We start from the raw sequence: 43,603 nt of genomic DNA, 5'->3' as shown, positions 1-43,603 counted from the left end.
GAATGAAATGAGAACCATTATGAAAACTGATGTTCCTGAATTACTGTTTCCTTCACGTAGTGATTTTCGCACATGGCTGACTGAAAATGCGAAAAAGAGCGACGGAGTATGGCTTGTGTTCGGCAAAACGAAAGAGGTTGTTACCCTGACAGCAAATGATGCTCTGGAAGAAGCATTGTGTTTTGGTTGGATAGATGGACAGATGAAAAGCATTGGCAACACAAAATACCTGAAATATTTTTCTCGTCGTAAGGAAAAAAGCATTTGGTCCGATAAAAATAAGAAAACGGCGGAAATGCTGCTGAAAAAAGGATTGATGACTGAATTGGGAGAAAAAGCCGTGGAGACAGCAAAAGCAAAAGGCTTATGGGATGCACCAAAACACGATGCCATAACCGATGAACAAGTAGAAGAGTTTGCGGAAAAGTTGGCTGGCATTTCTCCGGCGTATGAAAATTTTAATAATATGTCGCGGTCGATACGATTCACATACACGAAAAGATACCTTTCATTTAAAAGTGAGGAAGCACGACAGCGTGATTTCGAGAAAATTGTAGACCGACTGAATAAAAACCTGAAACCTATGTAAAATGCTTGGCATACAACGAGGGGCTTTGTGAGATCATGGTTGTAGCCTCGCAAACAGTTTTCTGCGAACTTCAATGTTTGAATCCCGTAGTAAGTGATGTGAAAATGACTACATTCGTAAAAATGAAAAAATGGACAAAATAAGACAGGCAACAAAATCGGATGTGAAAAGTATTACAGAGTTATTTTACGAGACGATCCAAAACATAAACATAAGAGATTATTCCAAAGAAGAAGTTGATGATTGGTCGTCGTGGAGTAACGATGTTGAAAAATGGGAAGAAGGAGTCGTCGAACAGTATTTTGTCCTTTATGAGATGGATGATAAAGTTGTCGGTTTTTCTTCGGTTGCAAAGGATGGTTATTTGGATTTTATGTTTACGCATAAAGATTTTCAAGGTAAAGGAGTTGCAAAAAGGATGCTGGCAGAATTGGAGAAAAAAGCAATACAACAAGGAAATGATTTTATCTACTCCGATGTGAGTATTACAGCAAAAGATTTTTTTCTTTCCCAAGGATATAAAATTGAAAGACAACAATTAAAACGCTCAAAAGAGAAAGAGTTGATTAATTTTAGAATGACGAAACAATTAAAAGGTAAGAATTAAGTAACTGATATCCGGCAAGTGGTTGGGTGACTTTAACTGAAAAAGGTTGACAAATAGTAAAACGGATTACCCTCCCGCTCTTAGCCATGGTTAGCTATCCTGTATCAAATTATCTTCTATCATTGCGATAAAGTCCTCTGTTTGTGGACGTAATTCTGTGACCATTTCTTCATCGTATTGGACAAAGTCATCATAATCACTGCTTATGCGGTCGTTGAATAAACGGCTATAAAATAGTGAATAATGCTTTTCTATTTTCCCGTTGACAACAAAATGCAGAGAGAACATTTGTTTAACACCCTGATGGGTCTGCGCGGTAATATTATGCTTTATTAAAAGTGCTATCACTGCATAGTAACAAGCATAATATAGCCTATTTACAGCTGCATTATAAAATTCAGCCTCTATTAAGCTATCGGCTTCTGCTAATGTTTCTTTTACTCGCTACAGGCGATAGTCGACTAACAAGAGACGTTCTGAATCGGCTAATGGGTGTTGTTTCATTGCAATCTGACTCCTTCATTCATCACGTTTATAAAAAAAGGTGTACGAAATGGACGGTTATACCACTCTTTTCGAGTATATACCAAAGGGCTGATGCTCACTTCGCAATTGCCTTGCAGTTCTAAATCATACAATGATTCTGTGATATGCACTTCTTCCTTATAGGATAAGTTTTCCTTGTTCACCAAAATCAACAAGTCGATATCGCTGTCTGCATTTGCATCCCCCCGTGCCTCCGAGCCATAAAGAATCACTTCAGCTTCGGGTGCAACCCGTTGAAGGACCATTTTTATAGCTTGTACTATTTCGGGACGTTTCATCTTGCTCTCAATTAGTTGGTTGTAAAGATAGTATTTTTTTACACCGTTCAAAGAAACCGATTCTTTTCATGATTTTCTTTACCAGTTGTTTTGAAAGGCATTTGACACATATATTTGGGGGGTATTCCCCGTTAATTATCCATTGGCTCCTCAATCTTTATCCCATTGCTCCTTTAGCTGTAACAATCTGCTTATTTCTTGTCTGAGTGTCTCTTGTTCTATTTTGGATTTGGTTAATTCCATAGCCCTCGTATAGTGTTGAATAGCTGTATCAATATCCACATTAGCATACAAATAGCCTAATAACTCATGGAAGTAATTGCTTTCCGGAAGCTTTAACTTCTCTACTTCTTTTATTGCTTTTTCATAGCCATAGACCTTGGAAAATGCAAATGCCCTGTTCAGGGCTGTAACAGGAGAATACTCGATGAGTAACAGTTTATTATATAATTGCAAGATATGCGACCACTTGTTGTCATCTGTGGGGGTAGTATGCCAATAGGCTATGCCAGCTTCTAAGTGATACTTTGAAATTTTTATATCATCAAATGCATTGATTAGATAGTAATTGGCTCTGTCGATAAGTGATTTATCCCAAAGACTTTTGTCCTGTTTGTCGAAAAGTATGGCTTCACCGTTTATACCTGTCCTCGCTTCCAATCTCGAACTCTGAAAACACATTAGGGCAAGCAAGGCATTCAGTTGTGGGGTATTGGTTAGTTTGTTTTCAGTCAGGACTACCGCTAATCTGACGGCTTCGGAGCAAAGCTCTTTTCTGATTAGCTGACTATTGGTCTTGGAGAAATATCCCTCGTTGAAAAGCAAGTACAACGTTTTTAGGACGGTGTCCAATCTCGTTTTTATATCAGTTTCCGTTAAATCCCTGATTTCAAAGTTATCATTTCGCAAATTAGTCCTTGCTCGTAGCAGTCTCTTTTTAATGTTTTCCCTATTTGTCAAAAAAGCATTGGCAATTTCTTCAACACTGAAACCACATAAGATTTGAAGTGCCAGCGCAATTTGGGATTCTATCGGGTTGGCAGGATTACATACAGCAAAGATCATGGCTAATTGACTGTCCGCAATGATTTGATTGTCAAATTCTAAATCCTTTTCAAAATCGGTATCTACGGGTGTTATGGCATTCCTGACTTTATTTTCAAAAACGGATTTATGCTTGAAATAGTCTTTTACCTTGTTTCCGGCCACGGTATACAGCCATGCTGTAGGGTTATCGGGTATGCCGTAGATAGCCCAATCTTCGGATGCTTTCAAGAAAGTATCGCTGGCGATATCTTCGGCAATTTCAATATGCGACAAGCTAAAATGACGGCAAAGTACAGCCGTCATCTTAGCATATTCCTGTCGGAACAAATGAGGTAATAACTCGTTATATGATTTCGATTTATCCAATGCTAATCACGTTTTAAGACCTCTCTCACTTCTATACTCCCTCCAATCTTAAAAATTGGATTCTCTTTGGCAATTTCTACCGCCTCTTCAATAGTATCGACTTTTACGACGATATAACCGCTAATAAATTCCTTGATTTCAGTATAAGGGCCATCAGTTATCACGTTGTCAGCTTTTACAGTTTTCGCACTTCCCAAAATTGGCAATAATGTATTACCCTTATCAGCCAGTTTATTTTGTGCTGCGATGCCTCCCAACCAGTTCATTCTTTCCTGCATTTGCTCGGGAGATGGTTTGAAATCGGCGATGTCTTTTAGTCTGAAAATTAATGCGAATTCTTTCATTGTCTTATAATTTTAAAATGTACTCTAATGACGATCGAGTTTATGGAATGGGGACAACTTATAATCTTTTTTTCAGATAGTTTTCAGATAGACCATATCTGCAAGTTGTATTCCCTCCTCAAATATTGAATGGTCATAATTATCTGTAAAAAAGTTCTTGATACGATGCGATTTCTCAAACCCGCAACTTTCGTAAAATGATAAAATTGACGGTACTTCGCCTGTTCCGACAAGCATTGTTTTATAGCTGTTTTTGTAATAATCAGCGATGAATCTTATCAATGACGTAGCATATCCTTTACCTTGGTATTTTTGATAGGTTGCTATGTTCTTCAGTTCACAGGTTTCTCCATCTATTTCCGCGACAACGCAAACCGTTTTCAGATCGTCATCATACAATGCAAACATATCGCCGTTTTCCAAATATCTGTCAATCATATCCTCCTGCTCGTCTGCTAACAGCAACAAGTCAAGATATCGTTTCTTGTTATGGGTAATCTGTTCTATTCTCATTTCGGACAGTTTATCATTCGTCTAATATTCAATTTTCTACTTCATTTTCTTATTGCATTGTCGTTCCTTGCTCCTGACATATTATTTTGTTCGTTTCAAGATGCATTATACGATCCGTTGACAGGTAGGACAATAATAAACCGAACCGCCCAAATAAGCCTCTTTCATTATTGTGTCGCCGCAACGTGGACAAGGGTTTTTCCATGTTTTAGCAGAGAATATGCTGTTGTATCTTCCGTTGTTGCCGTAAAGGTCGGTTTGTGTGTCACGCCCACCCTTATCGGTCATTTCCTGTAATGTGCCCTTTAATGAGTTGAAAAGTCTTTCTTTTTGATTTTCAGATAGATTGAATACCTTTTGTTTGGGATGGATTTGTGCGTTAAACAGAATATCCTGCGTTACGCCGTTGCCTACGCCGGGAATTCGTTGTTCGGTAGCGAGCAGGGCTTTTGCCGATAATGTATTTTTAGCTTCTGCAAAGAGTTTGTCGAATTGATTCGGCGTATATTCTTCGCTTAGTGGCGAAATGCTTTCCCTGCTTATTTTGTAATATTTATTGTCGATATTGTTGTCGGGATAGACATTGATAAAACCGTACATGGCGACCGTGAACACAAGGAAGGAATCATCGTCGAAAGCAAGTAACAACTGATAATTCGCCGGAATTTTATTCCCCGGATTATAATAGCGGGCACTTACTCCGTCTCCGATATTCATCGTGATATTGTCCGAAAGATAGAAATCGACAAACATGCCGTATCCTTTGGATGAGAGGATCGTTTTTCCGACCAGCAACTTGCCGTACTGCATCGGATCGCCATTGTAAAACGTGAACCGGTGTGGCTTTGTCGCGTTAAAGAGCTGCGTTATCGTTTTGCCGCCGAGAGTGTCTCGGACTTGCCTGCTTATGGTTATCACTTCCGGTAATTCTAACATACTATTGCGTTTTATTTGTCGATGGGTATATATATTTCCGTTAATAATTCGTCAAGCGGGGTTTCGCCCGGAGTATTCAGATAAATCTCGAATGTTTGAGGTTGATTCTGATGGTATATACTGCCGGGCAACCATTGCTCATAAATGGTTTTATACAGTTCAGGCAAGCCGGAATAGCCCCCTTTATGCCTGAAAATGGCATACATGCCGCCGGGAATCTCCTGAACGGAGAATTCTTTATCGGATTGCAAGCTCTGGGAACTTAGGATTCCGAGATGAAACCGTTTGCGTTCCATTGACGTAACGAAAGGATTATCCTGACTGATGCTGATATAGCGGCTATCCGTATCCGTTCTCAGGTGTGTCTCTTTAAAATCCGCCAGTTTTTTCCAGATAGCGGCGTAAGCCTTTCTGTCAAGGAATGCATGTCCGACCTCCAGGCAAATGGCCTTTCGAGTGTTTATCCATCTGATGGTCGGTTGAATCGAATCATCGCCTTGCGGCTTTATCGCTTTCGGCTGATATTTCGCCCGGTATTCAGACATGGATATGCCGAAATGCTTCTTGAACGCTTTTGCCAGACTGAATTTGCTCTGATAGTTTGTCTGTCGGCGAATATCTTCAATGGAATATCCGGTAGCGATAAGCAAGTGGGCTATATATTCCAAACGCAGCCGTTGAATGTATGTGCCTACGTTTTCTCCGGTCACGTTGCGGAATACTTTCCGAAAATGATAGAAAGAAAAATTGGCTGTTGCAGCCAGCTGTTCGGGATCGATCTCCCGAAACAGATTCCGCTCGATATAAGTTTTTACCCGGTTAATAACTTCAGAATGGATATGTTGCGTTTCTTCCTTATGATTCCATCGTTTCAGTGTTGGAAGCCGTTTATTTAGCAGTGTTCTTAATTCCTGCGGAGTGTAATTTGTTCCCGAATACCAGTTGTATTTATCGGTATATTTTACCCAGATATCCACCATCTTGGTCATAGGGATGATATCAACGATATATTCCCCGTCTTTCAGACAGTAATAACAATATTCATCGCTGTGTGAGCTGTCGGCGTTAGTACCTAGGTACTCTTCCACATCGAACCGGAGCGGCATTCCGCAACTCTGGCAATATCTATTCTTGTTGCCTGCATCCATAGCTCGTACATTAAAAAATAAAGATACAGAATAAGTCTGAGAAATAGTTGTCCTAAATAGCTATTTTTAATGTGAGATATTGTTATAATTCAGGACGGATGTTCCTCTTCGTGTTGGAGTTAATGTTGATGAAAGTGAATCCCGGATAAAACGGGATGCCTTATTTTGGATTTGATTCAAGAAAGCGGTAGTTATCAATACTATTACGTATATTTGCCGAAGCGTTAGCGGCAAAACAAAAGGAGAAAATGATATGAAAAGAATTTGTATTACTTTAAGTCTAATCCTATTTACGGCAACTATATTCGGACAAGCAAAAAATCTCACAAGAGAACAAATGATTCAAGACATCGACACGTTATTCTCAAATATAGAGAAAGTGCACGTTGATATGTATGAAGCTTATCCTAAGCAGCGTATAGAAAAGGATATTGAAACCTTAAAGGAGAAACTTAAACCTACCGGTAACACTCTTTATTTTTACAAACAAGTAACCCCACTGGTTGTAAACCTTGAAGATGGACATACAAATGTAGCTTTTCCTTTTGATGCACTAGAAAATATCCCCAATCTTACTCTATTTCCATTTTATATTAAAGTAACTTCGCCTGACAAATCTATTTTTGTGGCAGAAAATAGTGTTCAGCCCCAAAATATAATTCCTGTCGGAGCAAAAATTACAAGCATAAATAACCGAAAAGCAAGGGTTTATGTGGAAAAGATGATGAAGTATGTCAGCGCCGAAAAAGATTTCTATAAAACGGAACTGTTGGAATATTTTTTTACCCCTCTACTATACACACTTTATCAGGATTCCGTTTTCGATATTAAATATATCTACAATGGTAAGAAACAGGCTATAAGAGTAAAAGGAATCTCTTTTAAAGAGAAATATGAAAAACTTTTTCAACAAAGCAATTCCGAAGCCGATGTTCCATACACTTTTACGATTTTAGAGAATGCCAATATTGGTATTATTGATTTTAAATCATTTGTCGATGTGGATAAGTTCAAACTCTTTTTAGATTCCACTTTTCAGGTTTTACAAAAGGAGAATATTGGAAATCTGATTATTGATATTCGAGAGAATAGCGGTGGAAATTCAGCGTTAGGTGATGAGTTACTACAATACATTTCCCCTGTCCCATTTGCACAGTTTGGAAAAACTATCGTAAAAACATCCGACATTCAAAAGCAGTTTTTTAAGTCTCGTTACAACAAAGATATTTCGAAACCCAACGGAATTGAAGTTTTTGACGAAAATACAGAATTAACGGAGTTGAGAGATAATAACTTTCGCTATAAAGGCAATGTTTATCTGCTGATAAGTCATAAGACATTTTCAGCAGCAGCAAGTTTTGCTTGGGCTTTTAAGTACTTTAAGATAGGAAGTGTAATCGGAGAAGAAACTGGTGGCTTGGCAGTGTGTTTTAGCAACAATGTTAGCCAGAAGCTACCCAATAGCGGACTGTATTTCAACACTTCTTGCGGTAAATATTACTTGTATGGAGCTACTGAAAACAACAAACACGGCACATTGCCTGACTATAATGTGAAAAGAGAAAAAGCATTAGACTTTACAATCGAATTAATCAACGGACGAAACAAATAAATGTTCTACTGCTAATACGGGCTTTACGCCAGCCCCCAGACCGTTATGTACTATTTGCGAACATTACATTCGTACTTGGGAAAAGTAAAGGAAAATGATATAACAAATATTCAATTATAAATGAAAAAACTATTTTTGATTGTTGCAGGTGTTTGCTTTTTTATGATTTCTCATTCGCAAACGAAAGTCTATGTGATAGGTACTACACATACCGAAAAAGACGAAATTAATGTGGAAAGGTTTGAAAATATTTTGGGTAAAATTGGTCCAGATGTAATTCTCGTAGAACTTGATAGCACGATGTTAAGGAAAGAAAAAGGTTTCAATTTCGAAAATGAACATCTTACGGGTTCAATGGAAAATTTAGCGATGTATAATTACCAACAAAAAAATCGGGTTGTATTGCGTCCATTTGACATAACTAACCGCAATAAGTTTTATAGAGAATCCGGCTATTTTGCCAAAGAGAGAGGGATGTTTAATGACTTGCATGAAATGCGAAAAAAGCATGAATTGTCGGAAGCAAATGAAAGGTATTTCGACCTTGCATGGAGTATCTTAGACTTTTATGCTGAATCTGAACATAGGATGTTTTCAGATATTAATTCTGATGTTTGTCAGAAGTTTACCGAGTTGAAATACACTACTTATGATATTTTTCTGCAAATTTGTAAAGACGAACCGAAATTACAAAAATGGGTTGATTTTGCACAGCTACAAAGAGATTTCTGGATAAAACGGAATCAAACCATGGTAGATAATATCACTCATTTTGCAGAAGAATTTAGAGGAAAGACCATAGCAGTAGTAGTTGGATATGAACATCTTTATTTTCTTGTGAATCAATTAAAAAAGAATGAAAATGTAGTGTTGAGTGATTGGCGCTAATTTTTATTTGTAATTGGGAACTTTTGAGGTTTATGGTAATTTTGTGGTAAGACTTAAAACGAATAAAATGATTTTAAAAATAATACTGTTTGTTTTTTCAACAGGTGCTTTGACAGTAATATTTGTTCTTACTCAGCAAAAAACAGGTTTGAGTTTTGAAAAAATATCATTGCCTCAATTAGCACCAGCCATTGCTGTTTTGGTATTATTTCTAATTTATAAAGATTTACCAGCACGAATAAATTTGTGTTTTGAAAAAGTTATTTTGACCAAATCGTTAATAGCATTTATTTTACCTATGCTTTTATTTGCTATTTCTTTTTTCATAGAAAAGCAACTAAACCTCAATGTAAAAATTACAGAAAATTTGACAAATCTTCTATCTTTGATGATTACGGGAATGTTAATTGGTGCTTTGGGAGAGGAAATTGGTTGGAGGAGTTTCTTACAGCCAATTTTTGAAAAAAAGAATTCTGTTTTAGTCGCGTCAATTTTTGTTGGAATTATTTGGGGGCTTTGGCACATTGGACATTATAAAAATGGATTTTTGTTTATGACAGGATTTCTTCTATTTACAATCTCAGCTTCGATAATAATTGCGGGGTTACTACGAAGAACAGAATACAATTTGATTATTTCTGCAATATTTCACTTTTCTATTAATTTCGGCTTTTTGGTTTTTTTCCATAATTCACTAACCGACAACAAATTTATGTTGATAAATGGACTTGTTTGGTTAATTCCTGCAATTGGAATTGTAATTATAACTGGAAAGGATTTGATAAAAATATGAGAAAACGTCATGTAAAAAGCGGTTTGGCATCAGTTGGGTCGAACGGGAGCGTTCGACACTTTTTCGCAAATTTGAGCTTTGTCCCTCGCTCGGAACTTTCTACTGAGAATCCCGCCCGAACGCAAAGCCCCAGCCTGTTACCTGCAAGCGAACGACAACAGGGTTAATAAGATGAATGCTGTTAATTCTAATATTTTTGTAATGACTTTTTTTGGGAAAAAGAGTAAGTAATGAGAATAGAAAAGATTACCCATAACAAGAAGCAATATCTTGATTTATTGCTGTTGGCAGACGAGCAAGAGGATATGATTGACAGGTATCTGGAAAGTGGCGATATGTTTGCACTCTACGATGATGACTTGAAGACCGTTTGTGTTGTTGTAGCGATAGACGAAGAAACCTGCGAATTGAAAAACTTGGCGACCTATAAAAAATATCAAGGTAAAGGATATGCTAAGGCAATGATAAAGTTTGTCTCAGATTATTACAAAGACAACTACAAAACTATGCTTGTTGGAACAGGTGAAACTCCGTCAATATTGACATTTTATGAAAGTTGCGAATTTGGAAAATCCCATTCTATCAAGAATTTCTTTACCGATAACTATGACCACCCAATATTTGAAGAAGGAATACAACTTATTGACATGGTTTATCTGAAAAAAGAGCTATAAATGCTACTGAAAATATAGACGTTTACATGAAGGTCGCTCCACCATTGGCAACCATTGCTTAAATGTTTGATATTCTATATCCATTGAAAATTTCTGCGTATATACGCATTTTTTTCAGGGGGAGGTTTTGAACGAGTAAACTCGTTCTACGTTCTCTTAATGGAATAATTCAAGCGATCTTGCCTTTTCACTTGGCATTCACTATCTTTGTACTTATAGTTTCGTTACTCACCTCCTATACGATTATTTATAAAGAAGAATCAATCCTCCCAGATACTGTCTCCTGAAAACTATATCCTCCAGAGAGCCCGTAACCTCCCGTTGTTCAAATGTTATGTCAATGAGGACTGGAATGAAGAGGGCAGTATCACGCATTTAACCATCTCCCGCAAGCATATCAATGGGAATATCACCTTTTGTTCCTATCTGGTGGATCTGAAATGCCTGGGGATAAAGGATACGATGTACAAGTTCAATATACCGGATTTTGAATTCGATGAGTTTGTGGGTCAAGTGGATAGCAATCTCCATCTGATGGAAATCGATTACAATCTGGCACATAATATTATTTATGCGGCGTGGGAATTTGGAGAAGAGATCGGATTTGAACCTCATAAGGATTTTCTATCCATCACCCAGTACATGCTTGCGGAGTACAGTGACGATATCCCCCTGATTGAGATCGCATGTGGTGACAAGGACGGAAAGCCGCTTTACATACAAGGACCCTTTGAAGATGACGCGATGGCCAATATGATCATCAATAGGCTGGAGAAGAATGTGGGGGTGGGAAACTTCCATTTTGTCATGGGTGACGATGATCGTATTGGCGACGGTACTTTTGCCTGAAGTATGACGACAAGTTGTGCTGTTCGATTATGTGAAAAGGTATAATTTGTATGTGGTTTGAGTAGCACTCATTTAGAGAGAGAATAATTACGGAGAAACCCAGAAAAAGCTACAAATATGCAAGATTCTCGTTTATTTTTGGTAAATTTGTGATATGAGACGGAATCCTCAACATATTGACATAGAAATTGATAAATTGACGAACTCGATTGAAAATGTTATTACTGGTGACAGTTTCCAGACCGATGTTTCTTTGATTGACTAAGATGATTTAAAATCAATCACAAAGAAAAGCGGATGGCTTTTCGATTGGAAAAGTGAGTATAAACAAGTTGATAGGGATGTTTATAAATTGACGATTACTGGCAATCCCAATGTAATTCAAGGGTTGATTAGCATAACAGAAAGAGAAGATCACGTTTATATGCATTTGATAGAGAGTGCTCCGTTTAATTTAGGTCAGAAAAAAGTATACTTGGGTGTACCTGGAAATCTGGTCGCATTTGTTTGTCGAATTTCATTTCATCGAGGATTTGAAGGTTATGTTTCATTTACTGCTAAAACACAATTGATTGGTCATTATGAGAAGACACTTGGAGCAATTAATATCGGTGGACATTTGATGGTAATCAATACAGAAGCTGCGTTAAAACTGATTGACAAATATTTTAAAAGATAGATATTATGGGATTGATTAGAGAACCTTTAGATGTGGATTTATTTGTTGACCCAAGACCGTTAACAGAGAACGAAAAAAGAATGATTGGTGATTTCATTAAGGCGGACAAAAAGAAAAGAAAAAGTAAAACGACATCGAAGAAAGATACCTATACCCAACATACTGTGTAATATTGGCAGGGATCTCTTATTGCTCCACAATGGATATGTAGAACGCTGAATTATCATACAAGATTGCCGTATTATAGAAGTGTTTTGGAAGCCTTGACTGGAATAGCCCCTTCTTCCAAGAATGAGCCGGACAGAATCAATATGCTTTACGATCCCAAAATATTTCTATCTGTTTTGAGGCGAGATTTCGAGGCCGCGAAAGAAGAGATATTGATAGTATGTCCATATATCCGGAAAAAACAAGTCGATATGACGCTGGATTTGTTGAAGATTCCTTTGTCGAAAAATATACCTGTTACAGTTATTACCCGGCCTGTAGATTCATATCGGGAACAAGAGCGGCAGAGGAAATGTATTGAAACTCCTCAAGAGAAGGTAATCGTCAGGACAGAACCTGATGTCTATCAGAAATACATCATCATTGATGACCAACTCGTTTGGTATGGGAGCATCGGACTTCTCGAGTATATAAATTCGGAAGATACTATCATGCGTCTGGAAACGAAAGAATTGGTTCGTGAACTGACGATACTTATCCAGCCCAATCGTACTAATCTTAATCCAAAGCTTCAGCCTTAAATCCTTTGCTCTGGACAATGGCGATCACCTGATCTGCGGTAATTCCTTCAGATTGTATGGTCAGGATTTTATCAGGATTGTTGATATCCACATTCCATTCACGGATGCCTTCTGCATTATCCAGTCCGGGTTTAACCCTCGAAACACATCCTCCGCAGTTGATAGTTGTCTTGAATTGAAGTTCTTTTGTTTCCATATTGTTCATTATTTTAATAGTTGTTTGTAAATGCTATTGTTTGAATTGATGATCAATGCCAGGGTCATCAGGATATGCGACAGATAATAGGTCGGCATGATCAGCTGGTTGTATTCCCTATATCCCGCGAACTCCGAGAAAGCAATGATCGTATCGGAAAAGACGATGCTGGCGATACCGGCGACGAATAGGCTTTTCGGTAGTGCCGGAAATCGAAGTCCCCCTGCTGCAGCGAGCGAAAGGCACGATATCAACAGGTAACCCAGCACCGCTGTCATCAATATGCTGTTATCGATATTGGGGTAAATCATCACGAAAAAGAGAATAAGATATCCCAACAATAGCACGGAAAGTATCCACCAGTTGATTTTCCCGTTTTTCAACGAGAACCAGAAGAATCCGACATGACCGAAGAAAAAGAAAAGGATGCCGTAGATGAAGCGGGCGGGAATGCCATTTCTGTTATCGAGGAACCAGTCGCCGATGATGGAAAAGAACAATGCGGTGATGAAAATCCAGATATCTTTTCTGATCCTGACATTGTACACCATCAACAGGATAACCATACTTGATGCGGCTACACCAACCTTGAAAACATTGCCGGCTCCATTCAGTGCCAAAATAGCACATATTACTGGAATGGCGATCAATAGGTTTTTGTACTTTTTCATTGTTTCTTATAATTCAATTGGTCTTGTCGGACGAAAACGGAATTGTTACACGCCAAAGTCTACAACTAATTATCAGCCACTATGAATTGATATTTTTCCATTTCAACCGTAAACTATTGGTCACCACGCTTACACTACTCAATGCCATTGCCGCACCGGCGATCATCGGATTCAAGAGGAAGCCGTTGATGGGGTAGAGGATGCCTGCCGCGATAGGGATGCCGATCATATTGTAGATAAACGCCCAAAACAGGTTTTGCTTGATGGTCGCTATGGTCTGTTTGGAGAGCCGTATCGCCTGCGGTATCTTGGTGAGCTCGGACGAGATGATGGTCATTTTGGCGACGTCCATCGCGATATCACTTCCTTTTCCCATGGCGATGCTTACATCCGAAGTGGCAAGCGCCGTACTGTCGTTGATGCCGTCGCCGACCATCGCTACTGTCTTGCCCTGCTGTTGCAATTCCTTGATAAACTCGGCCTTGTCCTGTGGTAATACTTCGGCTTTGTAATGATGAATGCCGGTCTGCTGTGCGATGACCTTTGCCGTAGCTTCATTGTCGCCGGTCAGCATATAGAGCTCGATGCCCATATCCTGCATCTGGCGGATGGCTTCTATCGATGTCTCCTTGATCTTGTCGGAAATGGCAATCACCGAAAGTGCCTGCTGGCTGTTGGCGAACCAGATCACAGTCTTGGCCTGGTTGCCCCATTCATCGGCATATTTTGATAATTCATCTGGGATGGTGATATTGTTTTCCGTCAGTAGTTTTTTGTTGCCTGTGAAATAGGTTTCGTTGTTATAATCGGCCTTGGCTCCTTTTCCGGTGATGCTGTCGAATTTTGTCAATGGAGTGGTGGCAGTACCTTCCAGATGTTTTGCCACCGCTTCCGCTAATGGATGTTCGGATTGTTTCTCGATACTGAACAGGATATCTTTGGTGGAATCGTCGTTATTCAGCCACCGGATATCGGTCACCTGCGGCCTTCCTTCGGTGATGGTACCGGTTTTGTCCAGTACGACGGCATTCACTTTCTTCGCCAACTCAAGACTTTCGGCATCTTTAATCAGGATACCGTTCTCGGCACCTTTTCCTACGCCGACCATGATGGCGGTCGGAGTGGCCAATCCCAAAGCACATGGACAAGCGATTACCAGTACCGTGACGGCTGCGAGTAGTCCATGTACGATACCATGATCACCACCTAAAATTACCCATAGGATAAATGATAAGATGGCAATTCCGATCACTACGGGGACGAAAATCCCTGCGATCTTGTCGACCAGCTTCTGGACGGGGGCTTTGCTTCCCTGTGCGTCCTGCACCATCTTGATGATCTGGGCCAGCATCGTCTCCTTACCGACTTTCACCGCTCTGAACTGGAAGCTTCCCTTCTGGTTGATGGTACCGGCAAATACTTTTTCGTCTTTTTCCTTCAATACGGGGATGGGCTCGCCGCTTAGCATGCTTTCATCCACATAAGAATTTCCGGATGTAACGATACCGTCCACCGCGATTTTTTCTCCCGGTTTGACGATGATAATATCATCCACGTTCACATCCTCGATATTGACCTGTTCTTCGATGCCGAATCGTCGTACCACCGTGACGGTCTTAGGTTGTAATCCCATCAACTTTTTAAGTGCAGTGGATGTATTGCCTTTGGCCTTCTCTTCGAGCAATCGACCTAACAAGATAAAAGCGATAATGACTGCCGCTGCTTCGAAATAGACGTGTGCATGCAATCCCCTCTGATGCCAGAAATCGGGGAACAACATATTGAATACGCTGAACAGGTAGGCGATACCGGTACTCAAAGCGACCAGTGTATCCATATTGGCGGAGCGGTGTTTGGCTTGCTTCCAAGCATTGACATAGAAATCCTTCCCCAGCCAGAATACGACAGGAGTGGCGAATAGCCACATGATCTCGTTAGCATAGGGCATATCCATAAAGAACATGCCGATGACTACTACCGGCAGCGCCAATATGATTGCCCAGATGGTTTTCTTTTTGAGTTTTTGGAATTTCTCGGCGTGGATATTCTCCAGGGTTTCCTGTTGAGTGGTTTCATCTTCGATCAACAGGTCGAAACCGACATCTTGCACCGCTTTTTGTATCGTTGAGATATCGGTGACGCTGGGTTGGTATTCCACCGTCAGGTTTCCTGTCCCGAAATTGACCGATGCATAGACCACCCCCGGTTCATGCTCCACGATAGTCTGGGCGCTGCTGGCACAGGATGCACAAGACATCCCCAATACCGGAAGGGTCTGCTTTATTGTTTTTGTATTGTCTGTTGCCATAGTTTTTTAATTCTCTTTTCGTTACGACATGTCACAGACAAGTTTGGTGTCTGTCCATCTACATAACGAAATACTACAATTTTAGTTGACAATGCAAAGATGGAAATAAAAAGAGATTATCCTGTTGTAGTTTTATGGATTTGATTTGTAAGATTTACGGATGGGGTTTATTTTTCGCAGAATGTGTGGAGATTAGAAGTATTATTCACCGCAATTTTTGCGGTGTATCAATGGTGTTTTCACCGAATGTAGGTTGTATGTCAGATATCTATGAGATTGTACTAATTCCAATATCTCGTTGATAGATAATTTATTAATTCTATATGTCTTCGTTTGTCAATGTTTGAGAGTAGATTTTTGGGTGAAATAACTTTGTATTTTGTTCTATCTTTTAAATTTTCCTCCCATTTTTGACAACAACCAAACAACTCCCTATTTTCTTCCGGACAAACTACAATATTTTGGTCCCTCTATCAAGACGGCTCCAGTGGCCTCCAGTTTATCAGCCAGAATTTGGTCTGCTATTCGTCGTTTATATTCCATTAAAAAACTCATTTCCTGTATGATTGCAAAATAGTATAAAAAATTGTATTACAGTATATTTTTGTATTAAAATGGATAGTTTGGCATATTTTTGATGGTGCGTTTGACTTTTTCGAGAGCAACAAATTATTCAAGATTACAATTTGTGATCTTGAAAGTTCTTCACTTGTAGCCTCAAACATAAAATCATCACCTTCAAAGCGTTTCAACAAATATTTTTTGCGGAGATTATAAGTACTAATGCATAAATTTTTTCCTCAAATAATTTTTTATACCGGAAATTCTATTTATTTTTGCAGACCAAACGGTCGGTTTATTGATAGTGATGAATGAAGCGAGAGAACATATTTTAAAAAAGGCTACGGTTCTATTTCTACAGAAAAACTTCAAAGCTGTAACGATGAAAGATATTGTAGATGCTACAGGTCTTTCTAAAGGGGCTTTTTATCACTATTTTCCGAGTAAGGAGAAACTCTTTCTTGAAATAGTAGAGACCTACACAAAAATGTTGAGTATTGATTTTGAGAGTTTCAGTAAAAATTCATTTTATGAGTTTTATCATGATTATATCGTCAGCAGCTTCAAGAAATTTATGAAGTTGAAAGAATTTCTTGGTGATACGAACGATGAAGATGACATCACTTATTTTACCTTAACTTATGATGCGATGAATCTTTTTCCCGGTTTTAGTGAACGAGTAAAAAAACTTCATGTCGAAGAATTATCAGCTTGGGAAAAAGTTCTACAATTGGCTATAAAACGCGGAGAAATTAAAAGCTCAATGACAGCTATGCAAATCGCCCAAATATTTGTTTACATCAGTGACGGTATCGGGCAAAGGTTGATTATGGAAGGACAAATCAGGGGAATTCAAGACCAGTTACTGGCTCTTTGGGATAGTTTATACGCTGATTTGAAAGCATAAATTTTTTTAAAATAGAAACATACCGAACAGTCGGTTTATTACTTTTGATTTATTGCATACCGAACGGTCGGTTTAAAAGTTAAATACAAATGATATGACAACAAAAAAAGTAATCGTGACGATACTGTTCATTTCTGCAATGATGCAGTTATCGGGGCAGGACACAAGGATATCGCTGTCGATAAAGCAATCCTGCCAACTGGGAATTGAGCAGAATGTAGATGTGCGGAATTCCGCATTGGAACAACAGAAAGCGCATTACCAATTAAAAGAGGTACAAAGCAGATTGTACCCTCAGTTGGAAGCCTCGGCAAATTTAGCTTGTTACAAACTGCTCATTCCCGCAGCAATGCTCGGACAAAAAATGGAAATGGGACCGGATTACAGTTGGTCGGGCGGTTTGAACTTGACGCAGTTGCTATACAGCCAAAGCTATTTTACGTCGCTGAAATTAGCCCGCCGGATGGAAACGCTGGGCGAATTGAACCTGCAACAGAAAAAAGAAGAGATCATTTTTCAGGTATCTCAACTGTATTATCTGTGCCAGACTACAAACGAACAAATTGTGCAGTTGGAGGCGACATTAGAAAAAATGGAACGCCTGCTTGATATTGTGAGACTTCAAAATGAACAGGGCATTATCCGCAAGGTGGATTATTCGAGGATTTCGGTGAACAAAAACAACTTGCAAACGCAGGTGGATAACCTGAATCAACTCTATATCCAACAACTCGGTTTGTTGAAATATCTCATCGGATTACCTGTCGAAACGGAGATAGTCTTATCTGATTCCCTTGCGTTCTTGCCTGCCGTTTTTTTTAATGGAAGTTCCGATTTAACGAACAGGACGGAATTGCAACTATTGGATAAAAAAATAGAAATGGCCGAACTCAACCGTAAAATAAACAAGCAAGCCTACTTGCCGACATTGGCTGGATTCGGGATTTACATGCAGGGACAAAGCAAAGAATTCGAGCCTTTTAACGGAGACAAGTTCTACCGGATTGGAGTGGTAGGGATGAGGATGACCATTCCTATTTTCGACGGTTTTGAAAAACGCTCGAAAACAAGACAATACGATTTGGAATTGAAGCAATTGCAAAATACGCAGGAAAATATGGTTGATTATTTTTCGAAAGAATATGCTGATGCGATAATCCAATATAATAACAGTTATAGTGCTGTGATCCGGCAAGAGGAAAACATTAAACTTGCCGAAGAAACCTATGATGTCACTCTGCAAGGTTACCGTCAGCAGGTGGTTCCGCTGTCCGATTTGCTGATGTCGGAAAGCGGCCTTACCGAAGCCCGACTGTCGTATTATAACGTGCTGATGCAGTTGAAAAATGCAGAACTGGGAGTAAGAAAGGCAAAAGGGGAACTGTCTCTGTTAATTGAAAATTGATAATGAATAGATAACTCATAAATATTTTAATCGTATGAAAACAATCAGAAAAGCGCTGGTGATAGCAGTTATTATACTTGTGGTGGCGGGAACAGTCATTATTTTGTTCGGCAATAAAAAAGCGATGGATGACGAATTGAGAGCATTGCAGCAATACAACTCGGTGGTGCCTGTCGAAATAGTCTCGCCGAAAAAGCAACATACTTCGCAGAACATTGTCGAAAACGGTGTTTTGCAATCAGGAGCGGAGGTGAAAGTTCTTTCCGAAACTTCGGGGAAAGTACTGTCGGTAAGTGGAAACATCGGTGACAGGGTATATGCGGGTCAAACGCTGGTAGCGGTGGAAAAGGAAGTAATCGAAAGTCAGTATCAATTGGCAAAGGCCAATCTTGAAAATGCCGAAAAAGACTTTGAGCGTTACACTAACTTAGCCGATGGCGAAGCCATTACGCAACAGCAACTGGAAGCTGCAAAACTGAAATATCAAAATGCGCAGACGCAGTTCACACTGTCGAAGAAGCAACTTGAAAACACCACTATCCGTTCGCCTGTCAATGGTGTGATTTCTAAACGCCTGATAGAAGAAGGTTCTTTTTTGATGTCTTCCATACCTGTATTCCTGATATCGGAACAGAACCGCATGGTTTTCATCGTAAACGTTGCGGAAAAAGATATTTTAAAGCTGTCTGCGGGACAGAAAGCGGATATTTCAATAGATGCTTTTTCGGGAAAATTGTTTTCGGGAAGCATACGGGGGATAAGCGTGATTCCCGATTTGTCGGGGCGCTACACCGTAGAGACCGTGTTGAATAATCCCGACGGGAAACTGCGGTCGGGAATGAGCGGGCAGGCAGTTTTTGTACATGAAGTAAATGAAAGCGGTTTTGTCATTCCCCGTAAATGTATTACAGGCAGTGTGCGGGATGGGAGAGTATTTATCGTCCATGGTGACAGCGTAATGTCGAGACAGGTAAAAGCCTTGTCCCTGAACCAAACCGAAGCTTTGGTTATGGAAGGAATAACGGAAACCGACAGGATTGTGCTTTCTGGGCAAATTAACTTGCAGGAAGGCAGTAAGGTAAGAATTATCAACCAGTAAGAATTATAACGATGAATATATCAGAAATATCCATAAGACGCCCCACATTGGTGGTCGTCTTATTTACCGTGCTTGTGTTCTTGGGCATTTTAAGCTACAGGTCGTTGAATTATGAACTGATACCCGAATTCAGTTCGCCCATTTTCACGGTGGTAACTGTTTATCCCGGAGCAGGCCCTGCTGAAGTGGAGAACAGCATCTCCAAACATATTGAGGAGGCTGTTTCGGGTTTGCCTAACATAGATGTCATCCGTTCCATTTCGCAGGAAGGCTTATCTATGGTAATTGTAACCCTGAAAATCGATGCGGAGGTAGATCCTGTCCTAAACGATGCGGTACGTAAGATTCAGTCAATTGGCGGGTTGTTACCGCCCCAGGCACGGGAACCTGTCGTTACGGAATATTCGGTAAACGTCCTGCCTGTGATGACATTGAGCGTAAAAGCCGACATACCGCCGACAGCACTGTTCGATGAACTGAATTTTCGTGTCAAGCCCGCTTTTGCCAAAATTGACGGGGTTGCGGAAATTACTTTTCTCGGAACGACGGAACGAGAAATACAAGTGAATATCAATCACGAAAAGCTGGATAATTACAATTTGTCCGTGTTGCAGGTGGTACATGCCGTACAGGCGTCGAACCTCGATTTTCCGGCGGGAAAAATTGCGGACGACCGCAGTCAAACCATGCTGCGCATGTCTGCCAAGTTTACGCAAATATCGGAGTTGGCAGACCTTGTCATCACTCAACGTCCCGACGGTTCTTCGGTAAAACTGAAAGACCTCGCGGAAATCATTGATGCCGAAAAGGACGTCAGTTCGCTTTACCGGGTGAACGGCGAAGCCGCCATAGGTATTCAAATCAAAATGCAGGACGGAGCCAATACCGTTACCGTTTGCGAAGCGATAAAAGAAGAAATTTTCTCGCTCGAAAACCGCTACGCTTCATCGAATATGCAATTCAGTATTCCGCAGGACGGCTCGCAAATCATCATCAACGCTACCGACTCGGTAAGTTTCGACTTGGTATTGGCGGTTATATTAGTAACGCTTATCATGCTGTTTTTCCTGCACAGCGGACGCAACGCAGTGATTGTAATGGTTGCCGTGCCTCTCTCCATTATTTCCACATTTGTAGGAATGAAATTAATGGGATATTCGCTCAACCTGATGACTTTGCTGGCGCTTTCCTTGGTTATCGGGACATTGGTGGATGATGCCATCGTGGTGCTCGAAAACATATACCGCCACCTCGAAATGGGAAAAACACGCTGGCAGGCAACTATCGACGGCATACGTGAAATAGGGATGAGCGTGGTTTCAATCACGCTGGTAATTGTGGTGGTATTTCTTCCTGTTGCCTTGTCCGACAGTGTTATATCGCCTATTATCGCGCCCTTTGCCATGATGGTGGTTATTGCCGTATTATTAAGCCTTCTGGTAGCGTTTACTGTTGTTCCCTTGCTTACCTCTCGCTTTTCGAAGCTCGAATCGCCGGACAGGAAAACACTGTGGGGAAAAATCGTCACAGGCTTTGAATGGGGAGTCGGAAAGTTTGCAGACGCCATTCAACGCATTCTTCAATGGTCATTGTGTCGCAAATGGCTTACGCTAGGGCTTGCCGCCACAATGTTTGTCGCTTCCCTGCTGCTTGTGGCAGGCGGTTTTATAGGAAATGAATTTATGAATGTCGGCGACACAGGAGAATGTATCGTCAAGGTGGAATATCCGAAAAACTATACGATTGAGCAAAACAACCTGATGACGCGGAAAATAGAGGAAGCGATCAGCCGGAAACCCGAAGTAATCGGTATCTATACCTCCGTGGGCGGCGGGTCGGGTTTTCTGACGGCACAAAGCGGAAATTACCAATCCGAAATCAATATCAAGTTAGTGGACAAGGATAAGCGGGATATTTCGTCCAATTTATTTGTAAAAAGGCTCGAGCGTGAATTGAACGAAACATTTACCGATGTAAAAGTAGAGTCGGCAGTCGTAAGTCTTATTGGTGGTGTCGATGACACTCCAATTCAAATTGTTTTTCAATCGGCGAATATTGACAATTTGATGGTGTTTGCCGAAGAAATGCAGAAGCAGATAGCGCGGATACCGGGTACGAGCAATGTCAGATTGAGCATCGGAAGCGGAAATCCCGAAGTGGTAATCAGAACGGACAAGGAAAAAATGGCACGCTTGGGACTGTCGCCCGCAGTGGTAGGTTCAACCCTTTATACTTCGTTCAGCGGGAATACGAACAATAAATTCCAAAGCGGCAATTTCGAATATGACATCAATGTACGCCTTGATGCCTTTAACCGCCGATCTATAAGCGATGTCGAGAACCTGACCTTTATGAACAATATGGGGCAGACGGTAAAACTTAAACAGTTCTCGACCATTACGGAAGAAACGGGTACTTCGAAACTCGAACGCTACGGGCGCATATCGTCCGTGATGCTCGAATCGCAGGTTTTGGGCAGGCCTGTGGGAGATGTCGGTAATGACATAATAAGTCTTCTCGAAAAAACGGGTATGCCTGAAGGAGTTACATACGTTCCCGAAGGAGAACTTAAATATCAGGAAGAAGCCTTCGGAAGCCTCGGCACGACTTTACTGATAGCCATTGTGCTCGCCTACCTGATTATGGTTGCGCTGTATCAAAGTTACCTGCATCCTTTTGTTGTGCTGTTTTCCATCCCGCTTTCCATTATCGGTGCTTTGCTGGCTTTGGCGCTGACAGGGCAGGCGCTCGGTATTTTCAGTATTTTGGGTATTATTATGTTGGTGGGTTTGGTGCTTAAAAACGCCATACTGGTGGTTGACTTTGCCAATCACCTGCGCAGGGAAGGAAAAAACATCCACGACGCATTGACCGAAGCTGTAAAGCTCCGCCTGCGCCCTATTCTGATGACATCCGTTGCCATAGTGGTCGGGATGTTACCCATTGCCCTCTCGCATGGTACGGGTAGCGAATGGAAAAGCGGCATGGGCTGGGTGATTATCGGAGGCATGATTAGTTCAATGTTGCTTTCGCTGGTTGTGGTTCCCGTGGTTTATACCATTGCCGAACAGGCAAAAGCACTAGTTACTGGCGGTAAGTACAAGTAAAATAAATTTATGCAAAGGTGGTCGATGAAAAAGCTGCTAAAGCTATAAAATTGAAATCAGGCAATGATTGTTTAAAAAAAGATGTAACTTTGTAAAAAATTAAAATACAATGTATTATAACTTTCGTTCCTCAATAGCACGTATCTTTAGAATTCGTGCATAATTCATACTGAGAAACTTCTCTCGGTTTTCTTATAGCCCTCAATTCCTTTGAGGGTAAAATTCTCATTATTATTAATTACTCGAATTTGAATACGTATTACGATGTACGTGTTCCGCGAATTCGTATATAAGAAAACAGGTATGGATTTAAAATTATTGAAAACAGATAAAGATCAAAATACAACAAAATATCTTTTTGAATTAAATGACGGAAACAGGATAGAAACGGTATGTATCAAACGTAGAACAGGCATTACAGTATGTGTAAGCACGCAAGTTGGTTGTGCTGTAGGATGTGCTTTTTGTGCTTCGGGTTTACATGGTTTGATACGAAATTTAACTGCATCGGAAATTGTTGCACAAGTCCTATCTGTCAAAGAGCGCATTAACCGTATTGTTTTTATGGGAATTGGCGAACCGCTGCACAATTATTTGTCGCTGATTGAATCAATTCATATTCTTCGAGACAGAAACGGATTGAATTTCCCAACAGATGGAATTACCGTATCAACGGTGGGTGTACTAAATAGACTTAAAAGGTTACGTGAAGAACATTTGAAAATTCAATTAGTCTTGTCGCTACATGCAACAAACCAGTCGGTTAGAAACAGGTTAATTCCAGGAATGAAAAGGAACAATATCGAAGAAACAGTAAAGGCCTTTCTTTCTTACGGCAAACGGCATAACAGAAAAGTAACCGTTGCATACTTGCTCTTCCCGGGGATTAACGACCGTATTTCTGATAAGAAACAGTTAGCAAAATGGTTTAGAGATGAAAATGTACGTATCAATCTCTTGCCATTTAATAAGACTATTGGAACATTTCGTTGTGCGACAGCCGAACAATTACAAACTTTCAAGAAAGATTTGGAGGCATTGGGCTTAGAAGTGACTATTCGCAAAACAGAAGGGCGAAATATTCAAGCCGCATGTGGACAGTTAGTTATTAAACACAAAAACAAATTTAATTCTGAAGCTAATATGAAAGAAAAGTACAATCAAAAAAAGTGTCTTGGTGATTGATGTCACCCATATTTTAGAGATTTTGAGGCAACATAATCTTTCAAATCAGAAACTGGTTGGGTTGCTTCAAATCCTCTATTAAATTGTCTTCACCGAGTTTAATCTCGAAGAGTCCGTATGAAGCGTTTTGCAAGTGTGCTACTGCATCATTTCAATTCCTTTCTTGTCTGTTTTTTTGATTTTACGGTATTCGGCAATTAAAGAATCAATGTAAGCAAAAGCAGTGGTAAATCTGTCCTTAGGGAAGAACTGTTTTCCTTCCTTGCTTATTTCAACACTCCTAATTTTTCCAGCCCATGCATAAACGTCTTGAAATAAATGTTTATGAATATCCAACAGCGTTTCAGCTCCTTTTATTTTAATCGGCTTAAGGTATAATTCTTCCAGCCTTCTGGCTACATTGAGATTTTCGAATACGGTTAAAAATTCTTGATTTTCAATATTGGCCAAATTGCGCAATATTCCTGTTTTGGGATTTGTGTAGGAATGGTCGGGGTCAAGATATTTGTAACGCATACATCTCTTTTAATCGTTGAAGGAAAACGGTAGGGCTTATGATGTTTTGTTTCCATTCCAGATAGAGTTGTATCAATTCAGGCGACGGTTCAAATCCTTCGAACATATTGGAGCCGATTGCATTTGCCGTAGCTTCGAGCGATGCTAAATCAGGAAATTTAATCCCCATCAAGGTCAAATTTTCCCGGTCTATTTTCAGAGGATTATACATGATGATTTATCTATATGATTACCCAAAGATACAACTTTTTTAGAAGATTTGGTATATGGAGGTTCAATTAAATCAGTAAATTAGGTTAATCGGAGGTGTTCGAGAAAAGAGATTTCATATTGCCGTTTTATGGGTTTGATTTGTGAGATTTATGGATGCGGTTTATGATCTGGTTATTGTATTTCAGCAAGATTTGCATAATATATAGTATAATCATTATGTAACTTTGCACGGAAAACTAATGATATGAATGCTAAACAGCAGAGTAAACAGGAATACACTGCTCGGATAAATCGAGTGATGGATTATATAAGGCTTAACCTGGATAAGCCGATAGACCTTGATGTATTAGCGTATATCGCTTCTTTTTCGCCATATCACTTTCATAGAATATTCACAGCCATGGTGGGCGAAACACCGAATAATTTTGTTTCCCGTATCAAACTTGAAAAGGCTGCACAACTATTACATGACAGTCCTAAGGCTTCGGTGAGTGATATTGCGCTTATTTGCGGATTCATCAACATATCCTCATTCAGCAGGGCATTCAAAGGATATTTTAATATGACTACAACCGAGTTTCGCAATCAAGATAAAGCTCTCTATATTAAAAACGGGATCAGATATAGCAAGGATTGCAAAGCGGTTAGCAAGATCGGCAAAAATACGCAACATATAAATGATCAATTTTGCACTGTAGAACTTAAACAATTAATCATTATGGATGCAAAAATTGAAATTAAACAGATGCCTGAACTCAAACTTATTTATTGTCGCCACATGGGTGCGTTCGACAAGATTGGGCAGGCTTACGAGAAACTTTTCAAGTGGGCAGGTCCTCGCGGACTTGTAAACCAGAACACGAGAACGGTAACCGTTTATCATGATGATCCCGCCATCACGACCATTGATAAAGTACGCCAAGATGCCAGTATGATTGTGGATGGGGATGTAAAAGTGGAAGGGGAAATCGGAAAATCGATAATCCCATCAGGTAAATATGCTGTGGGTCGCTTTGAAATTAAAGAAACTGAATTTGAACAAGCATGGAATACGATGTGCGCCTGGTTAACCGAAAGTGGTTATCAACCCTCCAATAGCCCTACTTACGAATACTATCACAATGATTACAGTGAGGATGCCGAACATAAATTCATAGTAGATATTTGTATTCCAATAAAACCGTTGTAATAGCTATTAGCAGTTTTACGTATAGCTTCCACTCAATCTATGATTTAGTTTCGACAAACAAAGACATTCTGACTAAGAGGCTGTCTCTCCATGAAGTTAATCTTCATTTTGAGATAGCCTCTTTCCCAATATTGTATTCAAACAGGTTTTACCCGCCTTTTTTGAATATTATCCCATTTTCTTTGCAATGAAAAATGTATAACCGTAAAATTCCTTATACTTGCTGTATAATTCATCTTCATGACGTTGAGACGCAATGAGTTCTTCGGCAGTTTTATTTCCTGCATATTTATGAAGAAAGACCTCTTCAGCTATTATCTTTGGAGCAAAGTAATGTTCTGTCCAACAAGTTTCGGGCAGAATGAATGTAGCGACAGGGAGATATCCCGCTTTGTGTATCTTGGCTACTTGATTGGGAATTGTATCTATTTCGGGATACGCATTCATCCAAAAATCATCAATTTCCGCAGGGCGTTCATCTGTAAACCACGAACTTTCAGAAACGGCGATATATCCCCCAGTTTTCAGATACTTGCGCCACTCGTTCAGCCCCCGCTCGAAACCGATATTATAAATGGCTCCTTCCGACCAGATCAGGTCCAATTCCTCATCCTGAAAAGGAAGATTGTCCATAGAACCTATAATACCTTTTACCCTGTCTTGCAGACCTAATTGCGTTGCATTGCGATTAAAGATATGGATAAAGTCGGGGAACAAATCGAGTGCAGTAATCTTTCCCTGAATGTGTTTGGCAAGCGTCATTGTCTGTCCTCCTGTTCCGCAGCCCAGATCAGCGATAAGGGACTGTTCGGTCAGATTATCGATGAAGCCAAGCGCTTTCAATGTAACATCGGGACTACCGGGACCTTGCCGCTCCATAGAAGAGAAAAATTCGCAGATTAAATTAAAATCGAAATCGTGAATTGATTTATTTTCGTTACTCATTTCATTCAATGTATTTGGCATACACGTGAAAGCATTGTTATGCATTCGTGGTTGCATGCAGTTATAAAATAAATTATAATAATAGAAAATTGCTCTCGAAAAGAACTATCCGAGAGTGAACGAAGGGACAATCTGTACAGGAAATACAGATTGTTTACAAAACCAAATCCGATTTCAATAGATTTCTTGTCATCCGGCAAAGGTATGTAATATTTTGGTTATCAGAAAATATATCATCTGATTATTGTACCGCTCCTATAAAATTCAATCTTGTTTATCCATTTAAAGGAAAGTAAGCGGTAGTCATATTTTATTCAACGTCCTTAATGCTTTCTTCGTAATGTATTTCGTCTCCTTGATGTTACTTTCGGTTTCCCAGCGACTGCATAGTTGTTTTACAAACTCCGGTTGGGTTTTGCTGGCATCGTTCAGCCAATTAGCCACACTGTCCTGTACATATTCTGACTTGTCGGATTTTAAAGGTTCGAGTATTGGCAACCCTAATTCAGGATTTTGTTTGAGAACTTCGATATGTTCGCACCACACCCCACGTGGGCGGGTTGATTCAGTTGTAAATCGCCTGATATTTTGATCTTCGTTTGTTGTCCATCCGGAAAGGATTTCGATACTTTTATCGAGATTTTTGGCAATCTTGGGTCTGACTGCCATCCAGCAGATTTCTCTTACTCCAAAATGTTTATCGGCCGAAAATGGCTGGATTCGGGCAAGTATTTCGGTTATGTTCAGACTTTCGTTTTTTCCGATTGTATAAGTTGCCCAACAACGGATAAGGTCTGCTTGATGGTTTGACATGATTTCCAGAAACTCTTTGTCGTTATTTTTGATTGTCAGTTCAAAAAGTTCAAAACCAATAGCTTCATTTATCGTATTGACGGTCTGCTTTTTTAGTTGGTCTATTTTTTCCAAAATAGGACTGAGATAGTCTATCCGTTTATGTTGGTTGAGTAAGTTTTCCAATAGAAGCTTTTGGTCGACAGCCAGCCACTCCACCAGATTGGCCGTTTCGATCTGCCCTGCGTTTAATTGTTGTAGAATGTCTGCCGGAATATCCTTTGTAGAACGAGCTCCTTTTCGTTTGGGGTCTGTCATCTGGATATTATTTTTTGTATGATACTTTTAAATGTAATAGCATTAGATAATCCTCATCATTTTCAGCTACAATTTCAAAACCGAGTTTTTTATAAAGTCCCACCGCATAATTTTCTTTCTGTACACTTAGCGAAGTTTGTTTATATCCTTTTCTCCGTAAATATTCAATCATCCTCGTCATAAGTTTCGTGCCTATTCCCTTGTTACGGTACTCCTTGAATAATGAAAGGGCAAATTCTGGTGTTTCATCATCAATATAGCCATACCCTTTGATTGTTCCGGATATTACCCGAACCCAAACTGCTCCAATAATATCCCCATTCAGGTCTGCGACTAAACAATAATCGTGCTTCAGTTTTCCAAAATCTTTTATGTATGCATTGATCTCAGGGATATTCACAACACTTCTTGGAATTGGATATAGTTCATCTGTCTGATAAATTGCTTCATAAAGCATGTCTTCTAATTTTCCAATTTCGTTATTTCTGATTTCCCGTATTGTGATTTTGTTCATAAGTGTGATACTCTTGCGTAGTGATTATTTCGGCTCTATGAGTTTGTGATTGTTTATTTTAAACAGTTTTGGCTGTTCAGTTAGGATTAATGATTTCCTTACAATACAGACAAAAATTGCGGTGAACACTTAAAATCTTTTGACAGGATGGACATGTCTGTTTCAAGGTTTCTGATTGTAAAAAAGCTTCAATGCCTTTTGATTGTATTTGCCTAAGATTTTCAATCAGGCTTGTACGGTAATTCTTCCTGTATCTCAAATCCAACTGTTTCATTCTTTGACAAGGAAACCTGGTACAGTCAAAACAGAATTTAGAGTTGGTTTCTTCTAAATATTCGCAATTTGCAATTCTACAGGTAATACAATGCTTGGGTTTGTTTTCAGTTCTATTCCTGCAACCCGGACAAGGATTCTTCTCCCGTAAATAAGCAATACAGGTTCCGCAATTCATTCCACATGGGGCGATTAACTCTTTATGAAAAACAGGTTCATCCATTAAAAGTTGAAAAGTAAAAGGTGTAATCCAATATTCGCTACTTTCGATTTTCTCGAGTCGACTTTGTCTTATATATCCATTATGATGCCGTAGATAAATACAGTTGGGAATAGTTTTTTGCCTGTTTGTAAGTGTCTGCTCTTTTCTATGTTTAGGTTCGTTGCAGCAAATTTTCTATACCTTGTCCAGCGGTTTTCTTTTATCCTCCCTGATTTGTTTGAAGTGGCTCGGCGTTAATCCGGTTACCTTTTTGAACTGATTGCTGAGGTAGGCGACGCTTGAATAATTGAGTCGGTAAGCAATTTCGCTCAAAGACAATTCATCATATACCAATAGTTCTTTTACTTTTTCAATCTTCTGGGCGATGACGTATTTCTCAATAGTGGTGCCTTCCACTTCCGAAAAGAGATTGGAGAGATAGTTATAATCGTGACGTAGCTCACTACTTAACAGTTTCGACAGGTTTACCCTGGCATCGTTATCCTGATGATGGACGAGGTCGATGATGATGGTTTTGGTCTTTTCTATGATCCTGCTCTTTTTATCATCGATCACCTCAAAGCCTAATGGGACTAAAACGGCCTCTATCTGCTTTCTTTCTTCGGATGTAGGCTCTTTGCCGAATTTTACTTCTCCCAGCGTGACGCTCTTCACGTCTAAGCCTAGTTTTTCCAGTTCTTGCTGCACCACCATGATACAGCGGTTGCAAACCATGTTTTTAATGAAAAGTGAGCTCATAGTGTTTCCCGCTTAATCTTTCAGAGAGGTCATATCAATCACAAAACGGTATTTTACATCGCTTTTCAACAGTCGTTCGTAGGCAGAGTTGATGTCCTGGATGTTGATCAATTCGATATCGGCAGTGATATTATGTTCACCGCAGAAATCAAGCATCTCCTGAGTCTCTTTGATGCTTCCGATAGTCGATCCGGCAAAGTTTTTCCTTGCAGGGATCAGGCTGAATGCCGCAATCGGCAGTGGATGTTCGGGTGCTCCGACCAATGCCAGTGTACCATCTACTTTGAGTAACCGCAGATAGGCATTTACGTCGTGTTGTGCCGAAACGCAGTCCAATATAAAGTGCAGGGTATTTCTGTGGACCTTCATTTGTTCCTTGTCAGTCGACAAGATAACTTCGTCAGCGCCTAACCGTTTGGCATCGGCTACTTTCGATGGGGAAGTGGTAATAACTACTACATAGGCACCCATCGCTTTTGCCAGTTTTACACCCATATGTCCCAATCCGCCGATACCGACAATCCCTACTTTGTGGTTAGGGCCTATATTCCAATGTTTCAACGGTGACCAGGTGGTTACTCCCGCGCAGAGCAATGGTGCGGTAGCGGCCAGATCCAGATTCTCGGGTACGTGTAACACGAAATCTTCGTCTACCACTATACGCTCCGAGTAGCCGCCGAATGTTTGCTTGTTAAGATGTACGTCGTGTCCGTTGTATGTCTGGATATTTCCGTTTTCACAATATTGCTCGTTTCCGTGTTTGCATTGTTCGCATTCCCGACAACTATCTACCATACAACCGACAGCAGCGAGATCGCCCACTTTGAATTTGGTCACTCCGGCACCGACTTTTGTAATTCGTCCCACGATTTCATGCCCCGGAACATTGGGATATATCGTTCCGTGCCATTCATTCCCAGCCGTGTGCAAATCGGAATGACAAACGCCACAAAATAGAATATCGATCTCGACATCCTTTACTGTTGGTTCACGACGATCGATGATCATCTGCTGCAAATCGGCTTCTGGTGCTTCTGTCCCAAATGCTTTGATTGAAAATGTATTCATATGCTGATGTTTTTAAAAATTTTCTTTTCGTTAAGAATCAATCTGAGTTTGCTACAAAAATAGATATTATCCGCATAAATTGCTTCCTCTAAAGGAATAATCTCTTACAAGCTTATTGGTTATTCGGGAAATGAAATCCTGGTAATCTCTTCGCATAACGATATAAATTCTTCCTGAAGTGAGGTGTTATCGATATCGGGATGGATGCGTGCTTTTTTCTGATGAAAGAAATATTGTCCGCTAACCTTAGCCTTATCGTCGTTATTCGTGGCAAGCCATACCTGAGTCTCATATCCTTTTTGCAAGTCATCGGTCGCACTGCTACCACCCATTTTTGTAGGCACCCAACCAGGATTGAGACCATTGGAATATACATCAGGCCATTGCCGGGTGACGAATTTACAGAGTAGCAAAAGGTGAAGTTTACTGTCGGAATAGTTTATTCGCTCCGGGTTGGTCTTGAAACAGTCGAGCTTGGGTTTTCCACCCAGATGCATCGACGAAGAAACGTAAATCAGTCGTTTGGGCTTTTGTATCAGGCAGGTAAGGATATAAGGAGCCAATACATTCACTTTAAATATCTGCTCTCCTGAAGTATCATAAACACCTGCATTATGAATGATGGCATCGAATGATCCTAATTTATTCACTTCTTGGGCAAGAGATATTGTTTCATCCATGTTCGACAGATCCCCTGTCAAGATAGCTTCTGCTCCTTTTATTCTTTGCAGTGTGTCGTCTTTCCGCTTTTCGTTACGTGCATGCAGCACAACCTGATGTCCTTGTGATATGAGTACTTCTGCTGCCAGTAGTCCAATTCCGTCCGAAGAGCCTGTAATAAATATTCTTGCCATAGAGAATGTCTTTTAGAAGCCGAGTTATATAATCATCGTATTGTGATCACTAAGATAATCAATTCTTTCATCATAAAAAAATTAACCTTAATGATGTGTTATAAAGACTGAATAAAGACGTAAAGAGGATATTGTCTATTTCTCCTATATTGTCTTGCCGGGTTGTGTATGGTTTTATTTTTGTATGTTTGTAGGTATAGAATTATGGGCTTTTCGTGTTGAATCGATTAGCTGTATTTGTTTAATAATTTTATGTCGTATGGAAAATTTCTTTGAAAGCCCCTTTAGAGGCAAAATAATAAGAGACCAGATCAAGAATCCGAATATTATTGCCGGTAAATATTCTTATTATTCCGGTTATTATCATGGGTACTCTTTTGATGATTGTGCCCGTTATTTACTCCCTGACCGGGATGATGTAGATAAATTGATCATAGGTTCTTTCTGTTCAATTGGGAGTGGGACGAAAGCATACTTCAGGAGGCTATTTCTATCCTCTGTTCGGGTGATATTGATTTGCTCTATGAATTTTACATGAAAAACCTCAAGTGATTGGTTTTCATGTTTATATTTATTTATCGGATTTGAGCTTGCTGTAAATTTCCAGATCTGTGAAGATATTTCCCGTGAGTAATTCCCCTTGCCGTTCAATGCCCTCGAATTTAAACCCTAATCTTTTGGGAACGTTTTTACTACGTTGGTTGCCGACTGCGCATTTTATTTGAACCCTATTCAAATCCAGTTTGTTGAAAGCAAAATCACAAAGCTTCTCGACGGATTTTGTGATAATTCCCCGCTTCTGATATTTCTCAGAGAGCCAGTATCCGATTTCTGTCTTTTTATTGGTTCTGTCTGTATCTTTGAAACCGATCAAACCTATGAATTGATCCTGTTTTCTGATGGTGAATTGCAATTCAAATCTCTCTCTTGGAGCATTGATTACTGAGTTCACAAATGCCTCAGAATCGGAAACCGTTTTGGTGAATATTACAAATGGGAGCCATTTCCCTAAGTATTCGCGTTGACTGTCGATGGCTTGAAAGATATCAATTACATCTGTTCCTTCCAACTGTCTTAGTTCTATCTCGTTGTCGATTTTTATGATCATATTTATTCTCTTTGAAGTTTTTCAAATCAAGTATGATAGATACGATAAAGGGCGCTTATCTGTTTTAAATCAGCCGTGTAATGATTGTGGCGTTGAAAGATAGATTATCAATACCATATTTTGTAATTTGGAAGTTTGTCTCGTTCAGAAATTGTTCGATAAACGGCAAGTCTGGAGCATAGCAGAAACAACCGCCTATTTTCAATGATCTCAAGATATCCATGAATTTTTTTGCATACTCGATATATGCCCCGTCGTTGCGCAGATGGTGATGAACAAAATGGTTTGAGAATCCCAGGTTACTTACAATCGTTCCCCATTTTTCTGTTCCATAATCGAATTCCAACCAATCGGCTTTTTTGAGAAAGGGAGAATTATCAGAAAAACGATCAATTCCATAAGCTTCAAGATTCTCTTCCCGTAGATTTTTCACCAGATTACCATCTTTTCCGCAACCAATATCCAGAATGGGGTCTGACAATTTTATCCTATCTAAATGCAGCGTTCGTTTTTGTAGTTGAGCACTATATTCGGAGCAGGCAACGGCATTCACTATGGCGTCACTTTCCGAATATATTTTTTGAGAGAAAGGATTGGTTTTCAACAGCCAATATTTCAAGTTCTCATAATGATTATCTGCAATGGTGGATAAAGGGATGGTCTTTGTTGTGATCTTCCGATGTAAATTTCGGTAGATTTCTTTCAAGTCGTTTTTATCGTTTTCATCAAAAGAGAAATATTGGTTAATTCTGCAGAATCCCTGTAGTACTTTTTCGGTTGTATAATCCATTAAAAGCGGTAAGTCTTTCTCTGGAATATCATCCAGACGCCGGATTGCTTGCAATGTCGACTGTGAAAACTTCATTGCTTGAGGAATACCGTGATAAAATAGGTTTTTATCCTGATTAAAACCTATCTGATGATCAATGTGCTGTCTCCATTTGTGCATAAAGTCTACTTTATTCTGTGCAATTTATTACAAAAAATCAATACCGCAAAAAACGGACTATCTAAATCTCTTTTTAAGAACAAGTAAGTTCTGTCGCATCCTTGTACTGGTAATCGAAACTGCTTCTCATACCAGTATCTATTTGTTGATACTCAATTCGATTGTCCTTCCAATATTTATCTGTTCCAGAAATGTTTCATCATGAGAGATGACGAGCAAAGTTCCCTGATATTCATTGATGGCTTGCGTCAGTATTTCGATATTTTGGATATCGAGGTTGTTGGTCGGTTCGTCGAGTACGATAATATCGGGTGATTTATCTGCAATATTTAAACAGCAGATCATCAACCGCATTCTCTCTCCACCGCTCAGTGTACTGCAAGTCTTGTCCCAATCATCTTTCGAGAACAAAAATCGGTTCAGCCTGATCTTTACTTCATGATCTTGCAAAGCCGAAATATTGAACTGTTCCGCCTGTTCGAGAATTGTCAGCTCATTGTTTATCAGTGAATAATCCTGATCGATATAGACTGATCTACTTTCAGCAAACGATACCGTGCCGACTTGAGGAGTGAGATTTCCCAAGATTATATTGATCAATGTTGTCTTCCCCGAACCGTTTGTACCTTTAATCGCTATTCGTTCACCACTCCTGATCTGTAGGCTTAAAGGTTCTCGCCAAATATAGTTTTCATATTTGTAACTGAAATTGATATTGGTAGCAGTAAACAGTATTTTCCCTTGATGCAATCCTGAATCGTCGAATCCGAACTTCATTTTATCGACTCCGGGTAGTGAAGAGCGTAGCTCCTGTAATTCTTGCGAGATATTTCCGGTCTTTTCAGCATGGGCACCTTCGATTTTTCCCGTACTTCTCTCGGCACTGTTTCTCAGCGTATTGGCTACTATCTTGGGCAGTCCCGCACTTGCCAGATTCTTTTTTGCCCGTGCATCCAACTTTTGTCGGCGCTCGATCGTTTCACGTTCTTTCTCCCTGGCTTTCTTCAATGCTTTTTCTTTGCTTTGAATATCTTGCGCCAAAGCGTTGGCTTTAATCAGTTTTTGCTCTTTATAAAAATCATAATTTCCACCATAAACAGTGATGCCGTTTTTGCTCAACTCACAGACCATATTCAAATGGTTCAGCAGTTTACGATCGTGGCTGACAACAATCAATGTACATTTTGTATTCTCTATAAAATCATACAGGGATTCCCTCCCGGTGGTATCCAAATGATTACTCGGTTCGTCGAGCAATACCAGTCCAGGCTGATGAATAGAAATACCCGCCAGGAAGATTTTGGTTTTCTGACCACCGCTGAGTGTGCCGATTTTTTGAGACAGGTCCAAATAACCCAGTTGCCATTCGTTCAATGCCGCAGAACTTCGTTCCTCGATTGTCCAGTCGTCGTTGAGCAGTTCATAATTCTTTTCGGAGACATTGCCGTTCAGGATTTCGTGCAAGGCATTCAACTTCTGATCTATTTGTAATGCTTCAGCGACTGTGAGGTGATCGAACTGTCCGAATATTTGAGGAATATAATAGGGGTTGGTATCCTTCTTCAATATGCCTTCGGAAGGTTGCAATTCCCCTGCAATGATTCTTAACAATGTGGTTTTTCCGGAACCGTTGTTTCCGATCAATGCAATTTTTTCATTCGGATTTACTGTCAGATTGATATTGCTGAACAGCAGAGTTTTATCGGGATGTATATAGGATAGGTTTTGAATAGTAAGCATAATAATTTCTTTCTTTGAATAGATGAATAACCCAACAAACCGTTTTACGATTTGTCTCTATAAAAGTCTGAAAGAAATTATTTTATTTCATCGGATCGTTTTATTTCGATGTCTGGAACTCGCAAGAATTAACATCTTTGGATATAATGATGTTCATGCTCGTTTCATTATAGCTTACTTATTGATTTGTACTGCAAAGATAAGGCTTTTTTGTTTTTATTTTATACGTACAGATATATAATCTTTATACAGATAGTCAAACCCTATCTGATTTTTTTCAGGGTGAGCAGGCTGGTGATGATATCGTAGGCTGATTGCAGGTAACTCTGCCGTGCATTTTGTAGTGTCCGCTGCTGGTTCATAAGATCCTGTTGCAGTATATATCCTTTTTCGAACTCCAATTGGGCGGCTTTCATATTTTGCTGACTCATCACCAGATTCTCCTTATTCAACAGGTAACTCTTTCTCCGGACTTCAAGTTGCGATTGTTCACGGAGTCTCTCTTTCGCTTTTGAATTGACAATATCGCGTAGATTCTCCGTTTCTATCTGCTGCCGTAGGCGTAATCTGGCGACTTCATTTGACGTCTGCAACGATTGGGTAATAGGAATCTTCACCGACAACCCTATATAGCTATAACCGCGCCACGAATTGGAGTCGAACAGGGTCAGTCGTTTGTTGTAATAATTGGTGCCGAAATAGCCATTTAAAGATAGGGTGGGTGCATACTTCCATGAAGCGGATTTGATATGTAGACCTGCCAGTTCAACTATTTCATTTTGTCTCATTTCTTCCAAACGACGGGCAGGAGCGGTAGAAGGAAACAGATGTTCTATTTTTTCGAGCAATTCGGGTATATCTTCTTTTGGGCTAAGGAGGGAAATATTCTCCGCTGTAATCTTTCTTCCCATCAGATAGAGTAGTTCCGCCTTCCTCTCCTGTGCAATCTTTTCTGCTTCCAGCAAATTGACCAACGCTTCGTTGTATGCCTTGTGGGCATCGTTCTTCTCGACTAAAGATACTTTCTCCCGTTTATATAATTCATCGGATGTTTTTAGCAGTTCCGCAAAGTAATCGACATCGTTCTTCAGTAATTTCTCCTGCTCCATGGCCAAAACACATTCGGCATAGGCCATTGCGACACTTGCCCGCAGATCCTGTTCGGAGATCAATGCATCATATTCCCTGATTTTTAACTCCTGTTCTTTCTCGTCTGTATCAAATAGTTTTTCAGGACTGAACAGGTCGTATTGAAGATTTAATCCTGCCGAAGAGTTCCATTTGGTATTGAATTTCAGATACATCGTCTCATTCTCCACTGCATCGGGATTAAGAAGATGAGCGGGTACGGGTGTGGAAGGGATGATCAGGTTACGTCTCAGATCGCCCGAAGCATAGATCGTAGGGATATGCTGCAATTGTGCTTCTTTCAATTGTAATCTCGCCTCTTCGAGTTCCATCCTTTGGATGTTCTGACCGGGAGATCGTCTGATGGATAGGTCAATCGCTTTATCCAGGGATAATTGCCCGGTTACTCCTTCCTGTGCCGTAAGGAGTATCGAGAAAAAGATAGTTAGAAATAATATGATGATTCGTTTCATATTATAATTCAAATTGGCAAATAGTGACAGATTCTCCGGGGAATATCAACTCATTTACCTTTTTGTTGATTGGTTTGTAGGATGTGGAGACAACATTCGTATCCGGATCACTTAATTTGTTTTTAACACTTAAAGATGTAGCAGACAATGTTGTTGTCCCGATCAGCTTGCCTGCTTGACTGTTTATGAAATTGATAGCTGTTTTCAGGCTTTCCGGATTGATGTTGACAACGTAGAGGGTAAGTAATTTCTTTTCCCGGTCTATGGTCGCTGAAACATCCAGGGAGTACAGTCCTTCTTCTACGGACGGAGAGGTCGCTTTGGTCCAGACACTTTCATTAAGAGCATGTGCCCGATATTCTTTGAGTGGGAAGAAAACGGTTTGCCTGACAGAGGTATTCTCGTCTGTCATGATGGGTGCAAGTATATTTACCATCTGTGCCCAATTGGCCATGGCAATATGTGCTGCATTCCGGTGGATTACATTCAGAAAGTGCGCCGTTGCCAGTCCGTGACGCCATTCATACGTATTTGTCGTCCCGTAGGGTGGATCCTGATACTCCCAGATACCCCATTCGTCCAATGCTATTTTGACCGGTTTTTCGCGATGAGGAAAACGGTACCATTTTTTCCAATTCACTACTTTTTCGGCAGAATTTTCCTTGACAAGAAGGGCAAAGTCTCCCAGTCGTTTGTCTGTATCGTTTATTTTCCTGAAAATTGAATAGGGCTTATTGGCATCGGTACCCACATAAGCATGGTAGGAGATATAATCAATAGCTCCATCCAGACCTTTCAGGATAATCCTGTTCCACTCGGTATGGCCGCTTTCACCGTTGGCAATGAGTTCGATGGAGGGGTCGGTCAACTTCATAAGCTTTATAAAGTGCCATACATCTTCCACATATTTGTTGGGATCCTGGTGTCTTCCCGCATCCGGTTCGGCAGCCTCCTCATTTCCCAAAGCCCAATATTTTACATTGAACGGTTCCGGGTAGCCGTGGGAACGTCTTAGATTGGCGTAATAAGTATCTTCCGTACCATTGCAATATTCCACCCAGTTGGCAGCTTCGTCCGGTGTGCCGGTGGAAAGATTAACCACCAATACCGGCTCTGCGCCTATCTCCCGGCAGTATTCAATAAATTCGCATGTCCCGAAGCGATAGCTGTTTATTCCTCCCCAGATGAGATTTTTCTTTGCCTTGCGTTCCTCTTTTGGCCCGACTCCATCTTCCCAATGGAATATCTTTATGACAGTCCCTCCCGGAAATCGAAGCATAGGAGGATTCAGTTCTTTAACCTTCTCCAATACATCTTCCCGGAACCCTCTTTGATCAGAAAGTGGCGATTTTTCGTCATAAATTCCACCGTCGATACAGCGTCCCATATATTCGATGAACTGACCGTAGACAAAGGGGGATAACTCTCCTAAACTATTTGATGGATCGATGCTGACTTCACTTTTTTGTGCAAACGAAGGGTGAAGCAGGAGACAAAATAGAGTAGAAACAACAATTGCTCTTTTCATATGTACATTTTTATTTTATCGAAAGACGGAAGATGGTTCCACTTTCTTTAGTTTTCTGATGGAGAAGTAGGAGCTCCCTACCGAAATAAGCAGGGCGGTCATAAAGAGAAACAAAAGGAAGGGAGGAGAGAGGGCAATGATCAGCCCGGCTTTCGCCATTCCCATTTTGGTGATTACAAGTAACAGTAATGATACAGAAAAGCCAATGACGGCGTAAATAACCGATTGTGCCATCACCAGGCGGGTGATATATCGGCTGGATGCACCGATGGCTTTCAAGGTGCCGTAATCTTTCAGGCGGTCGTAAGTAACAGAATACATGGTAAGCCCGATAATAAAAAATCCACTGATAATCCCGAAAATGATCAATGTGGCGAAACTCATTCCCATGTTGTTGGCAGTCATCACATTCACAATGGAGGTAAACCCTAACTTTTCGGAGCGCCATGCCTGCAGGTCAGGTGTCATCCGGTTGATATGCGTAATGACCTGTTCGATCTTGGAAGGATCTTTCACGGTTACAATAACTCCGCTGACCATATAATCCGACAATCCCGAATAGTAACGGGCTTTCGATGTCGTGGAATACAGCAGCGGAGTAGAAAAACCTCTGGCCTTTTTCGTGGTGATTCCTATGGTTGCCGCTTTGCCGTTAATTTCAAGGCTTGTTCCCTGTTCAGTGGTGTATCCGAACGTTTTGCTATCATAAAAATCGGCAGAAATAATACCGGGGGAGGCGAAATCATGTATCGATCCGGAAATGATTTGTGCGGCGTGAGGTCCCGCTGCCATTACCGGATAATCACTTCCTACGATCACTGCCGGAGCATCCTTTCCGTTCGGGAATTTCACCGATACGTTGGTAACGACAAAGCCGTGGGTATCATCCACTCCCTGCACGCTCCTGAGTTGATTCACCCAGCGTGTGTCGAAAGGGGATAGCTGATTGACATTGGTTGTCTGTTTCTCCACGACAAAAATCTGGGAATAGTCGGGGTTGGCATTCCGGACGATACCCCTTATCAAATCGGAGAGGTAGAAAAACATCCCCAATTCGATTCCTATCAGGTAGATACTTATTACGATAGCGGTAAGTATACCCAGGCTTTTGGATTTCTCGAAAGAAACAAATTTGTATGCTGTTATAAACATACCCGTTTAATTTAGGTTGACCTCGCATTCCACTTTCGTATCGATCAGCGGGATGGTATCGGCATGACGCAGAGAGATCTCGATCTCACGTACGCGTCGGTCTTCCAGATCGCTTCCACTATCTGAAAAAAGGGATTTCCGCTTCAGGTCGGGGGAGATATGGAGGATTTCCTCGTCTGATGAGAGGAGGGAATCTCCGGTTGTTAATCTGATGGAACAACGTTGACCAACAGCCAGTTTGTCGGCAAATAGTTCATCTATTTCGGCCCGGACAATGAGGGATCCTTTCGGTGACAAGCGGGCGTATGTTTCATGCAGATCAACCGCTTCTCCCACGCGATGAGTAATATCGAGAACAATTCCGTCTATGGGTGCCTTGAACTGCATCTGTTCGAGTGATGCCAGTCGGGATGCCCGTTGGATGGTCGTTTCATCCAGTTGTGCTTGCTGCATCTTTTGGTCGCTTTCCAGCTTTTTTAGCTGTTCCACTGCCAGGTCGTATTCATTTTGCAGTGTTCGTACGTTCTCTCCGGTGGTGGCTCCTACTTCCAGTAATTCTTTTGCATCATTCAACCGGCGTAGTTTTTCGGCCAGTGCCAGTTTCTCCTGGTGAAGTACTGATTTTGCCGATTCCAGGGCATGCCGTTGTGATGCAATGCGGGAATCAATCTCTTTGACAGATAATGTCTCAATGGTTTCATCCACGACAAGGAGGATATCGCCCGCTTTGACTGTATCACCTGCTTTATGACGTATTTCCGTCACTATTCCCGAAGCCGGGGCGGCCAATTCGCTTACTCCCCCTTGGGGGGTGACCTTGCCTATTCCCACGATGCGTGTGACAGGTGGAACATTGATCGGTCCGGAGCTCTCTTTTTTGTTGTTACAGGCTAAGATGACCAATGTTAGGGCCATTAACCATACCGGTTTTGTTTTCATTTGTGACAGGTTTAGGATCTTGTACATTTCCAAAATAAATTAATAACGGGATGATTAAAAATCCTCTCCGGGATCACTTTCTCTGATTGTACCTTCCGACACGTAGATGGTACGGTCGGCATATTTTTTTAATCGTAGGTCATGTGTGACAATAATCACCGAACGATCCTCTTTTGAGAGGCGGCTCAACATATCCATTACCTGGCGTGCACTCTGATGGTCGAGGGATGCCGTCGGCTCATCGCACAATATCAGTTTAGGATTGGTGATTAGCGAGCGTGCCACGGCTATACGTTGTTGTTGACCGCCGCTTAAATTACGGGGTAGGCTATATGCCCGGTCTTCCATATTGAAAGTACGTATAAGGTCGAATGCCTTTTTTCTGGCTTCTTTTCGATGTACGCCTTGTAAAATAAGCGGTTGCATTACATTTTCCAGCGCATTGAGCGGTGCCAGAAGATTAAAGCCCTGAAAAACAAAACCTATCTGCTGTAGCCTTAATGTAGCCAGCTCTGTTCCCGAAAGTTCGTTGACACAGGTATCGCCTACCCATACTTTTCCCATGGTAGGGTAGATGACACACCCTAACAGTGACAAAAGTGTGGTTTTACCTGATCCGGAAGGGCCGACCACCAGGGTTACCTCCCCCTTGTGGAAAGCCACTGTCGTTGGTTGCAGGGCGACGATCGTAGTGTCTCCTGTCCTGTATTCCTTTCCCGCATTGGAAAGTCGTGCAGCAGTGCCGGGTAATGCTTGCGGCTGGTCCATACTCGTTATTTACACGCTTAATTTCACAAAGGACAAAAATAATACATTCACGCTCTAAATCGTGGGTATCCTCTTTTATTTTACCACTTTTACAAGTTTTACCGCTTTACAGCCCGTAATATTTCCCGTTTTCCGGGAGGGCCGGGGAGGCGTTCCACCTGATAGCCGGCGGATTGAAGCATTCTTCTTACCGCACCCTTGGCGCAATAGGTGGTCAATATCGCTTCCTGATTGCTGAGGATATATAACCTGTTGAATATCTCTTGAGTCCACATGTTGGGTTGTTTTTCCGGGGCAAAGGCATCGTAGTAAATTATATCGAAAAGTCCTTCCGGTTGAAATCCGTCCGGATTGGTTGCATCCATTTGCAATTTTTTAAGATGGAAATTTGGGGTTATCTCCTCCCAGACGCTCCAAGCAGAAGAATGGAGACGCATAAACTTCTTTTCCTGCGATGGATCCAATAATTTGCTATAGTTGAACATCCGGGCATCCACACAAGATACCGGATATCGTTCAAGAGAGGTATATTTTACTGTCTTTTTTGATTTTTCAGTATCGAGCAGAGTAAGGAAAGCGTTTAACCCTGTGCCGAAGCCGATTTCCAATAAATTAATCTCCGGTTTGTCGCAATGGTGCAATCCTGCCTCCAGATAGACATGGAGAGACTCCTGGATGGCTCCGTGTGTGGAGTGGTAGTGTTCATCCAATTCCGGCACATACAATGTATGGGATCCGTCTTCGGTTATTTCTATGATATGTTGCATTGTCTCTTTGCCTGGATATATCTATTCGGATGAAGTTGATGTGCGTTGGATTTGTCCCTGTTCAGGATGAGCCTGATGATAATCGTTCTAAATCACAAACAAAAGTAGCAACTATTTGTTTATTGTTTCCATTGACGGGCACTGATTTTAGTGTTGCTGTGGAATAGAAAAAAATCACTACATTTGTAGAATATAGGATACGCCTTAGGTAAACTCAAACAAGTTTGGTTTACCATTCGGCTTTCACTATATTGTATATCAAAACCATCACATGCAAAAATATCTGTATATCATTTTGTTGTCGGTACTGGCATTGGCGTGCGGTTCCGGTGCAAAGAATCAGGCTCTTGAAAAAAAAGGTGTGCTGACGGTTACTATTGAGCCCCAGCGTTATTTCCTCGACAAGATCGTTGGAGATGCCTTTGCGATCAATACGTTGGTACCTCCGGGATCTAGTCCGGAGACCTATGAGCCGGCTCCCTCTGTAATTGTCGACATGGCGAAGAGCGATATCTATTTTATGGTAGGCGACCTTGGTTTTGAAAATGCATGGAGTAAGCGCTTGGCGGAAAATAACCCGAATGTGACTATCATCAATTGTTCGGAAGGTATTGACAGGATGGAAGGGCATGACCACGATCATGATCATGGGCATACTTCCGATCAAGCAGACTGTGATGACCCCGCTCATCATCACGGTGATGATCACGGGCACGACCATGATCACGCTCATCATGGTGACGATCATAGTCCTGGACATCTGAATGCCCATAGTGGTGTCGATCCGCATGTATGGTCTTCTCCGCGTGCCGTGACTGCTTTTGCCCGGAATATGCTGAAAGCGGTAGTTGAATTGGATCCCGATAATGAAGAGAAGTTCCTGGATGGTTTTGAAGCACTTCTTGAGAAAGTGGAGCAGACAGATAATCAGATCCGTGATTTATTGAAGGATGCCCCTTCGAAATCATTTATTATTTATCATCCCGCGCTGAGTTATTTCGCCCGCGATTACGGTTTGAATCAGTTGAGTATAGAATTTGAAGGAAAAAGTCCTTCTCCCGCACAGATCAAGGAACTTGTGGATATAGCCCGGAAGGAAAAGATCAATACTATTTTTATAGAACGGGGTTTTGATACGAAGAATGCGGAGGTAATCGCACAGGAGATCGGGGCGGAGGTGTTTGAAATCAATCCGCTCAGGTATGAATGGGATGAAGAGCTGCTGCGGATTGCCACTATTTTAGCCCGTGAAAAGGGTGAATATTTGCGTTAAGCTAAATGGGTATCGTCAAGTTTACTTGAGCTATGCCATAGCGGGTAGTATCTATTTTTTTGTAAGAAAATGAATAAG

At 40.7% G+C, this 43,603-nt stretch carries 45 protein-coding genes and 3 pseudogenes (1 of these 48 running past the window's edge); 19 read left to right on the top strand and 29 right to left on the bottom strand.

Features of this window, described 5'->3' with window-relative positions:
- Positions 1-589 (top strand): YdeI/OmpD-associated family protein (locus tag VB073_RS15000; protein WP_323405004.1); only part of this gene is annotated, 589 nt, incomplete at its 5' end.
- Between the two features lie 130 nt (positions 590-719).
- Positions 720-1,196 carry a GNAT family N-acetyltransferase gene (locus tag VB073_RS14995; protein ID WP_323405003.1) on the top strand — a complete coding sequence of 159 codons (477 nt, stop codon included), beginning with the start codon at positions 720-722 and terminating at the stop codon, positions 1,194-1,196.
- Between the two features lie 90 nt (positions 1,197-1,286).
- On the opposite strand, the pseudogene VB073_RS14990 reads toward VB073_RS14995, so the two are convergent.
- From VB073_RS14990 to VB073_RS14960, 7 genes and pseudogenes are all read right to left on the bottom strand, one after another.
- Positions 1,287-1,622: pseudogene (locus VB073_RS14990) on the bottom strand (HEPN domain-containing protein); the annotation flags it as partial.
- Positions 1,623-1,696: 74 nt separating this feature from the next.
- The gene (locus VB073_RS14985) at positions 1,697-2,020 is read right to left on the bottom strand and encodes a nucleotidyltransferase domain-containing protein (protein WP_323405002.1); all 324 of its coding nucleotides are present in this window, start codon (positions 2,018-2,020) and stop codon (positions 1,697-1,699) included.
- Positions 2,021-2,170: 150 nt separating this feature from the next.
- Entirely contained in the window at positions 2,171-3,433 is a 1,263-nt protein-coding gene (locus tag VB073_RS14980) for an RNA polymerase sigma factor (protein WP_323405001.1), read from the bottom strand.
- A gap of 2 nt (positions 3,434-3,435) precedes the next feature.
- Complete coding sequence (locus VB073_RS14975; RefSeq protein ID WP_323405000.1) at positions 3,436-3,777, bottom strand: YciI family protein; 342 nt, start codon at positions 3,775-3,777, stop codon at positions 3,436-3,438.
- A 72-nt stretch (positions 3,778-3,849) separates the two neighbouring features.
- Positions 3,850-4,290, bottom strand: coding sequence for a GNAT family N-acetyltransferase (locus tag VB073_RS14970; RefSeq protein ID WP_323404999.1), 441 nt, complete (start codon positions 4,288-4,290; stop codon positions 3,850-3,852).
- A 105-nt stretch (positions 4,291-4,395) separates the two neighbouring features.
- On the bottom strand, positions 4,396-5,226 hold the full coding sequence (locus tag VB073_RS14965; RefSeq protein ID WP_323404998.1) for a zinc finger domain-containing protein: 831 nt from the start codon (positions 5,224-5,226) through the stop codon (positions 4,396-4,398).
- A gap of 11 nt (positions 5,227-5,237) precedes the next feature.
- Positions 5,238-6,374 (bottom strand): GyrI-like domain-containing protein, encoded by a 1,137-nt coding sequence (locus VB073_RS14960; RefSeq protein ID WP_323404997.1) that lies wholly within the window; start codon positions 6,372-6,374, stop codon positions 5,238-5,240.
- 253 nt (positions 6,375-6,627) lie between these two features.
- Here VB073_RS14960 and VB073_RS14955 point away from each other — a divergent pair, with 253 nt between their 5' ends.
- From VB073_RS14955 to VB073_RS14920, 8 genes are all read left to right on the top strand, one after another.
- A complete protein-coding gene (locus tag VB073_RS14955; protein ID WP_323404996.1) occupies positions 6,628-7,986 on the top strand; it encodes a S41 family peptidase in 1,359 nt (452 codons plus the stop codon).
- 120 nt (positions 7,987-8,106) lie between these two features.
- Positions 8,107-8,874, top strand: a complete 768-nt coding sequence (locus VB073_RS14950) for a hypothetical protein (protein WP_323404995.1) — start codon at positions 8,107-8,109, stop codon at positions 8,872-8,874.
- Between the two features lie 67 nt (positions 8,875-8,941).
- On the top strand, positions 8,942-9,667 hold the full coding sequence (locus VB073_RS14945; protein ID WP_323404994.1) for a type II CAAX endopeptidase family protein: 726 nt from the start codon (positions 8,942-8,944) through the stop codon (positions 9,665-9,667).
- Positions 9,668-9,897: 230 nt separating this feature from the next.
- Positions 9,898-10,341, top strand: coding sequence for a GNAT family N-acetyltransferase (locus tag VB073_RS14940; RefSeq protein WP_323404993.1), 444 nt, complete (start codon positions 9,898-9,900; stop codon positions 10,339-10,341).
- A gap of 321 nt (positions 10,342-10,662) precedes the next feature.
- The gene (locus tag VB073_RS14935) at positions 10,663-11,190 is read left to right on the top strand and encodes a hypothetical protein (protein ID WP_323404992.1); all 528 of its coding nucleotides are present in this window, start codon (positions 10,663-10,665) and stop codon (positions 11,188-11,190) included.
- Between the two features lie 424 nt (positions 11,191-11,614).
- On the top strand, positions 11,615-11,869 hold the full coding sequence (locus VB073_RS14930) for a hypothetical protein (RefSeq protein WP_323404991.1): 255 nt from the start codon (positions 11,615-11,617) through the stop codon (positions 11,867-11,869).
- A 5-nt stretch (positions 11,870-11,874) separates the two neighbouring features.
- Positions 11,875-12,039 (top strand): hypothetical protein, encoded by a 165-nt coding sequence (locus VB073_RS14925; protein WP_323404990.1) that lies wholly within the window; start codon positions 11,875-11,877, stop codon positions 12,037-12,039.
- A gap of 84 nt (positions 12,040-12,123) precedes the next feature.
- Positions 12,124-12,618: a phospholipase D-like domain-containing protein gene (locus VB073_RS14920; RefSeq protein ID WP_323404989.1), complete on the top strand. Its 495-nt coding sequence runs from the start codon at positions 12,124-12,126 to the stop codon at positions 12,616-12,618.
- Here the strand turns inward: VB073_RS14920 and VB073_RS14915 are convergent.
- The 4 genes and pseudogenes from VB073_RS14915 to VB073_RS14900 all read right to left on the bottom strand — a co-directional run.
- Positions 12,596-12,814 carry a heavy-metal-associated domain-containing protein gene (locus tag VB073_RS14915; RefSeq protein WP_323404988.1) on the bottom strand — a complete coding sequence of 73 codons (219 nt, stop codon included), beginning with the start codon at positions 12,812-12,814 and terminating at the stop codon, positions 12,596-12,598. The two genes, VB073_RS14920 and VB073_RS14915, sit on opposite strands and share 23 nt — an antisense overlap.
- A gap of 8 nt (positions 12,815-12,822) precedes the next feature.
- Positions 12,823-13,485, bottom strand: a complete 663-nt coding sequence (locus VB073_RS14910) for a lysoplasmalogenase family protein (RefSeq protein WP_323404987.1) — start codon at positions 13,483-13,485, stop codon at positions 12,823-12,825.
- Positions 13,486-13,564: 79 nt separating this feature from the next.
- Positions 13,565-15,793 (bottom strand): heavy metal translocating P-type ATPase, encoded by a 2,229-nt coding sequence (locus VB073_RS14905; protein WP_323404986.1) that lies wholly within the window; start codon positions 15,791-15,793, stop codon positions 13,565-13,567.
- Between the two features lie 671 nt (positions 15,794-16,464).
- A pseudogene (locus tag VB073_RS14900) lies at positions 16,465-16,542 on the bottom strand (ORF6N domain-containing protein); the annotation flags it as partial.
- A gap of 119 nt (positions 16,543-16,661) precedes the next feature.
- Here VB073_RS14900 and VB073_RS14895 point away from each other — a divergent pair.
- From VB073_RS14895 to rlmN, 5 genes are all read left to right on the top strand, one after another.
- Positions 16,662-17,261, top strand: a complete 600-nt coding sequence (locus tag VB073_RS14895) for a helix-turn-helix domain-containing protein (protein WP_323404985.1) — start codon at positions 16,662-16,664, stop codon at positions 17,259-17,261.
- 94 nt (positions 17,262-17,355) lie between these two features.
- Positions 17,356-18,666: a TolC family protein gene (locus VB073_RS14890; protein WP_323404984.1), complete on the top strand. Its 1,311-nt coding sequence runs from the start codon at positions 17,356-17,358 to the stop codon at positions 18,664-18,666.
- Positions 18,667-18,700: 34 nt separating this feature from the next.
- Entirely contained in the window at positions 18,701-19,765 is a 1,065-nt protein-coding gene (locus VB073_RS14885; RefSeq protein ID WP_323404983.1) for an efflux RND transporter periplasmic adaptor subunit, read from the top strand.
- 11 nt (positions 19,766-19,776) lie between these two features.
- Positions 19,777-22,872: an efflux RND transporter permease subunit gene (locus VB073_RS14880; RefSeq protein WP_323404982.1), complete on the top strand. Its 3,096-nt coding sequence runs from the start codon at positions 19,777-19,779 to the stop codon at positions 22,870-22,872.
- A gap of 303 nt (positions 22,873-23,175) precedes the next feature.
- Complete coding sequence (gene rlmN / locus VB073_RS14875; RefSeq protein WP_416349559.1) at positions 23,176-24,057, top strand: 23S rRNA (adenine(2503)-C(2))-methyltransferase RlmN; 882 nt, start codon at positions 23,176-23,178, stop codon at positions 24,055-24,057.
- A 138-nt stretch (positions 24,058-24,195) separates the two neighbouring features.
- Here rlmN and VB073_RS14870 read toward each other — a convergent pair whose 3' ends face one another.
- Entirely contained in the window at positions 24,196-24,573 is a 378-nt protein-coding gene (locus VB073_RS14870; RefSeq protein WP_323404981.1) for a hypothetical protein, read from the bottom strand.
- Positions 24,554-24,784, bottom strand: a complete 231-nt coding sequence (locus VB073_RS14865; RefSeq protein ID WP_323404980.1) for an antitoxin VbhA family protein — start codon at positions 24,782-24,784, stop codon at positions 24,554-24,556. Before VB073_RS14865 ends, VB073_RS14870 begins: the two co-directional genes overlap by 20 nt.
- Before the next feature lie 246 nt (positions 24,785-25,030).
- Here VB073_RS14865 and VB073_RS14860 point away from each other — a divergent pair, with 246 nt between their 5' ends.
- The gene (locus VB073_RS14860) at positions 25,031-25,975 is read left to right on the top strand and encodes an AraC family transcriptional regulator (protein ID WP_323404979.1); all 945 of its coding nucleotides are present in this window, start codon (positions 25,031-25,033) and stop codon (positions 25,973-25,975) included.
- 168 nt (positions 25,976-26,143) lie between these two features.
- On the opposite strand, the gene VB073_RS14855 is transcribed toward VB073_RS14860, so the two are convergent.
- From VB073_RS14855 to VB073_RS14830, 7 genes are all read right to left on the bottom strand, one after another.
- Positions 26,144-26,920 (bottom strand): class I SAM-dependent methyltransferase, encoded by a 777-nt coding sequence (locus VB073_RS14855; protein WP_323404978.1) that lies wholly within the window; start codon positions 26,918-26,920, stop codon positions 26,144-26,146.
- A 303-nt stretch (positions 26,921-27,223) separates the two neighbouring features.
- On the bottom strand, positions 27,224-28,030 hold the full coding sequence (locus VB073_RS14850; RefSeq protein ID WP_323404977.1) for a DNA alkylation repair protein: 807 nt from the start codon (positions 28,028-28,030) through the stop codon (positions 27,224-27,226).
- Between the two features lie 7 nt (positions 28,031-28,037).
- Positions 28,038-28,544 carry a GNAT family N-acetyltransferase gene (locus tag VB073_RS14845; protein WP_323404976.1) on the bottom strand — a complete coding sequence of 169 codons (507 nt, stop codon included), beginning with the start codon at positions 28,542-28,544 and terminating at the stop codon, positions 28,038-28,040.
- 76 nt (positions 28,545-28,620) lie between these two features.
- On the bottom strand, positions 28,621-29,040 hold the full coding sequence (locus tag VB073_RS17525) for a DUF3795 domain-containing protein (protein ID WP_416349558.1): 420 nt from the start codon (positions 29,038-29,040) through the stop codon (positions 28,621-28,623).
- A 174-nt stretch (positions 29,041-29,214) separates the two neighbouring features.
- Entirely contained in the window at positions 29,215-29,778 is a 564-nt protein-coding gene (locus VB073_RS14840) for an AraC family transcriptional regulator (protein WP_323404975.1), read from the bottom strand.
- A gap of 12 nt (positions 29,779-29,790) precedes the next feature.
- Positions 29,791-30,846, bottom strand: a complete 1,056-nt coding sequence (locus tag VB073_RS14835; RefSeq protein WP_323404974.1) for an NAD(P)-dependent alcohol dehydrogenase — start codon at positions 30,844-30,846, stop codon at positions 29,791-29,793.
- Between the two features lie 119 nt (positions 30,847-30,965).
- Positions 30,966-31,700 carry an SDR family NAD(P)-dependent oxidoreductase gene (locus VB073_RS14830; RefSeq protein WP_323404973.1) on the bottom strand — a complete coding sequence of 245 codons (735 nt, stop codon included), beginning with the start codon at positions 31,698-31,700 and terminating at the stop codon, positions 30,966-30,968.
- Positions 31,701-31,959: 259 nt separating this feature from the next.
- Here VB073_RS14830 and VB073_RS14825 point away from each other — a divergent pair.
- A pseudogene (locus VB073_RS14825) lies at positions 31,960-32,163 on the top strand (type B chloramphenicol O-acetyltransferase); the annotation flags it as partial.
- A gap of 108 nt (positions 32,164-32,271) precedes the next feature.
- On the opposite strand, the gene VB073_RS14820 reads toward VB073_RS14825, so the two are convergent.
- The 9 genes from VB073_RS14820 to mnmD all read right to left on the bottom strand — a co-directional run bounded on the left by VB073_RS14820 (position 32,272) and on the right by mnmD (position 42,252).
- Positions 32,272-32,808: a GNAT family N-acetyltransferase gene (locus VB073_RS14820; protein WP_323404972.1), complete on the bottom strand. Its 537-nt coding sequence runs from the start codon at positions 32,806-32,808 to the stop codon at positions 32,272-32,274.
- Between the two features lie 64 nt (positions 32,809-32,872).
- Positions 32,873-33,757 carry a hypothetical protein gene (locus tag VB073_RS14815; protein ID WP_323404971.1) on the bottom strand — a complete coding sequence of 295 codons (885 nt, stop codon included), beginning with the start codon at positions 33,755-33,757 and terminating at the stop codon, positions 32,873-32,875.
- A gap of 138 nt (positions 33,758-33,895) precedes the next feature.
- The gene (gene abc-f / locus VB073_RS14810) at positions 33,896-35,500 is read right to left on the bottom strand and encodes a ribosomal protection-like ABC-F family protein (protein ID WP_416349560.1); all 1,605 of its coding nucleotides are present in this window, start codon (positions 35,498-35,500) and stop codon (positions 33,896-33,898) included.
- Between the two features lie 260 nt (positions 35,501-35,760).
- A complete protein-coding gene (locus VB073_RS14805; RefSeq protein WP_323404969.1) occupies positions 35,761-37,098 on the bottom strand; it encodes a TolC family protein in 1,338 nt (445 codons plus the stop codon).
- A 1-nt stretch (position 37,099) separates the two neighbouring features.
- Positions 37,100-38,626, bottom strand: coding sequence for an alpha-L-arabinofuranosidase C-terminal domain-containing protein (locus VB073_RS14800; protein ID WP_323404968.1), 1,527 nt, complete (start codon positions 38,624-38,626; stop codon positions 37,100-37,102).
- 15 nt (positions 38,627-38,641) lie between these two features.
- Positions 38,642-39,778 (bottom strand): ABC transporter permease, encoded by a 1,137-nt coding sequence (locus VB073_RS14795; protein ID WP_323404967.1) that lies wholly within the window; start codon positions 39,776-39,778, stop codon positions 38,642-38,644.
- A gap of 6 nt (positions 39,779-39,784) precedes the next feature.
- Complete coding sequence (locus tag VB073_RS14790; RefSeq protein ID WP_323404966.1) at positions 39,785-40,717, bottom strand: HlyD family secretion protein; 933 nt, start codon at positions 40,715-40,717, stop codon at positions 39,785-39,787.
- Between the two features lie 54 nt (positions 40,718-40,771).
- Positions 40,772-41,485: an ABC transporter ATP-binding protein gene (locus tag VB073_RS14785; protein ID WP_323404965.1), complete on the bottom strand. Its 714-nt coding sequence runs from the start codon at positions 41,483-41,485 to the stop codon at positions 40,772-40,774.
- A gap of 98 nt (positions 41,486-41,583) precedes the next feature.
- The gene (gene mnmD, locus VB073_RS14780) at positions 41,584-42,252 is read right to left on the bottom strand and encodes a tRNA (5-methylaminomethyl-2-thiouridine)(34)-methyltransferase MnmD (RefSeq protein WP_323404964.1); all 669 of its coding nucleotides are present in this window, start codon (positions 42,250-42,252) and stop codon (positions 41,584-41,586) included.
- Positions 42,253-42,523: 271 nt separating this feature from the next.
- On the opposite strand from mnmD, the gene VB073_RS14775 reads away from it, so the two are divergent.
- Positions 42,524-43,525: a metal ABC transporter solute-binding protein, Zn/Mn family gene (locus tag VB073_RS14775; RefSeq protein ID WP_323404963.1), complete on the top strand. Its 1,002-nt coding sequence runs from the start codon at positions 42,524-42,526 to the stop codon at positions 43,523-43,525.
- A 69-nt stretch (positions 43,526-43,594) separates the two neighbouring features.
- A protein-coding gene (locus VB073_RS14770; protein WP_323404962.1) for an ABC transporter ATP-binding protein crosses the window boundary here: on the top strand, positions 43,595-43,603 show its beginning. Its footprint extends 798 nt past the window's final position; 9 of the gene's 807 nt are visible here — the first part of the coding sequence; the start codon lies at positions 43,595-43,597; its stop codon lies beyond the right edge, outside the window.

The sequence above is a fragment of the Proteiniphilum sp. genome (assembly GCF_034927365.1).
GTDB lineage: Bacteria > Bacteroidota > Bacteroidia > Bacteroidales > Dysgonomonadaceae > Proteiniphilum.
The sequence above is the reverse complement of the archived record's forward strand: the minus strand, read 5'-3'. Positions and strand labels throughout refer to the sequence as shown.

Bases quoted from the DNA above. Each gene is read 5' to 3' on its own strand.
- VB073_RS14785 (WP_323404965.1), bottom strand. From the start codon at position 41,485: ATGGACCAGCCGCAAGCATTACCCGGCACTGCTGCACGACTTTCCAAT.
- VB073_RS14925 (WP_323404990.1), top strand. From the start codon at position 11,875: ATGGGATTGATTAGAGAACCTTTAGATGTGGATTTATTTGTTGACCCA.
- VB073_RS14865 (WP_323404980.1), bottom strand. From the start codon at position 24,784: ATGTATAATCCTCTGAAAATAGACCGGGAAAATTTGACCTTGATGGGG.
- VB073_RS14840 (WP_323404975.1), bottom strand. From the start codon at position 29,778: ATGAGCTCACTTTTCATTAAAAACATGGTTTGCAACCGCTGTATCATG.
- VB073_RS14775 (WP_323404963.1), top strand. From the start codon at position 42,524: ATGCAAAAATATCTGTATATCATTTTGTTGTCGGTACTGGCATTGGCG.
- VB073_RS14880 (WP_323404982.1), top strand. From the start codon at position 19,777: ATGAATATATCAGAAATATCCATAAGACGCCCCACATTGGTGGTCGTC.
- mnmD (WP_323404964.1), bottom strand. From the start codon at position 42,252: ATGCAACATATCATAGAAATAACCGAAGACGGATCCCATACATTGTAT.
- VB073_RS14790 (WP_323404966.1), bottom strand. From the start codon at position 40,717: ATGAAAACAAAACCGGTATGGTTAATGGCCCTAACATTGGTCATCTTA.
- VB073_RS14910 (WP_323404987.1), bottom strand. From the start codon at position 13,485: ATGAAAAAGTACAAAAACCTATTGATCGCCATTCCAGTAATATGTGCT.
- VB073_RS14985 (WP_323405002.1), bottom strand. From the start codon at position 2,020: ATGAAACGTCCCGAAATAGTACAAGCTATAAAAATGGTCCTTCAACGG.
- VB073_RS14960 (WP_323404997.1), bottom strand. From the start codon at position 6,374: ATGGATGCAGGCAACAAGAATAGATATTGCCAGAGTTGCGGAATGCCG.
- VB073_RS14915 (WP_323404988.1), bottom strand. From the start codon at position 12,814: ATGGAAACAAAAGAACTTCAATTCAAGACAACTATCAACTGCGGAGGA.
- VB073_RS14855 (WP_323404978.1), bottom strand. From the start codon at position 26,920: ATGAGTAACGAAAATAAATCAATTCACGATTTCGATTTTAATTTAATC.
- VB073_RS14830 (WP_323404973.1), bottom strand. From the start codon at position 31,700: ATGGCAAGAATATTTATTACAGGCTCTTCGGACGGAATTGGACTACTG.
- VB073_RS14860 (WP_323404979.1), top strand. From the start codon at position 25,031: ATGAATGCTAAACAGCAGAGTAAACAGGAATACACTGCTCGGATAAAT.
- VB073_RS14890 (WP_323404984.1), top strand. From the start codon at position 17,356: ATGACAACAAAAAAAGTAATCGTGACGATACTGTTCATTTCTGCAATG.
- VB073_RS14970 (WP_323404999.1), bottom strand. From the start codon at position 4,290: ATGAGAATAGAACAGATTACCCATAACAAGAAACGATATCTTGACTTG.
- VB073_RS14930 (WP_323404991.1), top strand. From the start codon at position 11,615: ATGCATTTGATAGAGAGTGCTCCGTTTAATTTAGGTCAGAAAAAAGTA.
- VB073_RS14965 (WP_323404998.1), bottom strand. From the start codon at position 5,226: ATGTTAGAATTACCGGAAGTGATAACCATAAGCAGGCAAGTCCGAGAC.
- VB073_RS14975 (WP_323405000.1), bottom strand. From the start codon at position 3,777: ATGAAAGAATTCGCATTAATTTTCAGACTAAAAGACATCGCCGATTTC.
- VB073_RS14870 (WP_323404981.1), bottom strand. From the start codon at position 24,573: ATGCGTTACAAATATCTTGACCCCGACCATTCCTACACAAATCCCAAA.
- VB073_RS14815 (WP_323404971.1), bottom strand. From the start codon at position 33,757: ATGCACAAATGGAGACAGCACATTGATCATCAGATAGGTTTTAATCAG.
- VB073_RS14835 (WP_323404974.1), bottom strand. From the start codon at position 30,846: ATGAATACATTTTCAATCAAAGCATTTGGGACAGAAGCACCAGAAGCC.
- VB073_RS14845 (WP_323404976.1), bottom strand. From the start codon at position 28,544: ATGAACAAAATCACAATACGGGAAATCAGAAATAACGAAATTGGAAAA.
- VB073_RS14885 (WP_323404983.1), top strand. From the start codon at position 18,701: ATGAAAACAATCAGAAAAGCGCTGGTGATAGCAGTTATTATACTTGTG.
- VB073_RS14950 (WP_323404995.1), top strand. From the start codon at position 8,107: ATGAAAAAACTATTTTTGATTGTTGCAGGTGTTTGCTTTTTTATGATT.
- VB073_RS14895 (WP_323404985.1), top strand. From the start codon at position 16,662: ATGAATGAAGCGAGAGAACATATTTTAAAAAAGGCTACGGTTCTATTT.
- VB073_RS17525 (WP_416349558.1), bottom strand. From the start codon at position 29,040: ATGGATGAACCTGTTTTTCATAAAGAGTTAATCGCCCCATGTGGAATG.
- VB073_RS14800 (WP_323404968.1), bottom strand. From the start codon at position 38,626: ATGAAAAGAGCAATTGTTGTTTCTACTCTATTTTGTCTCCTGCTTCAC.
- VB073_RS14955 (WP_323404996.1), top strand. From the start codon at position 6,628: ATGAAAAGAATTTGTATTACTTTAAGTCTAATCCTATTTACGGCAACT.
- VB073_RS14940 (WP_323404993.1), top strand. From the start codon at position 9,898: ATGAGAATAGAAAAGATTACCCATAACAAGAAGCAATATCTTGATTTA.
- VB073_RS14905 (WP_323404986.1), bottom strand. From the start codon at position 15,793: ATGGCAACAGACAATACAAAAACAATAAAGCAGACCCTTCCGGTATTG.
- VB073_RS14820 (WP_323404972.1), bottom strand. From the start codon at position 32,808: ATGATCATAAAAATCGACAACGAGATAGAACTAAGACAGTTGGAAGGA.
- rlmN (WP_416349559.1), top strand. From the start codon at position 23,176: ATGGATTTAAAATTATTGAAAACAGATAAAGATCAAAATACAACAAAA.
- VB073_RS14805 (WP_323404969.1), bottom strand. From the start codon at position 37,098: ATGAAACGAATCATCATATTATTTCTAACTATCTTTTTCTCGATACTC.
- VB073_RS14850 (WP_323404977.1), bottom strand. From the start codon at position 28,030: ATGACAGACCCCAAACGAAAAGGAGCTCGTTCTACAAAGGATATTCCG.
- VB073_RS14945 (WP_323404994.1), top strand. From the start codon at position 8,942: ATGATTTTAAAAATAATACTGTTTGTTTTTTCAACAGGTGCTTTGACA.
- VB073_RS14995 (WP_323405003.1), top strand. From the start codon at position 720: ATGGACAAAATAAGACAGGCAACAAAATCGGATGTGAAAAGTATTACA.
- VB073_RS14795 (WP_323404967.1), bottom strand. From the start codon at position 39,778: ATGTTTATAACAGCATACAAATTTGTTTCTTTCGAGAAATCCAAAAGC.